Annotated in this window: 51 protein-coding genes and 3 pseudogenes (1 of these 54 running past the window's edge); 25 read left to right on the top strand and 29 right to left on the bottom strand. The window is 63.8% G+C overall.

The window, feature by feature from the left end:
- Together EOA78_RS09525 and EOA78_RS09530 are read right to left on the bottom strand one after the other, a co-directional pair.
- Window positions 1-1588, bottom strand: a pseudogene (locus EOA78_RS09525) (translocation/assembly module TamB); the annotation flags it as partial.
- Window positions 1588-3516 carry an autotransporter assembly complex family protein gene (locus tag EOA78_RS09530; protein ID WP_127314941.1) on the bottom strand — a complete coding sequence of 643 codons (1929 nt, stop codon included), beginning with the start codon at window positions 3514-3516 and terminating at the stop codon, window positions 1588-1590. The gene EOA78_RS09530 and the pseudogene EOA78_RS09525, both read right to left, overlap by 1 nt.
- Window positions 3517-3794: 278 nt before the next feature.
- Here EOA78_RS09530 and EOA78_RS09535 point away from each other — a divergent pair, with 278 nt between their 5' ends.
- From EOA78_RS09535 to EOA78_RS09580, 10 genes are all read left to right on the top strand, one after another.
- The gene (locus EOA78_RS09535) at window positions 3795-9275 is read left to right on the top strand and encodes an alpha-2-macroglobulin family protein (RefSeq protein WP_127314942.1); all 5481 of its coding nucleotides are present in this window, start codon (window positions 3795-3797) and stop codon (window positions 9273-9275) included.
- Window positions 9276-9294: 19 nt separating this feature from the next.
- Window positions 9295-11385, top strand: a complete 2091-nt coding sequence (pbpC, locus tag EOA78_RS09540; RefSeq protein ID WP_127314943.1) for a penicillin-binding protein 1C — start codon at window positions 9295-9297, stop codon at window positions 11383-11385.
- Window position 11386: 1 nt separating this feature from the next.
- On the top strand, window positions 11387-12109 hold the full coding sequence (locus EOA78_RS09545; protein WP_127314944.1) for a M15 family metallopeptidase: 723 nt from the start codon (window positions 11387-11389) through the stop codon (window positions 12107-12109).
- A gap of 243 nt (window positions 12110-12352) precedes the next feature.
- Window positions 12353-13381, top strand: coding sequence for a sulfate ABC transporter substrate-binding protein (locus tag EOA78_RS09550; RefSeq protein ID WP_127314945.1), 1029 nt, complete (start codon window positions 12353-12355; stop codon window positions 13379-13381).
- A gap of 31 nt (window positions 13382-13412) precedes the next feature.
- Window positions 13413-14264: a sulfate ABC transporter permease subunit CysT gene (gene cysT, locus EOA78_RS09555; RefSeq protein WP_127314946.1), complete on the top strand. Its 852-nt coding sequence runs from the start codon at window positions 13413-13415 to the stop codon at window positions 14262-14264.
- Complete coding sequence (gene cysW, locus EOA78_RS09560) at window positions 14257-15141, top strand: sulfate ABC transporter permease subunit CysW (protein ID WP_127314947.1); 885 nt, start codon at window positions 14257-14259, stop codon at window positions 15139-15141. Before cysT ends, cysW begins: the two co-directional genes overlap by 8 nt.
- A 16-nt stretch (window positions 15142-15157) precedes the next feature.
- The gene (locus EOA78_RS09565) at window positions 15158-16198 is read left to right on the top strand and encodes a sulfate/molybdate ABC transporter ATP-binding protein (protein WP_127314948.1); all 1041 of its coding nucleotides are present in this window, start codon (window positions 15158-15160) and stop codon (window positions 16196-16198) included.
- Between the two features lie 290 nt (window positions 16199-16488).
- Window positions 16489-17475 (top strand): sulfate ABC transporter substrate-binding protein, encoded by a 987-nt coding sequence (locus EOA78_RS09570; RefSeq protein ID WP_127314949.1) that lies wholly within the window; start codon window positions 16489-16491, stop codon window positions 17473-17475.
- Complete coding sequence (locus EOA78_RS09575; protein WP_127314950.1) at window positions 17462-17719, top strand: hypothetical protein; 258 nt, start codon at window positions 17462-17464, stop codon at window positions 17717-17719. The genes EOA78_RS09570 and EOA78_RS09575 overlap by 14 nt, the downstream gene beginning before the upstream one ends.
- 7 nt (window positions 17720-17726) lie before the next feature.
- Window positions 17727-18176, top strand: coding sequence for an Rrf2 family transcriptional regulator (locus EOA78_RS09580; RefSeq protein WP_029351604.1), 450 nt, complete (start codon window positions 17727-17729; stop codon window positions 18174-18176).
- Between the two features lie 37 nt (window positions 18177-18213).
- Here EOA78_RS09580 and EOA78_RS09585 read toward each other — a convergent pair whose 3' ends face one another.
- From EOA78_RS09585 to EOA78_RS09630, 10 genes and pseudogenes are all read right to left on the bottom strand, one after another.
- Entirely contained in the window at window positions 18214-18741 is a 528-nt protein-coding gene (locus EOA78_RS09585; protein WP_127314951.1) for a gluconokinase, read from the bottom strand.
- A gap of 24 nt (window positions 18742-18765) precedes the next feature.
- The gene (locus EOA78_RS09590; protein WP_127314952.1) at window positions 18766-19752 is read right to left on the bottom strand and encodes an ABC transporter permease; all 987 of its coding nucleotides are present in this window, start codon (window positions 19750-19752) and stop codon (window positions 18766-18768) included.
- A complete protein-coding gene (locus tag EOA78_RS09595) occupies window positions 19749-20729 on the bottom strand; it encodes an ABC transporter permease (RefSeq protein ID WP_029351610.1) in 981 nt (326 codons plus the stop codon). Before EOA78_RS09595 ends, EOA78_RS09590 begins: the two co-directional genes overlap by 4 nt.
- On the bottom strand, window positions 20726-22273 hold the full coding sequence (locus EOA78_RS09600) for a sugar ABC transporter ATP-binding protein (protein WP_127314953.1): 1548 nt from the start codon (window positions 22271-22273) through the stop codon (window positions 20726-20728). Before EOA78_RS09600 ends, EOA78_RS09595 begins: the two co-directional genes overlap by 4 nt.
- 71 nt (window positions 22274-22344) lie before the next feature.
- On the bottom strand, window positions 22345-23469 hold the full coding sequence (locus EOA78_RS09605) for a sugar ABC transporter substrate-binding protein (protein ID WP_127314954.1): 1125 nt from the start codon (window positions 23467-23469) through the stop codon (window positions 22345-22347).
- Between the two features lie 307 nt (window positions 23470-23776).
- On the bottom strand, window positions 23777-24805 hold the full coding sequence (locus EOA78_RS09610) for a LacI family DNA-binding transcriptional regulator (protein WP_127314955.1): 1029 nt from the start codon (window positions 24803-24805) through the stop codon (window positions 23777-23779).
- 234 nt (window positions 24806-25039) lie between these two features.
- Window positions 25040-25261, bottom strand: coding sequence for a hypothetical protein (locus tag EOA78_RS09615; protein ID WP_127314956.1), 222 nt, complete (start codon window positions 25259-25261; stop codon window positions 25040-25042).
- Between the two features lie 120 nt (window positions 25262-25381).
- A pseudogene (locus tag EOA78_RS09620) lies at window positions 25382-25791 on the bottom strand (SRPBCC domain-containing protein).
- Window positions 25788-26111: a metalloregulator ArsR/SmtB family transcription factor gene (locus tag EOA78_RS09625; protein WP_029351622.1), complete on the bottom strand. Its 324-nt coding sequence runs from the start codon at window positions 26109-26111 to the stop codon at window positions 25788-25790. Before EOA78_RS09625 ends, EOA78_RS09620 begins: the two are co-directional and overlap by 4 nt.
- Window positions 26112-26300: 189 nt before the next feature.
- Window positions 26301-27473, bottom strand: a complete 1173-nt coding sequence (locus EOA78_RS09630; protein WP_127315013.1) for an MFS transporter — start codon at window positions 27471-27473, stop codon at window positions 26301-26303.
- A gap of 235 nt (window positions 27474-27708) precedes the next feature.
- Here EOA78_RS09630 and EOA78_RS09635 point away from each other — a divergent pair, with 235 nt between their 5' ends.
- Complete coding sequence (locus EOA78_RS09635) at window positions 27709-27996, top strand: DUF3175 domain-containing protein (protein WP_127314957.1); 288 nt, start codon at window positions 27709-27711, stop codon at window positions 27994-27996.
- A gap of 9 nt (window positions 27997-28005) precedes the next feature.
- On the opposite strand, the gene EOA78_RS09640 is transcribed toward EOA78_RS09635, so the two are convergent.
- Together EOA78_RS09640 and EOA78_RS09645 are read right to left on the bottom strand one after the other, a co-directional pair.
- Complete coding sequence (locus tag EOA78_RS09640; RefSeq protein ID WP_127314958.1) at window positions 28006-28782, bottom strand: FadR/GntR family transcriptional regulator; 777 nt, start codon at window positions 28780-28782, stop codon at window positions 28006-28008.
- Between the two features lie 111 nt (window positions 28783-28893).
- Window positions 28894-29781 (bottom strand): annotated as a pseudogene (locus EOA78_RS09645) (NAD(P)-dependent oxidoreductase); the annotation flags it as partial.
- A gap of 155 nt (window positions 29782-29936) precedes the next feature.
- On the opposite strand from EOA78_RS09645, the gene EOA78_RS09650 reads away from it, so the two are divergent.
- The gene (locus EOA78_RS09650) at window positions 29937-30875 is read left to right on the top strand and encodes an NAD(P)-dependent oxidoreductase (RefSeq protein WP_127314959.1); all 939 of its coding nucleotides are present in this window, start codon (window positions 29937-29939) and stop codon (window positions 30873-30875) included.
- An 8-nt stretch (window positions 30876-30883) separates the two neighbouring features.
- Here EOA78_RS09650 and EOA78_RS09655 read toward each other — a convergent pair whose 3' ends face one another.
- Window positions 30884-31681: a FadR/GntR family transcriptional regulator gene (locus EOA78_RS09655; RefSeq protein ID WP_127314960.1), complete on the bottom strand. Its 798-nt coding sequence runs from the start codon at window positions 31679-31681 to the stop codon at window positions 30884-30886.
- 134 nt (window positions 31682-31815) lie between these two features.
- Window positions 31816-32805, bottom strand: coding sequence for a sugar-binding protein (locus EOA78_RS09660; protein WP_127314961.1), 990 nt, complete (start codon window positions 32803-32805; stop codon window positions 31816-31818).
- A 426-nt stretch (window positions 32806-33231) separates the two neighbouring features.
- Here EOA78_RS09660 and EOA78_RS09665 point away from each other — a divergent pair, with 426 nt between their 5' ends.
- The 11 genes from EOA78_RS09665 to EOA78_RS09715 all read left to right on the top strand — a co-directional run bounded on the left by EOA78_RS09665 (window position 33232) and on the right by EOA78_RS09715 (window position 43339).
- Window positions 33232-33972 carry an ATP-binding cassette domain-containing protein gene (locus EOA78_RS09665; protein WP_029351636.1) on the top strand — a complete coding sequence of 247 codons (741 nt, stop codon included), beginning with the start codon at window positions 33232-33234 and terminating at the stop codon, window positions 33970-33972.
- Window positions 33973-34010: 38 nt separating this feature from the next.
- Window positions 34011-35009 carry an ABC transporter permease gene (locus tag EOA78_RS09670; protein WP_127314962.1) on the top strand — a complete coding sequence of 333 codons (999 nt, stop codon included), beginning with the start codon at window positions 34011-34013 and terminating at the stop codon, window positions 35007-35009.
- A 176-nt stretch (window positions 35010-35185) separates the two neighbouring features.
- Window positions 35186-36013, top strand: coding sequence for an AraC family transcriptional regulator (locus EOA78_RS09675; protein ID WP_127314963.1), 828 nt, complete (start codon window positions 35186-35188; stop codon window positions 36011-36013).
- A gap of 103 nt (window positions 36014-36116) precedes the next feature.
- Window positions 36117-36560, top strand: coding sequence for an SRPBCC family protein (locus EOA78_RS09680; RefSeq protein ID WP_127314964.1), 444 nt, complete (start codon window positions 36117-36119; stop codon window positions 36558-36560).
- 16 nt (window positions 36561-36576) lie between these two features.
- Window positions 36577-37368, top strand: a complete 792-nt coding sequence (locus EOA78_RS09685; protein ID WP_127314965.1) for an FAD binding domain-containing protein — start codon at window positions 36577-36579, stop codon at window positions 37366-37368.
- Between the two features lie 51 nt (window positions 37369-37419).
- The gene (locus tag EOA78_RS09690) at window positions 37420-37902 is read left to right on the top strand and encodes a (2Fe-2S)-binding protein (protein WP_127314966.1); all 483 of its coding nucleotides are present in this window, start codon (window positions 37420-37422) and stop codon (window positions 37900-37902) included.
- Window positions 37903-37916: 14 nt separating this feature from the next.
- A complete protein-coding gene (locus EOA78_RS37710) occupies window positions 37917-39284 on the top strand; it encodes a xanthine dehydrogenase family protein molybdopterin-binding subunit (protein WP_127314967.1) in 1368 nt (455 codons plus the stop codon).
- A 1-nt stretch (window position 39285) separates the two neighbouring features.
- Window positions 39286-40296, top strand: coding sequence for a molybdopterin cofactor-binding domain-containing protein (locus EOA78_RS37715; protein ID WP_127314968.1), 1011 nt, complete (start codon window positions 39286-39288; stop codon window positions 40294-40296).
- 9 nt (window positions 40297-40305) lie between these two features.
- Window positions 40306-41187, top strand: coding sequence for a MoxR family ATPase (locus EOA78_RS09705; protein ID WP_127314969.1), 882 nt, complete (start codon window positions 40306-40308; stop codon window positions 41185-41187).
- A 146-nt stretch (window positions 41188-41333) separates the two neighbouring features.
- Window positions 41334-42452 carry a VWA domain-containing protein gene (locus EOA78_RS09710; RefSeq protein WP_245477441.1) on the top strand — a complete coding sequence of 373 codons (1119 nt, stop codon included), beginning with the start codon at window positions 41334-41336 and terminating at the stop codon, window positions 42450-42452.
- On the top strand, window positions 42452-43339 hold the full coding sequence (locus tag EOA78_RS09715; RefSeq protein WP_164783691.1) for an amidohydrolase: 888 nt from the start codon (window positions 42452-42454) through the stop codon (window positions 43337-43339). The genes EOA78_RS09710 and EOA78_RS09715 overlap by 1 nt, the downstream gene beginning before the upstream one ends.
- A 95-nt stretch (window positions 43340-43434) precedes the next feature.
- On the opposite strand, the gene EOA78_RS09720 is transcribed toward EOA78_RS09715, so the two are convergent.
- Entirely contained in the window at window positions 43435-43641 is a 207-nt protein-coding gene (locus EOA78_RS09720) for a hypothetical protein (protein WP_127314972.1), read from the bottom strand.
- A 183-nt stretch (window positions 43642-43824) separates the two neighbouring features.
- On the opposite strand from EOA78_RS09720, the gene EOA78_RS09725 reads away from it, so the two are divergent.
- Window positions 43825-44826 carry an ornithine cyclodeaminase family protein gene (locus EOA78_RS09725; protein WP_127314973.1) on the top strand — a complete coding sequence of 334 codons (1002 nt, stop codon included), beginning with the start codon at window positions 43825-43827 and terminating at the stop codon, window positions 44824-44826.
- Window positions 44823-46304, top strand: coding sequence for a histidine ammonia-lyase (hutH, locus tag EOA78_RS09730; protein ID WP_127314974.1), 1482 nt, complete (start codon window positions 44823-44825; stop codon window positions 46302-46304). Before EOA78_RS09725 ends, hutH begins: the two co-directional genes overlap by 4 nt.
- A 59-nt stretch (window positions 46305-46363) precedes the next feature.
- On the opposite strand, the gene EOA78_RS09735 is transcribed toward hutH, so the two are convergent.
- The 12 genes from EOA78_RS09735 to EOA78_RS09790 all read right to left on the bottom strand — a co-directional run.
- Window positions 46364-47164, bottom strand: a complete 801-nt coding sequence (locus EOA78_RS09735; protein ID WP_127314975.1) for a 3-methyl-2-oxobutanoate hydroxymethyltransferase — start codon at window positions 47162-47164, stop codon at window positions 46364-46366.
- A gap of 137 nt (window positions 47165-47301) precedes the next feature.
- A complete protein-coding gene (locus tag EOA78_RS09740) occupies window positions 47302-47613 on the bottom strand; it encodes a MocE family 2Fe-2S type ferredoxin (protein WP_127314976.1) in 312 nt (103 codons plus the stop codon).
- Window positions 47614-47657: 44 nt separating this feature from the next.
- Window positions 47658-48746 carry a fatty acid desaturase family protein gene (locus tag EOA78_RS09745; protein ID WP_127314977.1) on the bottom strand — a complete coding sequence of 363 codons (1089 nt, stop codon included), beginning with the start codon at window positions 48744-48746 and terminating at the stop codon, window positions 47658-47660.
- 88 nt (window positions 48747-48834) lie between these two features.
- Window positions 48835-50019 carry an aldose 1-epimerase family protein gene (locus tag EOA78_RS09750; RefSeq protein WP_127314978.1) on the bottom strand — a complete coding sequence of 395 codons (1185 nt, stop codon included), beginning with the start codon at window positions 50017-50019 and terminating at the stop codon, window positions 48835-48837.
- A gap of 16 nt (window positions 50020-50035) precedes the next feature.
- The gene (locus tag EOA78_RS09755; protein ID WP_164783698.1) at window positions 50036-50818 is read right to left on the bottom strand and encodes an ATP-binding cassette domain-containing protein; all 783 of its coding nucleotides are present in this window, start codon (window positions 50816-50818) and stop codon (window positions 50036-50038) included.
- On the bottom strand, window positions 50815-51819 hold the full coding sequence (locus tag EOA78_RS09760) for an ABC transporter permease (RefSeq protein ID WP_240992770.1): 1005 nt from the start codon (window positions 51817-51819) through the stop codon (window positions 50815-50817). Before EOA78_RS09760 ends, EOA78_RS09755 begins: the two co-directional genes overlap by 4 nt.
- Before the next feature lie 61 nt (window positions 51820-51880).
- Window positions 51881-52819, bottom strand: coding sequence for a substrate-binding domain-containing protein (locus tag EOA78_RS09765; protein ID WP_127314980.1), 939 nt, complete (start codon window positions 52817-52819; stop codon window positions 51881-51883).
- Window positions 52820-52855: 36 nt separating this feature from the next.
- A complete protein-coding gene (locus tag EOA78_RS09770; RefSeq protein WP_127314981.1) occupies window positions 52856-53770 on the bottom strand; it encodes a sugar phosphate isomerase/epimerase in 915 nt (304 codons plus the stop codon).
- Between the two features lie 26 nt (window positions 53771-53796).
- Window positions 53797-54894 carry a Gfo/Idh/MocA family oxidoreductase gene (locus EOA78_RS09775; protein ID WP_127314982.1) on the bottom strand — a complete coding sequence of 366 codons (1098 nt, stop codon included), beginning with the start codon at window positions 54892-54894 and terminating at the stop codon, window positions 53797-53799.
- Window positions 54895-54929: 35 nt separating this feature from the next.
- Complete coding sequence (locus EOA78_RS09780) at window positions 54930-56021, bottom strand: ABC transporter ATP-binding protein (RefSeq protein WP_127314983.1); 1092 nt, start codon at window positions 56019-56021, stop codon at window positions 54930-54932.
- Window positions 56022-56025: 4 nt separating this feature from the next.
- Window positions 56026-57117 carry an ABC transporter ATP-binding protein gene (locus EOA78_RS09785; RefSeq protein ID WP_127314984.1) on the bottom strand — a complete coding sequence of 364 codons (1092 nt, stop codon included), beginning with the start codon at window positions 57115-57117 and terminating at the stop codon, window positions 56026-56028.
- Window positions 57114-57671, bottom strand: partial view of a sugar ABC transporter permease gene (locus tag EOA78_RS09790; RefSeq protein ID WP_127314985.1) — the 3' portion only. 402 nt of this gene lie beyond the right edge of the window; only the last 558 of its 960 coding nucleotides appear in the window; its start codon lies off the right edge, out of view — the gene reads right to left on this strand; it ends in the stop codon at window positions 57114-57116. The genes EOA78_RS09785 and EOA78_RS09790 overlap by 4 nt, the downstream gene beginning before the upstream one ends.

Genomic DNA, 57671 nt, shown 5'->3' on the forward strand with positions numbered 1-57671 from the left:
AGCCCGAAGTGAATTGCAGCGCATTGGCGGCAAACGAACCTTGCGGGTCGCGGGTCGCTGTCGCCGAGAATGTCACACGCTCGCCGAGAACCGAGCGGATCTGCGGCGGCAGCGCCGTGGAGACGGCATCGGCATTCATCTTGAGCGTCATCGCCAAATCGGCCAGCGTCACCCTGGACGTCACCGAGGCATTGAGCGCATCGCTGCGCAGCGTGCCTTGATCGACGACGATCTCGTCCTTGCTGACCGACCCGGCGAGATCAGCGGTCACCCTGCCGGTCACCAGCGGCGCCAGCGTCGCCACGTCGGTGTTCAGGCGGCCGGCCGCAAGCTTGATGGTGACCGGTCCGCTGCGGCCCTGGATATCGAAGCCGTCGGAATGGATTTCAGCCGCCAGATCGTCCACCCGCGTGCCGCCCGCCACCACCGAAACCAGGGACGCGCCGATGTCGACTATCGGCGCCTTGCCGCCGCCGAATGCGCGGGCCGTGGCGCCGGTGATCGCGACGGTCACCGGCTGCACCGCAGTGCCGAGGCTGAGTACGATCGGTGGGCCCTTGGCGGCGAGCTCCACCGAAAGGTCGCTGGCGCCATTGGGGTCGATGATGCCCGCGGCCGTGCCATGCACGGCATCGCTGTCGATGCTGGCGCGCTCGACTTCGACGCCGCCGGTCACGATCGCGGTTCCGGCAAGGTCGAAACTGGTCTTGCCGGCAAACAAGGATTTCAGATTGTCGGGCAAGAAGCGCTGGAAGTCGCCGTCGCCCTTGGCCTCGACATAGTTGCCCTTGTCGGTGAGCTGGTGGCGACCGGTGAGCTGGGTGACGATCTGGCCGTCGACGACGAAGGTACCGATGCCGCTCCAGTTGGCGACCGGCCCCGTGCCGGTGACGACGACGTTGACGGGCGGCGCATCCGGCAATTTGAGCAGATTGGCGATGATGCCGCCGGCCGGCTCGGATGCCTTCAGATCGAGATCGAGCTTGTTGTCGGCGGGCGCAAAATGGATGTTAGCGTCGACCTTGCCTTGCTTGCCGTCGTGGCGGGTGATGTTGAGGCTGGTTTCTAGCGCCAATGGCGCCGCGTCGGCCTTGAACGACCCCTTGGCCGCGAGCTCTGCAATACCCCTGCCGGCCAGAGCCTGCCCGAGCGCGATTTCTGGCAGGTCGATCTGCTTGATGTCGAGCGACACCGGCAGCGTGGTGGCGCCACCCCGGCTCGGCTGCGTGCCGGCCACCGGCAGCCGCGCCAGCTCGATGCGATCGGCGGCGATGCGGCCGGCGCTGAAGTTTTTCGACAGAAGCGCCAGCGGCGACCAGTCGACGGCCACCTTGCGCGCCACCAGCCAGGCGCCCTGGCGATCCTCCAGCACGACATGATCGACAGTCAGCGCGCCGGACCAGATGCCGTCGATGCCGCTGACCGTGACCTTCCGGTCATCGGTTGACGCCACGGTCGAGATGATGCCGGCGAGATTGTCGCGGCCGCGCTCGGTCTTGGTCAGCACGACGAGCGCACCGACCACCGCCGCCACCAGGATGAGCAGCGTGTAAAGGACAATTCGAAGGATGCGCTTGAACATTGTCATCAGAACGCCTGGCCGATGCCGGCATAGATGCCGAAATGCGGGTCATCGGGACCCCGGTTGAGCGGCACCGCCGCATCGATGCGCAGCGGTCCGAACGGCGTAATATAGCGCAAGCCGACGCCGGCGCCGACCTTCATGCCGGAAAAATCCGGGAATTGATTGGTCGAGACGGTGCCGGCATCGACGAACGGGACGACGCCGATCGTGTCGGTGATGGCGATGCGCATCTCGACCGAGGTCTCGAAGAAGGATAACCCGCCGATCGGCTCTCCGTCGATGTCCTTGGGACCGATGCCCTGATAGGCATAACCGCGCACCGAGCCGCCGCCGCCGGAATAGAAGCGTCGGTCGGCCGGAACATCCTGAAGGCCGGCACCGATAATCGAGCCGATGGCGAAACGTTCGGCCAAGACGAACTTCGAGGCCGCGTCGAGCGACTGATAGGCCGATCCTTCGCCCCTCAGCTTGACGAAGGCGGCACCGTTCAAAATGTCGTAGCTCGGCTCGGCATAGGCCAGCGCCCTGAATCCCGTCGTCGGGTTGAGCCGGCTGTCGCGGTTGTCGAAGACATATCGCAGCGGAACGCTGGCGATCAGATAGCTGTGCTTGCCGAAGGAATCGGTGATCTTCGAATAGTCAAGCGCGACTTCCGCGGAGACCGTCTGCTGCCTGTCGAGTTCATAAGACAAGCCGGTGTTGCCCTTGACCGAGAAACGGTCATAGGCGTCGGGATGCTCTAATACGGTGCTGACGCCGGCGAAGAATTTCGACGCCGGCCCGACTACACCCGGCTTTTCGAACATGATGCCGGCATTGTAGTTGAGCTCGGTCAGCTCATTGCTGCCGATACCGCTGATTGCGCCCTCGATGCGCAGCTTTTCGGCACGGCCGAACAGGTTGCGGTGGCCCCAATAGCCTTCAAGGCCGAGCCCCTCGGTGTTGGAGAAGGTGCCGCCAAGGCCGAAATAGCGCGGCTTGCGCTCGCTCACTTCGACGCCAATCGGGATGTTGCCGTCGGCGTCGAGACCTTCGGCCTCCTTCAGCGTCACGCTGTTGAAGACTTCCAGCCCGAGCAGACGGTCGCGCGCTTCGTCGATCTCTTCCGGCGAATATTGGCGGCCGCGCTTCAGGCCGGTCATATATTCGGTGAAATCGCGATCGACCTTTTCGGTGCCCTCGACCGTGGTGTCGCCGTAGCCGGCAATCGGCCCGGCGGCCACGGTCAGCGTCACGTCGAGCGTCGAGGTAGCGTGGTCGGCAACGATCTCGCGGGCCGTCACCTTGGCCAGCGGCCTGCCTTCCTCTTTGAGCTCCCGCACGATAGACGCCTCGGCCTTGAGCACGGCACCGGAACCCGCATCGCCGCCGGCGATCAGGCCGAAATCGGCGCCCGCCAGCCCCGCCGCATCGCCCGCCAGCCTGATATCGCCAAGCGTGAATTTCGGCCCGATCGCAATGTTGATCACCACCGGAATCGGCTGCGGACCCGAAAATTCGGCGTCGGGCGGCAAATCGTCGAGCGGCTTGCCTTCAATGGTGATGGTGACGACGCCCTCGTAGCGGGCGTCCGCGTAAAGTGCGGCGACAAGCTGATCGCGGTCGCCACGCGCCTTGGCCAGCAGGCCGAGCGAACCGGAGACTGGACGTTCTTCGTCGTCCTTCAGCGCCGAGGCGTTTTCGAGCTTCTCGGCGAGATCCTCGTCGGCGTCGGGCGCCTCTATGGTTACCGCATAGCGCAGCGGATCGACGATGTCGGCGTCTTCATCCTCCGACGATCCCCACAGCTTGATGCCGAAGATCTCGAAAGCGGCCGCATTTCCGCTCGCGGCAACCAATGCGGTCGAGCATAGCAAGAAGAAAAGCAAGGCGAGCGAAAACACGCGCCGTGGCGCGGTTCCTCCCGACATCTGCCTTTCATACGCCGACATTACAACTCTACCCTAACTCCCAAAGCTAAAATTGGAATGAAGTTCTGAATTGCTCGTAAAGGGGCCACAATCCAATTGTCTGAAATGGACAGGGCTTGGAATTCACACCTTCTGCGTCGCCGCAAGAATGCGTGATCCCTGTCCTATGGAGGTACTACCGGTCATTGGCCGGAAAGGAAACCGTTGGCAGGCGGAACCTGCCGCGTTCTCGTGTTGACAAGCGTGACTGAGCTTGAACATGTCTGGACGTAACGCAAAGCAGTGTCTGGAGGGGTGTTATGGCAATGCGCGTGGCTCGTGGTCTGTCGACTCTTTTTCTTCTGTTTTTCGCCTGGGGCAGTGTCTCGCAAGCGGCCGAAGCACGCCGGGTGGTGACATCGGACAATTCCGATTATTTCGGCTTTGATCTCAGATCCGACCAGAATGTCAGCCTCGACCAGTGCAGGACGACATGTCTCGGCGATCCCGCATGTCGCGCCTTCACGTACAACCCCAAGGCCAAATGGTGTTTTCTCAAATCCGACTATAACACGCTGAAATCCTTCAACGGCGCCGTCGCCGGCAAGGTCGTCAACATCGAAGGCGACCCCGATATCGGCGCGCCGCCGGACCTCGCCTTCTTCCCCGCCTGGATGGCCGACCAGGCCCAGCAATACCGCAACAGGCTCACAGGCCCGGCCTACACCAAGCCCACCGAAGGGTTGACGGCTCTGAGGGAAGCGGCCGAACAGGCGTCGCTGACCGGCGACCACCGCTCGGCCATGCAAAAATACGAGGCTTTGGTTTCGGTATTGCCCGATGATGGCCAGCTCTGGTTCGAACTGGCGCAGGAAACGCTCGCCGTGCAGCCGGCCGCCAACAGCGCGGAGGCGTCTACCCTGCCTGCGAACGCCACCTCCGCCGGCTTCAACGCCTACAAATTGCTCCGCACCACCAAGACGCGTGCCGACGTGCTGGCGCTGCTCGGCGCCGGGCTCGATCGCCGCGACCTCTCCCGGCCCGCTCTGCAGGCTTACGAAGCGAGCCTCGCGCTGGTCAATTCGCCGGCGGTCAAGGCCGACTATGAAGATCTGAAATCGCGCAAGGGTTTCCGCGTCGTCGATCACACAGTCGAGGCCGACACCAGCGCACCGCGCATCTGCGCGCAGTTTTCCGAGGATCTGGTCAAGACCGGCGTCGATTATTCGCAATTCGTCACCGTCGACAACGCCGCTCCCAAGGGCGTCGAGGCCAAGGATAAGCAGATCTGCGTCGAGGGGCTCGAGCACGGCCAACATTACGACGTGACCTTCCGCCCCGGCCTGCCGGCCGCCATCGGCGAGGTGATCACCACCCCGGTGGTGCTGTCGATTTATGTGCAGGACCGCGCCCCGTCCGCCCGTTTTACCGGCGACAGCTTCGTGCTGCCTGCCGGCGCGCGCCGCGGCATCCCGGTCGTCACCGTCAACATGAACGTCGCCGAAATGAAGCTCTATCGCATCGGCGACCGATCGCTGACCCAGCTTCTGTCCGGCTACCAGTTCCTGCGCCAGCTTGACGGCTATGACATCTCCAACATTTCCGATCAGATGGGCGAGCCGGTCTGGCAAGGCCAGCTCGACATCGCCAACGACCTGAACAAGGAAGTCACCACCTCCTTCCCGGTCGACGAAGCGCTGCCGCAGCGCAAGCCCGGCGTCTATGTGCTGACCGCGCAACCGGTCGACGAGAATGACAACGACTATGATTCGCGCGCCACGCAATGGTTCGTCGTCTCCGATATCGGCCTGTCGACCTATACCGGACAGGATGGGCTGAACGTCTTTGCCCGTTCGCTCGGAACCGCCAAGCCGATATCAGGCGCTGAACTGACGCTGCTCGCCAGGAACAACGAAATCCTCGGCACCGCGACCACGGACGCGGAAGGCCGCGCCGTCTTCAACCCCGGACTGACGCGCGGCGACGGCGGCATGGTCCCGGCCGTGCTGACAGCCAAGCAAGGTGACAGCGACTTCGTCTTCCTCGACATGGGCCGCGCCGGCTTCGATCTTTCCGATCGTGGCGTCACCGGGCGTCCGGCGCCGGGCGCACTCGACGTCTATGCCTGGACCGAACGCGGCATCTACCGTGCCGGCGAGGACGTCCACGTCGCGGCGCTTGCCCGCGACGGCGCCGCCAAGGCCGTCGAGAACCTGCCGCTGACCTTCATCTTCACCCGTCCCGACGGCGTCGAGAACCGCCGCATCGTCAGCGACGGCGCATCGGCCGGCGGCCATGCCGTCGACCTGCCGCTCGAACCCAACGCCATGCGCGGCACCTGGACGGTGGCGATCCACACCGACCCCAAGCAGGCGGCGGTCGCCAGCCAGATGTTCCTGGTCGAGGATTTCGTGCCGGATCGCATCGAGTTGGACCTGTCCTCCGACAAGCAGGAGATCGCGCAGGGCGAAACTGCCAACGTCACCGTCGACGGCCGCTTCCTTTATGGCGCGCCGGCCGCCGGGCTAACGCTCGAAGGCGAACTGACGCTGTCGACCACCCGTGACTGGGACCGCTTCAAGGGCTATTCCTTCGGCCTCGCCGACGAGCAGTCGGCGGAACCGTCAGTCACGCCGTTCACCGATCTGCCGGTGGTCGGTGAGGACGGCAAGGCGACCTTCCCGGTTTCCGCCGACCAGTTGCCCTCGACCACCAAGCTCGTCGATGCCAAGATTACGGTCAGGATGCGCGAGACCGGCGGCCGCGCCGTCGAGCGCTCGCTCAACATCGGCATCCGGCCGCAGGGCCACATGATCGGCGTCCGCCCGGACTTCGACGGCGACGAGGTGCCGCAAGGCGGCACGGCGAAGTTCAGCCTGATTGCGGTCGACTCCGACGGCAGGCGCGAGGCGCTGCAGGGCGCGCAATGGTCGCTGGTCAAGGTCGAACGCAATTACCAATGGTACCGCTCAAGTAATTCCTGGAACTATGAACCGGTCACCTTCACCAAGTCGGTGGCCAACGGCCAGGTCGACCTGACCGCCGACGGCGAGGCCACCGTCTCGCTGGCGGTCGACTGGGGCCGCTATCGGCTCGAGATCGAGACATCTGACCCGGAAGGCCCGGCGACCAGCTACGAATTCGACGCCGGCTGGTATGTCAGCTCCACCACCACCGAAACGCCTGACGGCCTCGAAATCGCCCTCGACAAGGACAACTACGCGGCGGGCGAAGTGGCCAAACTCAAAGTGTCGCCACATTTTGCCGGCGAGCTGCTCGTCACCATCGGCGCCGACAAGCTCTTGAAAACCGTCACCGCCAGCGTGCCGGCAGATGGCAGCACCATCGACATCCCGGTTGGCGACGACTGGGGCGCCGGCGCCTATGTCACGGCAACGCTGTTCAGGCCGGGCGATGCGCAGGAAACGCGCATGCCGGCGCGCGCCATCGGCGTCAAATGGCTGAAGGTCGATCCGGGTTCCAAGAAGCTCGCCGTCACCCTGACGCCGCCGGACAAGACCATGCCGCGCCAGCAGCTGTCGATCCCGGTCTCCGTGGCCGGCGTGCAGCCGGGTGCCAACGCCTATGTCATGGTCGCGGCCGTCGATGTCGGCATCCTCAACTTGACCAATTACAAGGTGCCGGATCCTGAGACCTGGTTCTTCGGCCAGCGCATGCTCGGCCTTGAGGTACGCGATCTCTACGGCCGTCTGATCGACGGCTCGCTGGGCACGTCAGGCAAGCTGCGCACCGGCGGCGACGGCGCCAACATACAATCGCAAGGCAGCCCGCCGACCGAAAAGCTGGTCGCCTTCTTCTCCGGTCCGGTCCCGCTCGACGCCGACGGCAAGGCGCGGATCGACTTCGACATCCCGCAATTCAACGGCACCGTGCGCGTCATGGCCGTCTCCTGGACCAAGGACGGGGTCGGCCATGCCCGGTCCGACGTGATCGTGCGCGATCCGGTGGTGATCACCGCCGGCCTGCCGCGCTTCCTGGCGCCTGAAGATTCGGCCGTCATGCGGCTCGACGTCACCGACGCCGACGGCCCGGAGGGCGACTATGCACTGTCGATAAACACCACCGCCAATCTTTCGACCGGCAGTGCCGCCCTGCCCGAAAAGCTGACGCTCGCCAAGGGTAAGCGGCAGACGCTGACCGTGCCGCTGATCGCTGAAACGCCGGGTAACGCCTCGATCACCATCAAGCTCGCCCATGCCAACGGCACCGCTGTCGAGCAGACGCTGTATGTTCCGGTGCGCCCGGCGCAATTGCCGGTGACCACCCGCATGGTGGTCGACCTCAAGGGCAATGGCGGGTCACTGCGCGTCGACAAGGAGCTCCTGGCGGCAAGCGTGCTCGACGGCGCTTCGGTCAGCGTCGGCGTTTCGCAGGCGGCGGCCTTCGACGTGCCGTCGCTCCTGATGACGCTCGACCGCTACCCCTATGGCTGCGCCGAGCAGACCACCAGCCGCGCCATGCCGCTTCTCTATGTCAACGAGATGGCCTCGGGAGTCGGCATGGCCAGCGACGCCGACCTGCACGGCCGCATCCAGGACGCCATCTACAAGGTGCTGAGCTACCAAGCCTCGGCCGGCAGCTTCGGCCTGTGGGGCCCGGGCTCCGGCGACCTGTGGCTCGACTCCTATGTCACCGACTTCCTGACCCGGGCGCGCGAGCAGAAATACGACGTGCCGACCCAAGCGATGAACCAGGCGCTGAGCAATCTGCAAAACGCCATCGGCTACGACCAGGACGTCAAGGATCGCGGCAGCCAGATCGCCTATGCGCTCTATGTACTGGCCCGCAACAAGAAGGCCTCGATCGGCGATCTGCGCTACTATGCCGACACCCAGCTCGAAGCCTTCACCAGCCCGATGGCCGTTGCCCAATTGGCGGCGGGCCTGGCACTCTACGGCGACACGCAGCGCTCGGAAGCGACGTTCCAGGCGGCATTGCAACTGGCCAATTCGAGCTCAGCATATGACTACTATAGGTCCGATTATGGCTCGCCGCTGCGCGACGGCGCAGCGATGCTTGCGCTTGCCGCCGAATCGAAGCCGGTGCCGACGATCGTGCCGGCGCTGATCAAGCGGGTGACGCAGGAACGCGCCGCCGTCAGATGGACCAGCACGCAGGACGAGTCCTGGATGCTGCTGGCGGCCCGTGCCCTGAAGGCCGGCAACGATTCGATCGCGCTGACCATCAACGGCGCGCCGCATGCCGGCGCCTATTCGGACCAGATCGCCGGGAGCGACATTGCCAACAGCCCGCTGACCGTCGCCAACACCGGCAGCAACCCGCTGCAGGCGGTCGTCACCACGGTGGCCTCGCCGATCCAGCCGCTGCCGGCCAGCGGCAACGGCTTCACCATCGGCCGCACCTACTACAAGCTCGACGGCACCGAAGCCAATGTCACGGAGGCGACCCAGAACGAACGCTATGTCGTCGTGCTCAATATCTACGAGCAGAACAAGTGGCCGTCGCGGCTGGTGATCACCGATCTGCTGCCGGCCGGCTTCGAAATCGACAATCCGGGCCTGGTTTCCAGCGCCCAGTTGTCGAACTTCTCGTGGCTGGCTCAGACCAACGCCGCCCATCTCGAATTCCGCGACGACCGTTTCGTCGCGGCCTTCAATCCGAACGATGGCGACGGCGACCGCAACATCACGCTCGCCTATGTCGTGCGCGCGGTGACGCCGGGCACCTATGCCCATCCGGCTGCAACGGTCGAGGACATGTACCGGCCGCAATATTCGGCCCGCACCGCGACCGGGATGATGGAGGTCAAGGCGCCGTAAGGCGCCGATGGTGGCGAACATGTTCTTCCGAAAAATCCTGCGCCGTTCGGCCATCGCCGCCGCCTCCCTCGCCGGCTTTGCAGCAATCGCCGCGGGCGGGCTTTGGCAGCTCGACCGCGCCTTTCCGCCGCCGCTGCCGGCCGAACTCACCGTGTCGACCGAAGTGCAGGACCGCGACGGCCAGCTGTTGCGCGCCTTCGCCACGCCGGACGGCTATTGGCGGCTCGCCACCCGCCTCGACCAGGTCGACAAGCAGCTCGTCGACATGCTGGTGACTTACGAGGACAAGCGTTTCTGGGACCATGAAGGCGTCGACGTGCTGGCGCTGGCCCGCGCCGCCGGCCAGTTCTTAAACAGTGGCCGTATCGTCTCCGGCGGCTCGACGCTGTCGATGCAACTCGCCCGGCTGGCAGAGCCGCGCGACAGCCGCAGCCTAGGCTCGAAGATCAAGCAGATGCTGCGCGCCCTACAGATCGAGCGGCGGCTTTCCAAGCGTGAGATCCTCGAACGCTATTTGACGCTGGCGCCCTATGGCGGCAACCTCGAAGGCGTGCGCGCCGCCTCGCTGGCTTATTTCGGCAAGGAGCCGAAGCGGCTGACGGTCTCGGAGGCGGCCCTGCTTGTTGCCCTGCCGCAATTGCCGGAAAAGCGCCGGCCCGACCGCAACCTCGCAATCGCTCATGCCGCCCGCGACCGGGTCCTGGCGCGCATGGTTTCATCGGGCCTGCTCGGCGAGCGCGAGGCCGCACGTGCCGCGCTCGACGACGTTTCAGGCGTCCGCCGCACTCTGCCGGCGCTCGCCGCTCACGCCGCCTACGCGGCGCTTTCCAAGGCCGGCCCCGGCCAGAAACTACAACTGACGATCCGCAAAAGCGTCCAGGAAGGGCTGGAACAGGTGGCCAGGGATGCCGCCGCCAGGCTCGGCCCCCGCCTGTCCGTCGCCATGGTGCTGGCCGACACCCGCACCGGTGACATCCTCGGCGAGGTCGGCTCTGCCAACTATTTCGACGCCAGCCGCTCCGGCTGGATCGACATGACCAGAACAGTCCGCTCGCCCGGTTCGACGTTGAAACCGTTCATCTACGGGCTCGCCTTCGAACAGGGATTGGTCGCGCAGGAAACGCTGATCGACGACAGTCCGACGGATTTTTCCGGCTACCGGCCGAAGAATTTCGACATGGGCTACCAGGGCGACGTCAGCATCCGGCAGGCGCTGCAACTGTCGCTCAACGTGCCGGCGATCAGTGTGCTCGACGCGGTCGGGCCGGCGCGGCTGCTCGCGCGCTTCCGGCAGGCCGGCGTCACGCCGATCCTGCCCGTCAACAAGGCGCCGGGCCTCGCCATCGGCCTTGGCGGCGTCGGCGTGACGCTGCGCGACCTCGTCCAGCTCTATGCCGGGCTTGCCAATGGCGGCAAGGCACACACGCTGCATGACGGCACCGAGCCGGCGAATGCCGAACGCTCCACAGCTACCATCCTTGACGATCAGGCGAACTGGCAGATCACCGACATATTGTCGGGCGTCAAGCCGCCCGAGGGTGCCGCCCGGCGCGGCATCGCCTACAAGACCGGCACCTCCTACGGCTACCGCGATGCCTGGTCGGTCGGCTTCGACGGGCGCTACGTGCTGGGCGTCTGGGTCGGCCGTCCCGATGCCGGCGCGGTGCCTGGCCTGTCCGGCTATGTCTCGGCCGCACCGATCCTGTTCGAGGGCTTTGTCCGCTCAGGCCTGGCTCCCGTGCCGCTGCCAGGCCAGCCGGCCGGCGTCACCAGACCCAGGCGCGACGATCTGCCGGTGACATTGGAGCGTTTCGGTTCTGGCGCCGACGGGCTGGTCCAGGCGACGCCGACCGAGCCTGCGCCGACGATCATCTTTCCGCCCGACGGCGCCCGCGTCGATCTCGGCACCACCGCCGCCAAGGCCTCGCCGCTTGTGCTGAAGCTGCAAGGCGGCCGCGCCCCGTTCCGCTGGCTGGCCAATGGCAAGCCGCTGGTCGGCATCGACCGGCGGCGCAGCGCGACCTGGCAGCCGGACGGCGCCGGCTATTCGACCCTGACCGTGATCGACGCGGTCGGGCGCGCGGCCAGCGTGAAAGTATTCGTTGAATAGAATGCGCCAAGCGATTCAGCGCATTGCGTTTTGCGCCCTGCTGTCGGCTGCCGATACCGCCCCTGTCCTTTCCGCGGATCTCCCCGCCGGCTTCGTTCGGCTGGCCGACATCGATCCCACCATCCGGCAGGACGTCCGCTATGCCCGCACAGACAATTTCCTGCGCCGCAAGGCGGCCGGCTACGACGCGCCAGTATGCATCCTCACCGGGCGAGCGGCGGAAGCGCTCTCCGGCGTCCAGAAAGCGATTGCCGCCAAAGGCCTGACGCTGGTGGTCTTTGACTGCTACCGCCCTGCGCGCGCCGTCTCCGACATGGGCGAATGGACGAGGGAAGGCGGAGCACCCGACCCGCAATGGTATCCGGCGGTCAAGCGAAAGGACCTCATCGCCAAAGGCTATGTCGGTGAACTGTCGACGCATTCGCGCGGCTCGACCGTCGATGTCGCCATCGCGCGAGTCGACCGCAACACCGCTCCGAAACCGGCCTGTGGCGCGCCCGATGCCGACACGCTCGATTTCGGCACCGGCTTCGACTGTTTCGACCCGATGAGCGAAACGGCGCACCGTCCGCTCGCCGGGGAAGCAACCGCAAATCGCAAGAGGCTTGTCGAGGCCATGCGCGCCGGCGGCTTCAGGAATTATGCCCGCGAATGGTGGCATTTCACGCTGGAAAACGAGCCGTTTCCAACGCAGCGCTTCGATTTTCCCCTCACCGCCGACTAAATCACTGATCGCTGCGAAGCAAATCGCGTCCAGACCACATCGAGCCATTGCCGAGGCGCGACCTTTCTCCAGATAGATCGCTTCATGAGCCCGGATTCGGCACCCCAGCGTCGAGAGGAAAGAATTTCTTCATAAGGCCAAAGATCGGCGGAAAATTGCTTCGAACGGACAAAAAAAGCAACATTGAGTGCATCTAATTTCTACCATTTCAGTAGATTTGAAGCGATCTCAACGGAGGCGTAAATGACCAATCCTCATTTCAGGAAACTGCTCGGCGCCCTGGTCGCTGCATCGGTCCAATTCGGAACGCTCGGTTTCGCGTTTGCCGATACCACCATCCTCAACGTGTCCTATGATCCGACGCGTGAGCTGTACAAGCAATTCGACGAGGCCTTTGTCGCCCACTGGAAGGCCGAGACCGGTGAGACGGTAACCGTCCAGCAATCGCATGGCGGGTCGGGCGCACAGGCCCGCGCCGTGATCGACGGCCTCGACGCCGACGTGGTGACGCTGGCGCTCGAAGGCGACATCAACGCCATCGTCTCGAAATCGAAGAAGATCAATCCCGACTGGCGGACCAAGTTCGAGAACAATTCGGCGCCCTACACCTCGACCATCGTCTTCCTCGTCCGCAAGGGCAACCCGAAGGGCATCCACGACTGGGGCGATCTGGTCAAGGACGACGTCCAGGTGATCACGCCAAACCCCAAGACCTCGGGCGGCGCACGCTGGAACTATCTCGCCGCCTGGGCCTATGCCAACGCCAAGGATGGCGGCGACGAAGCCAAGACCAAGGAATTCGTCGGCAATCTTTACGCCCATGTTCCGGTGCTCGACACCGGTGCGCGCGGCGCGACCGTAACCTTCGCGCAAAAGGGCCTGGGCGACGTGCTGCTGGCCTGGGAAAACGAGGCCTATCTGGCGCTCGACGAGTTCGGCGCCGACAATTTCGACATAGTCTACCCGCCGACCTCGATCCTGGCCGAGCCGCCGGTCGCTGTGGTCGATGCCAATGTCGATGCCAAGGGCACGCGAAAAGTCGCCGAAGCCTATCTGAGCTACCTCTACTCCAATGAAGGCCAGACGCTGATCGCCAAGAACCATTATCGCCCGTCGAAGCCCGACCTGGTGCCGGCGGAGGACCTCGCCAAACTGCCGGAGATCAAGCTGATCACCATCGACGATCCACTTTTTGGCGGTTGGAAGAAAGCACAGCCTTACCATTTCGGCGATGGTGGTATATTCGACCAGATCTATAAGCCGGCCCAGTAGCCCAGTAAGCTAGACTCTAGATCAGGACGACATGACCACAGCACCCGCCAAGGCGGGGTGGCGGTTCAGACAGCCGAGCGTCATTCCGGGTTTCGGATTGACACTCGGCTTCTCGCTTGCCTACCTCACGCTCATCATCCTCATTCCCCTGTCGGGGCTGATCTGGCGATCGGCCGCGCTCGGCTGGGCCGATTTCTGGGCGATCGCCACCGATCGCCGCACCATCAACGCGCTTGAAATCAGTTTTGGCACCGCCTTCATTGCCGCCGCGGTCAATGTCGTCTTCGGCACGATCGTCGCCTGGGTGCTGGTGCGCTACAACTTTCCTGGCCGCCGCATCGTCGATGCCATGGTCGACCTGCCCTTCGCGCTGCCGACGGCGGTGGCCGGCATCGCGCTGACCACGCTCTACGCGCCGAATGGCTGGCTCGGCAGCCTGCTGGCGCCGCTCGGCATCAAGGTCGCCTACACGCCGCTCGGCATCGTCATAGCGCTGATCTTCATCGGCCTGCCCTTCGTCGTGCGCACCGTCCAGCCGATCATGGAGGAGATCGACAAGGAGGTGGAGGAAGTGGCCGCGACGCTCGGCGCCAACCGCTTCCAGACCATCGCCCGGGTCCTGCTTCCGGGCCTGGCGCCGGCCATCGTCACCGGTTTCGCGCTGGCTTTCGCACGCGGCGTCGGCGAGTACGGCTCCGTCATCTTCATCGCCGGCAATCTGCCCTACAAATCCGAGATCGCGCCGCTTCTGATCGTCATCCGGCTGGAGGAATACAATTATGCGGCGGCGACCGCGATCGCGGCGATCATGCTCGCTTTGTCGTTCGTGATGCTGCTGGTCATCAATCTGGTGCAGACGTGGAGCCGCAAGCGCTATGGCTGATCCGGAGATCAAATCCTACGCACCGCACCACGAAAGTCAGTCGGCGGCAGTGACCGAAAGCCGCCCGGCGAAAGCCGTGCTGATGATCGTGACCTTTGCCTTCCTCGGCATTTTCCTGCTCTTGCCGCTGATCGTCGTCTTCAACGAAGCCTTCGCAAAAGGTCTCAGTGCTTATACGGAGGCGCTGACCAACCAAGACACGCGCTCGGCGATCCACCTGACACTGCTGGTGGCGGCGATCTCGGTGCCACTCAACGTCGTCTTCGGCATCTCCGCCGCTTGGGCGATCGCCAAGTTCGAGTTCAAGGGCAAGGCCTTCCTCACCACGCTCATCGACCTGCCGTTTTCGGTCTCGCCGGTCATTTCCGGCCTGGTCTATGTGCTTTTGTTCGGCGCGCAGGGCCTGCTCGGCGCCTGGCTGAAGGCGCATGGCATCGTCATCCTGTTTGCCGTGCCGGGCATCGTGCTCGCCACCATCTTCGTCACGTTCCCCTTCGTCGCCCGCGAACTGATTCCCTTGATGCAGGAACAAGGCAATGGCGACGAGGAGGCAGCGCTGTCGCTCGGCGCCAATGGCTGGCAGGCGTTCTGGTACGTGACGCTGCCCAACGTCAAATGGGGGCTGCTCTACGGCGTCTTGTTGTGCAATGCCCGCGCCATGGGCGAATTCGGCGCGGTCTCCGTCGTGTCGGGCCACATACGCGGATTGACCAACACCATGCCGCTGCATGTCGAAATCCTCTATAACGAGTACAATGCCGCAGCCGCCTTCGCCGTCGCTTCACTGCTTGCGGGCCTGGCGCTCGTCACGCTGGTCTTGAAAACACTTCTCGAGATGCGCTACGGCGCCGAGCTCGCCGCGACGCGCGGACACTGAAAAAAAGGGACGGTTGATGGAAGTTCGCGTTGCCAACGTGCGCAAGGAGTTTGAACGGTTTCCGGCGCTTCACGACGTTTCGCTCGACATCAAGTCCGGCGAGCTGATCGCGCTGCTCGGGCCTTCCGGCTCCGGCAAGACGACGCTGCTCAGGCTGATCGCCGGGCTGGAGCGGCCGACGAAAGGAAAGATCTTCTTTGGCGAGGAGGATGCGTCGCAAAAGTCGATCCAGGAGCGCAATGTCGGCTTCGTTTTCCAGCATTATGCGCTGTTTCGCCATATGACGGTCGCCGACAATATCGGCTTCGGGTTAAAAGTTCGGCACGGGCCGACACGTCCGTCGGCGCAGGAAATCCGCCGCCGTGCCTCCGAGCTTCTCGACCTCGTCCAGCTTTCCGGCTTGGAGAAGCGCTATCCGGCGCAGCTTTCGGGCGGCCAGCGCCAGCGTGTGGCGCTGGCCCGCGCGATGGCGATCGAACCGGCCGTGCTTTTGCTCGACGAGCCGTTCGGCGCGCTCGACGCCCAAGTCCGCCGCGAGTTGCGCCGCTGGCTGCGCGACATCCACGACGCCACCGGCCACACCACGGTCTTCGTCACCCATGACCAGGAAGAAGCGCTGGAGCTTGCCGACCGCGTGGTGGTGATGAGCCAGGGCAGCATCGAGCAGGTTGGCACCGCCGATGAAATCTACGACACGCCGAACTCGCCCTTCGTCTACGGCTTCATCGGCGAATCGAGCTCGCTTCCCGTCAAGGTCGAGGACGGCCAGGTCTGGATCGCCGACCGCCCGATCGGGCTCTCCGCGCCGCAGGCGCCGCAAGGCGAAGCGACGCTGTTCTTCCGTCCGCACGATGTCGAACTGGTAGACGAATGCAACGGCTGCATCGCCGGCACGGTCGCCGCCAGCCGCCGCGTCGCCGGCACCAGACGGGTGGAGCTCGAAATTGGCGGCGAGCGTCAGCGGGTCGAGGTCGAGCTGCCCGTCGACCATCCGACGGCGCAGAAAAGCCGGGTTGCGTTCAGGCCGCGGCGCTGGAAGCTTTTTCCGGCCGCTTAGCCACAAGGCGGTTGTGAATCCGGCTGATGGTGGTCGCCTCTTTCATGCTGAGCGACATCGGTATCTATTTCATTACCTCACTAGGAAGGTGATTGGAAAAGCACCAGCGGCATGGCGAGACCCGTACCGAAATGAGCCGCTTGGAAGAAAATGCTAGCGATCGCCTGCTTCGACAACGCTTTTTCTCACAGCGACGCCATAGATCCGGCTAGCATGCCTCGTCGCGTCAGGCCCCGCCCGACTATTCTTCGGCATTCGATGAACGGCAATATTTTAGGGAGCTTGTTTTCATGAAGCGATTTTTGCTTGGCGTCGCGACATTGGCCGGCCTGTTCCTGGCATCCTCCCAAGCCTGGTCGGCCGACAAATTGCTGAACGCGTCCTATGATGTCGGCCGCGAACTGTTTGCGCAGGTGAACAAGGCCTTCGTCGCCGAGCACCCCGGCGTGACCATCGATCAGTCGCATGCCGGGACGTCGGCGCAGGCACGTGCCATCGCCGAGGGCCTCGGCGCCGATGTCGTCACCTTCAACCAGGTCATCGACATCGACTTCCTGGTCTCGAAGGGTCTTATCTCCGCCGACTGGCAGAAGGATTTTCCCGACAACGCCTCGCCTTTCTATTCGCTGCCGTCCTTCCTGGTGCGCGCCGGCAACCCGAAGAACATCAAGGATTGGAACGATCTCGTGCGCGACGACGTGCAGGTGATCTTCCCCAATCCGAAAACGTCGGGTAATGCGCGCTACACCTATCTTGCGGCCACCGCCTACGCAAAGGAAGCCTTCAAGGGCGACGATGCCAAGGTGAAGGAATTCGTCACCAAACTGTTCAACAATGTCCCGATCTTCGACTCCGGCGGGCGCGCCGCGACCACCACCTTCGTGCAGCGCGAGATCGGCGACGTGCTGATCACCTTCGAGTCGGAAACGCGCGGCGTCCGCAGGGAGTATGGCGATGACAAGTTCGAGCAGGTGACGCCTTCGGTCAGCCTGCTGGCGGAGTTTCCGGTGGCGATTGTCGACACGGTCGCCGACGAGCATGGCACGCGTGATCTCGCCAGGACTTATCTCGACTTCCTCTACACGCCGCAGGGCCAGGACATCGCCGCCCGCAACGGACTGAGGGCTCGCGACGCGGCGGTCGCCGCCAAATACAAGGCTGAGTTTCCCGATGTCCGCCTGCTGACGGTGGAGGACGTCTTCGGCGGCTGGACCAAGGTCCAGGCCGAGCATTTCACCGCGGGCGGATTGCTCGACCAGACTTATGGCAGCCGCTGAGCAAGCGATCTTCGAACTTGAAGCGAAAGCCGGCTTTTGCCGGCTTTCTTCGTTTTCGCGGTCAGGAAAGGTGATTTCGCGCATTTTCGGGCGCACCATCCAAAACGTCACGAAGAATCAACGTGTTTGTGCCTACTGTGCCATCAGACGGCTTGTTTTCGCGAAACTGCATCGTGCGACCAAACGTCATGATTTACACACAAACAACCGCCAGATGCGGGCGGTTGGGGTTTTCATGAACTGAATCGGGCATGCTTACCAAAAAAGGCAAATACGGCCTCAAGGCCCTCGTGCATCTGTCAGGCTTGCCGGTCGGTCAGCTCGCATTCGTCAACGACATTGCCGTCGCCAACAACATCCCGAAGAAATTCCTGGATGCCATTCTGGGCGAATTGCGCAATGCCGGCTTCGTCCAGAGCCGCAAGGGCAAGGAAGGCGGCTATCGCCTCGCCCGGCCGGCCTCCGAGATCAAGATCGGCCACGTCGTGCGTGTCCTCGACGGGCCGCTGGCGCCAATCCCTTGCGCCAGCCGCACCCAATATCAGCGATGCGAGGATTGCGACGAAGCGACATGCCAGGTCCGGAATATGATGCTGGAGGTGCGCCAGGCGATCGCCGAGGTGCTGGACAATCGCAGCCTCGCCGCGATGCGCGATGCCGACAATGACGATTTTCCAGTCGAGCTGACATCGCAGATCTGATCAGGCGCCCCTGAAGCGGATCCGCGCCGGCACCGGCTCATGAATTCGCCTCGAACAGGCCCACGACGTCGCCGACAATGTCGGCGATCGGGCGCGTCGCATCGAGCGTCAATGCGTTCTCGTCGGCTGCCGGAGCTTCTAGCGTGGCGAACTGGCTGTCGACCAGGCTTGCCGGCATGAAATGGCCCTGGCGGGAGCCGACACGCCGCTTTGCGGTCGCGGGATCGATTTCCAGATAGAGGAAAACGATGTCCTGGCAAAAGCCGCGCAGACGCTCGCGGTAGCTGCGCTTCAGCGCCGAGCACGCGGCGACGACGCCCTGCCCATCGCCGACCGATCCGGCAATACGCCGGCCGATCGCGTCGAGCCAGCCTTCCCGCAATGCGTCGGTCAGCGGCTCGCCTCTTGCCATGCGCGCGACGTTTTCCGGCGGGTGCAGCCTGTCGCCCTCGATGAAGATGGCGCCCAACGCCGCGGCCAGCGCTTCGCCGACGGCCGACTTGCCACAACCGGCGACGCCCATCACCACGACGGCCGGTGCGGACCGGACGGCATCCCTCTGCATTTGTGCTGCCTTTTCGTCCACGAGTCAGCGGCTGGCCGGCGCGCGGCCGTAAAGCAGGAGCATGGCGACAATGACGACGCCGTAGATGATCTGCCGCCCCGCCTCCGGCATCTGCATCACCGAAAGAATGGATTGCAAAAGCGTGATCAGGATGACGCCGGCGACCGTGCCGAGATAGGAACCGCGGCCGCCGAGGATCGAGGTGCCGCCAAGCACGACCGCCGCGATCGACGGCAGGAGATAGGCGTCGCCCATCGACTGCGCCGCCTTGGAGGCATAGCCGGCCAGAAGCACGCCGCCGAAGGCGGAGAGCCCGCCGGACACGGCGAAGGCGATCAGCACCACGCGCCGCGTGTCGATGCCGGAGAGATAGGCGGCGCGCTCGCGGTTGCCGATGCCGTAGACCGTGCGGCCGAAGCCGGTGCGGGTCAGCACGAAGACCATCGCAGCACCGATCAGCGCCCAGATGACGACGGCGTTGGGCACCCCCGGTATGGCAAAGCCGGTCGCCAGATAGCGCATCGCCCGGGTCGCCGAATCCTGCGGCGAGAAGCCGCCCGTATAGACCACCATCAGCCCTTGCGCGACGGCATTGGTGGCGAGCGTGATGATCATCGAGGGAATGCGCAGATAAGCGACGCCGATGCCGTTGACGACGCCGATCGCGACACCGCAGAAGATGCCGAACGGGATCGCCAGCGCCACGCCGACCGGGCCGTAGGCGGCGGCCGCACAGGCCATCATTGCGCCCGCCGCCACCGACCACGGCACCGACAGGTCGATCTGGCCGAGCAGGATGACCAGCATCATGCCGGTGGCGATGACGCCGAGAAACGAGGCCACCTTGAGCTGCTGCAGCAGATATTCCGGCGACAGGAAGCTGCGCGAATAGAGGCTGCCGACAAACAGCAGCAGCACGATGCAGGCAAAGGCGGTCAGCACCGCGGGATCAGCGCGGCGGATGAATTTCGGCATGCGGCCGGCGATGCCGCCGATGGTCGTTTCGCTCACAGGAACCACTCCAGCCGGTTGCGGACCCTGAACAGGGCGAAGGCGCCGAGGCTGACGGCGATCAGCAGGATGACGCCCTGGAACAGCGGCTGCCAGAGCGGATCGAAATCGAAGACGAAGAGCAGGTCGCCGATGGTGCGGAATGCGAGCGCGCCGAAGATGGCGCCGATGGCGCTGCCCTTGCCGCCGAACAATGAGACGCCGCCAAGCACCACGGCGGCGATCGAGAACAGCGTATAGGCATTGCCGCTGGCATAGGCCGCCTCGCCCGTATAGGTGAAGAAGGTCAGGAACAGCCCGCCGATCGCGGCCAGCAGGCCGGCGAGCGCATAGGCGGCGAACTTGCCGCGGCGGATCGGCACGCCGGACATGTAGGCCGCCGTCTCCGACGATCCCGCGGCATAGGCCGCGCGGCCGAGCACCGATCGGCTGAACGGCACCCAGACCACGAGCACGACGGCCAGCAGCGCCACCAGGCTCGCCGGCACCACGCCGAACAGCCGCCCGGTCAGCGCGTCGGCGAGATCCTCGTTGACCGAGCCGCCCGGGAACGGTCGAAGCAGCAGCGCGATGCCGAAATAGACCGCGCCGGTGGCGATGGTGGTGACGATCGGCTGCAGCCTTCCGTAGATGACGATGGCGCCGTTGATCGCCCCGCACAGCAGCCCGGTGCCGAGCACCGCGACGACGCCGAACGCGGTTTCGATGCCGGTGCCGATGACCAGCCATGAGGCTAGGCAGTTGGTCAGCAGAAAGATCATGCCGACGGAAAGGTCGATGCCGGCGGTGATCACTACCAGCGTCTGCGCCATGGCGACGAAGGCGAGCAGCACGCCCTTGTTCGAGGCCGTCTGCACGACATTGGCGGTAAAGCCCGCCGGATGGTTCGAGGTGTAGATCGTAAACATCACGATGAAGATACCGAACGCCAGCAGCGTTCCGCGTTGTTCGGCAAGCCAGTAGCGCCAGTCCTTCACGCGTCCGCTCCTTGGCCAACAGGCATCTCTTCGCCATGGATGTTGAGCGCGCTGGCGATCAGCGCCCGCTCGGTGATCTCGGCGCCGACCAGCTCGCGCTTGACTGCTCCGTCATAGAGCACCAGCACCCGGTCGCAGCAGCCGATCAGCTCGTCATAGTCGGTCGAGTAAAACAGGATCGCCGCGCCTTGGTCGGCAAGCTTGCGCATCAGCTGATACAGTTCCTGCTTAGTGCCGACATCGATGCCCCGCGTCGGGTCGTTGAGCAGGATGATGCGTGGCTGCCGCATCAGCCATTTGGCGATGACGACCTTCTGCTGGTTGCCGCCGGATAGTGCGCCAACCGGAATGTCGAGGCCTGCCGTCTTGATCGCCAGCAGAGCTACCATGTCATCGATCAGCCGCTGCTCGGCGGCACGGTCGATGATGCCGGCCCGGGACAGCCGGTCGAGTGCGGCGAAGGAGAGGTTTTCGCGCACCGTCATCGGCAGCATCAGACCTTCCGTCTTGCGGTCTTCCGGGATCAGCGCCATGCCGATCCGGTCACCGCGCGCCTTGGCCGGGCTGGCGATCGCCACCGGTTTGCCGTCGATCAATATCTGCCCGCTGAGGCCGCGCAGCACGCCGAAGAAGGCGAGCAGCAATTCGCGCTGGCCCTGGCCGTCGAGACCGCCGAGGCCGACGACCTCGCCTGCGCCGACCGACAGCGAGATATTGTCCAGCCGGTCGGTCCAGGAAAGCTTGCGCGCCTCCAGCACGGGCGCGGCGGTGGTCGGCGCGCGCACCGGCTTCGGTGGGAAAATATGGCTGTATTCGCGGCCGATCATCAGCTCGACGACTTCATTGTCGCTCTTTGTGCCTGCTGCGTAGCTGGCGACATTGCGGCCGTTGCGGAAGACCGTGCACTGGTCGGCAAGCTCGACGATCTCGTTCATGCGATGCGAGATGTAGAGCAGCGCCAGCCCTTCCGAGCGCAGCCGCTTCAGCACGCCGAAAATCTTGGCGACGTCGGCCGCAGTCAGCGCCGAGGTCGCCTCGTCGAGGATCAGGATGCGCGGCTTGCGTGCCAGCGCCTTGGCGATCTCGACCATCTGCCTTCTTGAAAGCGGAAGATCCTTGACCAGCGCCAGCGGGTGGATATCGGTAGCGCCCGCGCGCGCCAGGGCTTCTTCCGCGATGCGTCGCTGCGCCTTGCGGTCGATCATGCCGAAGCGTTTCGGCGGATCGGAAATGACGATGTTGTCGGCAACGCTGAGTTCGGGGACGAGCGACAGTTCCTGGAAAATGCAGACGATGCCGGCCTGGTTGGCCGCGGCCGGCGAAGCGAAGCTCACCTCGCTTTCGTCCAGCATCATGCGGCCTTCGTCAGGCGCGACGACGCCGGCCATGACCTTGATCAGCGTCGATTTGCCGGCGCCGTTTTCGCCGAGGATGGCGTGAATGCTGCCAGGTGTTACCGAAAGCTCGGCCTTTTCCAGCGCCCGCACACCGCCATAGCGCTTGGATATGCCCTCCATGCGGAAGAGCGGAACCGCACCGTCCATCGGCCCCTCCCAAGGCGCTTGTTCTTCGGGACCGGCGCCGCGGGATTATCCCGCGGCGCCGAGCGACCAATCTATTGGTTTTCCTTGCTCTGGCCCATGATTTCCTGCGCCGTGAAATTGATGCCGCAGGTCGGGAAAGAGTTGCCGACGAAGAAATTGTCGGACTGGTCGGGGAAATAGTCCTCGCCTTCTTTGAAGTTCGGATCCTCGACGATCGCCAGCGGCAGCTTCACCGCTTGCGGGACGACCTGGCCTTCGAGCGCTGCGATTGCCGTCTTGATGGCGACCGCCACCTGTGCGGGGCCGGTTCCGGCCGACGAACATTTCAGCCCGTCTGCGGCAAACTTGGCGCAGAATTTGCGGAAGCCGTTCTCCGTTTCGCCGCCGAACGGCACGAACGGATGCTTGGCGTCGATCATCGCCTGGACGATGCCGGTGTCGCCGCCCTGCCCGGTGACGCCGTCGAAGGGGCCGTTGGTGGCGATCGCGTCGGCCGAGGCCTTTTGCGCCACGCCATCGTCCCATTTGCCGATGACTTCGGTGACCTCCCACTTCTTGCCGGAAGCATCGAGGACCTCGTGGATGCCATTATGGCGGTCGGTGTCGACCGACGTGCCGGGAACGCCGCGCACTTCGAGGATCTTGCCACCATTGGGAATATGCTTGATCAGCCAGTTGGCCCACAACTCGCCAAGGCCTTTCTGATCGACATTGACGTTGATGGCGTCCTTGGTGTCGAGAATGTTGTCGAAGGCGACCAGCACGACGCCGGCTTCCTTGGCGCGCTTGATGACCGGTCCGAACGCCGTCGGATTCTGCGCGTTGACGACGATCGCGTCATAGCCGGAATCGATGAAGTTGTTGATCGCCGAAATCTGCGCCGGCACGTCTTCGCCGGTCGAGACGACCTTGAATTCCTTCAGTTTCGCCGCGACCTCCGGCTGCGCCGCATAGGCCTTCGCCGTCTGCACCATCTGGATGCGCCAGGTGTTGGCGATGTAGCCATTGGCGAGCGCGATGCGGTACGGGCCTTCCTTCTTGGGGAACTTGAAGAACTGCGTGTCGGCGGCCCATGGCGCGAAGCATTCCGGCTCGGCGGACGGGCCTTTGACGATTTCGGCTTCGGCGAGCGCCGACGAACTCAGCATAACTGATGCAGTGGCGGCAACGATGCCACCAACGAGTGACTTGATCATCGATATTCCTCCCAGTTGCAGTTTCTGATCGTTCTTACGCGTCTCGCGTCCGGCCCGGCACCTCCCGCCTTGCCTACGCGCCTTCAGGTGGCCGAATGCCGACCCGATCTCCTCCCTCGTCAATCAGTAAACCGGAGTAAAAACTATCATATTATACATAATAAACAAGCATCAGCTGTCGGTTATATATAATAAACAGACTTCGATCTTTCGGGAGTTTTCGCCCAGTGAGAAATGGTAGCGCTACCATGACGTGGTGTAAAGTGGCATTTCGCGATGCCTGCAAATCGCTTCAACGGCAGTGCCTTTAGCGGGCAGTGCTCTCGCGGCACTTGAGTTCGAAGCCGAGATCGACGACCGGCTCTTGCGGCCGCTCGCCTGCAATCGCCGCGAGCGCCATGGCGACAGACAGCCGGCCGATCTCGTAGCGAGGCGTCCGGATGCTGGTGACCGATGGAAAAGCCACTTCCATCATGTCGAGATCATTGAAGCCTGTGATGCCGATCGTCTTCGGCACGGCGATCGAGGCGCGGTGGCACTCGAACAGTACGCCGAGCGCAATGTCGTCATTGTTGCAGAAAACCCCGTCGAGCATCGGCACCTTGGCCAGCGCGTCGCGAAACAGTTCGCGGCCGAGCGTCACGCTGGACGGCACTGGCGTGGTGGTGATCAGCCGCGCGTCGAACAGACCGGCCGCCTCCATCGCCGCGCGATAGCCTGCCAGACGACGCTGCGAGCGCGGGTCCATGCGCGCCCCGATGAAGCCGATGCGGCGATAGCCCATTTCGATCATGTGCTCCGTCGCCGCCTTGCCGCCGTCGAAATGCGAGAAGCCAACCATCATGTCAACCGGATCGGGCCCAGTCTCCATGACCTGTACCACCGGGCATCCGGCCGTCTCGAGCAGTCTTCGCGACGTTGGCGTCTGGTCGATGCCCGCCACGATCAGCGCCGCCGGGCGCTGCGGGCCGAACACCTGCAGCAGCCGTTCCTCCTCGAGACCGGAATAATGGGTATTGCCGAGCTGGATACGGTAGGAACTGTCGGACAGGCTGTCATAGATGCCGCGCAGCACTTCGGCAAAGACGCTGTTGGTGAGCGACGGCACCAGCACGCCAAAGACCTCGGCGCGCGCCGAAGCCAGCGCACGCGCATTCGGGTCGGGCAGATAGCCGAGCTCATCGACAGCCGCCTGGATCTGGCGGCGCAGATCTTCCGAAACACGTCCCGGCTCGCGCAAGGCGCGGGAAACCGTGATGGCGCCGACACCGGCCTTACGCGCGACATCGGCGATCGTCGGACGGCCGCCGCCGCGGCGCGAGCGCGGTTTGGTCACAGCCTTGTCCCGACCGCGTCGCCTTCGCCGAAGCGCGGCCACGAAATGCTGTTCAGCGTCTTTGCCACTATCGCCATGCCAACCCGACTTGCCGCACCCGTCTGGCGTCGCGCAGCCTTACCCCATTGTCAAGCTAACCGGCCAGGACAGCTACCCGAACTCGGGTAGCGCCACAGTTTGAATTTCGGCTGTGGGTGGTGAGCGGGCGTCTTGTCGTCCACCGTGCTCAGGCTTCTACGCCGTGCGTCGTCCGCTGCGCCACCTCGTGGCATACGGCAACGCGAACAAGTAGAGACCGCTGAGCATGAGCAAGGCGATCGGGATCAGCGGCATGAGGTACACCCAGTAGGCGGGCTCGACACCGACGCCCAAGGTGATGAAGATGGCAGCGACGACCGCCGTAAAAATGATCGACAGCCAGCGGTGGAGTTGCCGAATCCACGTGTTCCAGTTCATGAGCACCTCCTCTGAAGACGATCTGAAGCGGATCGGGCGACCCGCTTGGCGCCAGCCTTCTTGCAAGCTTGTTTGATTTGATGCGTCTTGTTGGCCATTGCCCGTTGGCGCCGGCACGCCTTACTCTATCCGCGCCAGGACCTGCTCCAGGTTCGCAAAGAACCGCTGCCACCCATATTGGGCACCCTGGTAGTACTGCTGCTGATCCGGCCGGAAGCCCAACTGCTCCATGCGCAGATTGGTCCCCGTGCTCGTAGGGGTGAGCGTCCACGTGACGACACTTTTGAGATCCTTGGTATCCCACGTGTAAGACAGCTTCTTGTTGGGTTCGACTGCCTGGACCTGGCAGTCGACCGCCCCCAATCTGCACTGAGATTGAAACGGTGACCCTCGTCTGGCTTGAAATCGTTCTTCATCAGCCACTCCTCGATCAGGTGTGATTGCGTGAGCGCGCGCCAGATCTTTTCCGGCGGAAAAGCGACGTCCCGTTCGACAACGACGGCGCGCGTTTCGGTCTCAGTATTGGTCATTGGTCCATCCTTTTGAGCAAATCTTCGAGGTTGTCGAACCGGCTTTGCCAGAACCCAGCCATTTGGTTTGTCCAGTCGATCAGCGGGGCCAAGGCGCCGAGCTCCGCGCTATAGTGCGTGTTGCGGCCTTCATGGCGGTCGCGCACCAACCCGGCCTGCTTCAGAACCCCAAGGTGCTTTGACACTGCCGGTTGCGAGACCCCAGCCCGAGCGGTCAGAGCCGCGACGGTCTGGTCTCCGTCGCGACACAGCCGCTCGAAAATGGCCCGTCGGGTCGGATCGGCAAGCGTTCTGAAGAGGATCTCGTGGGGCTGCGACATGGCAATCGATAACTCGCTGGCTATTTGATAAATCCAATAACCGCCGAGATATGTATAAGTCAAGCAGGAACATGGACCGGCATCCGCGGCACAGGAGCCACCGCCGGTCTTGCTACCAACGATTGCGCACTGCCATTCCGCTCGGGGTCGTGAGCAAACTCGGACACCACCCGCCAGCGGGGTCAGTGCTCAGGCCATCGCCGCGGCGCTGCGCCGCGCATTCCACAGCAGCAGCACCATGGCCGCCATGTTCAGCAGGTTCCAGGCAATGCCGTTGAGGAATGCGGCGGCGTAGGAGCCGGTCAGATCGTAGATCCAGCCCGACATCCAGCCGCCGACCGCCATGCCGAAGATAGTCGCCATCATGACGATGCCGACGCGTTGGCCGGCCTCTTTGGCGGGCATATATTCGCGCACGATGATGGCATAGCAGGGCACGATGCCCCCCTGCGACAGGCCGAAAACCAGCGAGACGACGTAAAGCGACGCGAGCCCGTCGAAGGGGATGTAGAACAACAGCGACAGGGCTTGCAGCACCGAGCCGATCAGCAGGGTTTTCACGCCGCCAATGCGATCGGCAAGGAAACCGGACGCCAGCCGGCTGACGACGCCCGCCGCCAGCATGATCGAGAGCATGTCGGCGCCTCGCGCAACGCCGTAGCCGAGGTCCATGCAATAGGCGACGATATGGACCTGAGGCATCGACATCGCCACGCAGCAGCCAAGGCCGGCGACGACGAGCAGCACCTGCAGGGCTGCCGGTGACAATGAGATCGGCTGGACGGGCCGGCTGCCGGGCGAACCGGGAGCGGCGGCACGTGGTGCGCCACGCCTGAGCAGCAGGATCAGCGGTACCATGGTCGCGAGGCAGACGACGCCGATCGCGGCATAGGTGAAACGCCAGCCTTCGGCCTGCATGACAAAGGGCATCGCCAACGGCCAGATCGCCCCGGCGAGATAGTTGCCGGCGGCGGCAGCCGTCACCGCGACGCCGCGGCGGCGGTTGAACCAGTGCGAGATGTCGGCGATCAGCGGCCCGAAAATCGCCGACGTGCCGACGCCGATCAAAAGTCCCTGGACAAGAGTGAATTGCAGGATCGAACTGGTCAGCGACGCCAGCAGGAAACCGGCGCCGAGCGCCACCGAGGCAATGAGCGCCGGGATCCAGTAGCCCATGCGGTCGATGGCGCGGCCGACCAGCACATTTCCGGCTGCGAAGCCGACCATGGTCGCGGTATAGGGCATCGACGCGGCGGCGCGATCGACGCCGAATTCGGCCTGCACGGCGGGCAGCACCACAACCACCGCCCACATGCCGACGCCGCCGATGGTCGCCAGCAGCACCGAAATGCCGAGCCGCATCCAGGCATAGGCGCTGTCGATGCCGGGGCTGCTTGCCTGGCTGGAGACGGTTGTGGTCAAGGCGTTTCCTGTCGGGTTCTGCGAAATCGACCGGTTCGACATCACTACCGGCACATTGGCGACGCCGTGCAGCGCCACATCCCTCAAATCCGTGGTTCCAGGGATGTAAGCCGAGATGGAACAGTGGCCGCCGTCCCGGAGTTTTCCATCAACGCACCAATGGAAGGAGTTTGTTATGACCGCGAAAAGGAAATGGTCGGCCGAGGTGACCGAGCACAGCGATGCGCTGGACCTCGAGGAACATATCTTCGAATCACACGACCCCAAGAAGATCGCAGCCTCCCTGAAGCGATCGGCCGAGCACAGCGACCGGCGCAAGGCCGAGCCGTTCCAGTCCGCCATGTCGATGCTGAATTTCTACATCAACCGTGCCGGCAAGAACCTGCCGGCCAAGCAGAAGAAGGTGCTGGAGGATGCCAAGGACGAACTGCGCGCCGCCTTTGGTCGCCCGAGAGAAGATTAGAGGATCGAATTACCTCGACTTGATGACGCCGTCGGTGTTGGCCAACAGCTTGCGGACCGCGTTGCGCGCCGCATCCGGCCGCTGCAGGCGGATGTTCTTTTCGATCGCCTCGTGCAGCTTCTGGGCGTGCTGCAAATCGTCCAGTTCCCGCGTCGTATAGGCGAACAGATGATCGAATGCCGATTCGATCAGCACGCCGAGCGGCACAAGGAGGTCGTTGCCCGAGGCGCGCAGGATGGCGAGGTGAAAACGGGTGTCGGCACGTGTGCGCTCCTGCAGCGTCGTCGCTTGGCCCATCTCCCGGCAGGCTTGGCTGATCTCGGCCATCTGCTCGTCTGTGCGCCGCATCGCGGCAAAGGCGGTTGCTTCCGGCTCGATGATATGGCGGAATTCCTGCACCGTTTTCAGGAACACCTCGCGGTCGGGCGATGTCGCGTACCAGGCCAGCACGTCGCGATCGAGCAGGTTCCAGCGCTCTTTTGGTTCGACCCAGCTGCCGATCTTCGGGCGCGAGGCCAGCAGGCTCTTGGCCATCAGCATCTTGATCGCTTCGCGCACCGCCGAGCGACTGACGTCGAAGGTCTCCGACCATTTCGCTTCATTGGGCAGGATGGTGCCCGGCGGATAGTCGCCGCGCACGATCCTGAGACCAATCTCATTGGCCAGCGACGCATGCACGCTCGATCCAGGCATCCGCGCCGCATCGGCACGGCGAACGACTGCCGCGCGGTCGGCGGCCGCCGCCTTGGCCCGTGTTTTTCCCTTATTCGGCTTGCCGTCCCGCATGTGCTCACAAAGTCCGGATTCCGAAAGCTGTCAAGCACGGGAAAAGGCGCCGGGTTGGAAACCCGGCCGCCGTGCACAGATCAGTCCGGATGCATCGACCCCGTCATGCCCCTTGACGTATTTCCGCCAGCTGTGTTCCGGGCGGAACCCGAGCACATCCCGCGCCTTGCGGTTCGAAAGCAGCGTCTCGTATTCGCCGAGCTCAACCTTGACCGGCACGCCGGGATAAAACCGCTTCAAGAGTTCAGCCGTCGGCAGATCGGACGAGGTGTCGTCATTGGCGGCGTTGAACACCTGATAGCCGAGCCCGTCCTTTTCGATGGCGCGCAGCGTGATCTGGCCGAGGTCGCGCGCGTCGATGTAGCTCCAGGCGATCCGCTTGCGGAAACCCGGATCGGCGAACCATTTCGGGAACAGCGAATATTCATGCGGCTCGATGACGTTGCCGATGCGCAAGGCGTAGATGTCGATGCCGCTGCGCAGCGCGAAGGCGCGCGCCGTCTTCTCGTTGACGATCTTCGACAGCGCGTAGCTATCCATCGGATCGACATCATACGCCTCGTCAAGCGGGAAATGTGTCGGATCGCGCGGCTCGTTGGCGAAGACCAGCCCATAGGTCGTCTCGCTGGAAGCGATCACCACCTTGCGGATGCCGAGCTTCACCGCCGCCTCAACGACATTGTAGGTGCCGAGAGCGTTGATGCGGAACACCTCGTTGTCGGGCGTGATCATGATGCGCGGGACTGCCGCGAAGTGCACCACGGCATCGACCGGCTGCGCGCGCAGCGACGGGTCGAATTCATGCAGGCCCATATAGCTCGACAGCGCATTGAACACCTGCCCGCTGTCGGTGATGTCGGTGAGCAGCGTGCGCACCTTGGGATTGTCGAGCGGCTTGGTGTCGATGTTGAGCACCTGGCATCCTTGCTCGACCAGATACTGCACGACATGACGCCCGGCCTTGCCGCTGCCGCCGGTGAACATGATCCGCTTCGTCATTTTGCTCTCCACATTCCCTGGAATTCATGTGTATTGTCAGACAATATGGCATTCCGCAATCGCCTGCCAACCGCCTGCGGCAAAAACCCGCTTCAACAATTCGCCTGCCAAAGTGCAGCGCCATCATCGATATCAGCAACACAGGACGACACGACATGAACACGACTGCCGCGAGCGAAAAGATCGGCTTCATCGGACTTGGCTTGATGGGGCACGGGATCGCGAAGAACATCATCGATAAGGGCTATTCCCTGACGTTTCTCGGGCGAAAGAACCGCATTCCGGCGGAAGACCTGCTCGGCCGGGGTGCGAAGGAAGCCGCGACCTCGCGCGACGTTGCGGCGGCATCTGATATCGTCTTCATCTGCGTCACCGGCTCGCGCGAGGTTGAAGCTATCATCCGCGGGCCCGGCGGCCTCAAGGAAGGCCTGAAGAAGGGTTCGGCGGTCGTCGATTGCTCGACCTCGGATCCCACCTCGACGGTAACGCTTGCTGCCGAACTCAAGCCGCTCGGCGTCGACTATGTCGACGCCCCGCTGAGCCGCACGCCGAAGGAGGCCTGGGAAGGCACGCTCGACGCCATGGTCGGCGCGTCGGACGCGGTCTTTGCCCGGCTGAAGCCGGTGCTCGACACCTGGGCCGGACGTATCGTCCACATCGGCGACACCGGCGATGGCCACCGCATGAAGCTGCTCAACAATTTCATCTCGCTGGGCTATGCGGCGATCTATTCTGAGGCGCTGGCGCTGGCTGAGAAGGTCGGCATCTCGCCGCCGCGTTTCGACAGCGTCATCCGCAACGGCCGCATGGATTGCGGCTTCTATCAGACCTTTATGCGCTGGACGCTGGAAGGCGATCGCGATGCGCACAAATTCACCATCGCCAACGCCTTCAAGGACCTCACCTATCTCGAATCGATGGCGGGTGCTGCCGGCATCGCCAACCCGCTTGGCAATGCCACGAAGAACGCTTTCGCCGGCGCATTCGCCGCCGGGCCGGCCGATCAATATGTGCCGATGCTGGCGACGCATATCGGCAAGGTCAACGGCGTCGACCTGACACCGAGCAAGGGCGGCAAGCGGCAAGAGGTTTAAGGACCGCTCTACCGCCGCGACCGCCCAATAACCTCGTCGGTGTTGGCGAGGAGCCTGTGCACTGCGGTGCGGGCTGCTGCCGGCCGCTGGAGGCGGATGTTCTTCTCTATGGCCTCATGCAGCGCCTGCGCCCGAGGCTGGTCGCTGGTTTCGCGCGTAACGAAAACGAAGAGGTGGTCGAGCGCCGATTCGATCAGCACGCCGAGCGGTACCAGGAGATCGTTGCCCGAGGCCCGCAGGATGGCGAGATGAAAACGCGTGTCGGCGCGGGTGCGCTCGGGCAGCGTCGCCGCCTCCCCCATCTCACGGCAGGCCTGGCTGATCTCGGCCATCTGCTCGTCTGTGCGCCGCATCGCGGCAAAGGCGCTGGCTTCCGGCTCGATGATATGGCGGAACTCCTGCACGGTTCTGAGGAACACTTCGCGGTCGGGCGACGTCGCATACCAGGCCAGCACGTCGCGATCGAGCAGGTTCCAGCGCTCCTTCGGCTCGACCCAGCTGCCGATCTTGGGGCGTGAAGCCAGCAGGCTCTTGGCCATCAGCATCTTGATCGCCTCGCGGACCGCCGAGCGGCTGACGTTGAAAGTCTCGGACCATTTGGCCTCGTTGGGCAGGATGGCTCCCGGCGGATAGTCGCCGCGCACGATCCTGAGGCCGATCTCGTTGGCCAGCGACGCATGCACGCTCGATCCGGGGATCAGCGCCGCGTCGGCACGGCGAGCGCTGGCCGGACGGGCAGCCTGTGCCTTGACCTTGGCCCGGGCATTAACCGTGGTAAGTCGCTTTTTCGATCTTGCGTCCGACATCCATGTTCCCCGGCACATGCTGAACTCAAGGCGCGGCAAAGCAGGAGCGGTTCGCCCCAGCAATCTCACCTCGTAGGTTTTCGTGAACCGGTGTGACGGGGCGCCCGTCGATCGGACGCCCCGAAACTGCGAACCTACTTCTGGATGCAGGTGTCGGCCGTATCCTTGGTGCACTCGTCGAGACCGGTGAAGACCGGATCGGCGACCGGCTTGCCCTCGATCAGGTCGATCATCACCGAGGGCGCCTTGTAGCCCATCTCGAACGGCCGCTGGCCGACCAGCGCGGTCACCAGACCCTCCTTGGCGATCGCCACTTCCTCACCGATCGTATCGGCCGCACCGATGACGAACTCGTTCTTGGCGATCTTATCGGCCATCGGCTTGAACAGGTCGCGATAAGGCTGCGGCGCCCCGAACAGCGGCCAGCCGCCCATGATGCCGAAAGCGTCGAGATCGGGATTGGCGGCGAGGATATCGGTCATCGCCTGCACGCCCTTGGCACCGTCGTCATTGGTGAACACCGGGCAGCCGGCGACCTCGGTCCAGCCGCCCTCGCCGGCGAGCGCCGGGAGATCTTTCTGGCCGGAAAGCGCGTCGCGCATGCCCTGGGCGCGCCGCAGGATATTGTCAGCCGCCGGATTGCCCTCAATGGTGCAGATCTTGCCACCCTCCGGCTTCCCCTTCTTGATGTACTCACCGATCTTGTAGCCCATCAGGTAGTTGTCGGTGCCGAGATAGGTCTTGCGCAGCGCCGCATCTTCCTTGCTGAGGTCGGCGTCGAGCGTCATGATCGGGATCGACGGATTGGCGCTTTTGATCGTTTGCGCGATCAGCGGCGCGTTGGACGGCGAAATGGCCATCGCCACTGTGTCCGGCTTGCTCAGCATGTCCTGAACGATCTGGGCTTCGCCGGCCTCATCCGAGGTCGACGCCGGGCCGGTGTAGAAGCATTCATACTCCGAGTTGGCGTTTTCCGAGTTCCATTTCTGGCAACCCTGGTTGATGGCCTCGAAGAACGGATTGTCGAGCCCCTTCACCACGATGACGAGCTGTTTCTTGGCCATAGCCGGCCCGGCGCCCAACGCCAGCATGGCGACGGCAGCGAGCAATAGTGATTTCCTCATTTCAGTCCTCCCTTGAAACAGACGGACACGGCGTGCCCGCCACACAGACCAGCCCGGATCCGCGATGACAGAGGTTCGTTTCGCGAGCGCTCTTGTCGCCAAGCCGGGCCGATAAGTATTTCCAGATGCAGCCGCAGACCAGCGCGGTACGGACGCTGCCAGATCCTCGACCGATAAACCTCCGCCGATTCCGCCGGCGCACCGGAACAGAAGATCGGCATAATCTCCTCCGACGCTTAGCTAATATCGGCTTGCGACCAACGTCAATTCCTATTTGTCCTACAAAACGGATTTTTCGAAAGAAGCCGCTGTTGACGGCAAGGGGGCATGTGCGTAAATGGGCGAAAGCGCTGTTCCCGGGAGGAGCTGGGAAGAGCGAAGCCGCGGCAGAACCGCTGGCCGGAAGCACGGGGAGGAAGCAGTCTGGTGTCGGTTCTCGAACTCGCCAACATCTCGAAACATTTCGGCGCCATCCAGGCCGTCAACGACGTTTCGCTGTCGATCGAGGCCGGACAGGTGGTCGGCCTGATGGGCGATAACGGCGCCGGCAAGTCGACGCTGGTCAAGATGATCGCCGGCAATTTCCGCCCGAGCCACGGCACGATGCAGATGGACGGCAAGGAGCTGATCCTGCACAAGCCGGTGGAGGCGCGCCAGCACGGCATCGAGATCGTCCATCAGGATCTGGCGCTGTGCAACAATCTGACGGCCGCCGCCAACGTCTATCTCGGGCGCGAGCTGCGCCGCGGCGTCGGGCCGTTTCGCATCCTCGACTATGCCGCGATGTACAAGCGCGCCGGCCAGATTTTTGCCGTGCTGAAATCCGAAACCCGCCCGCGCGACTTGGTCAAGCAGATGTCGGGCGGCCAGCGGCAAGCGGTGGCGATCGCCCGCACCATGCTTTCGCAAGCCAAGATCGTGCTGATGGACGAGCCGACGGCGGCGATCTCGGTTCGCCAGGTCGCCGAGGTGCTGAACCTGATCCGCCATTTGCGCGACCAGGGCATAGCGGTCGTGCTGATCAGTCACCGCATGCCCGACGTCTTTGACGTGGCCGACCGCGTAATCGTCATGCGGCGCGGCCGCAAGGTTGCCGACAAGACGATCGCGTCGAGTTCGCCCGAGGAAGTCACCGGGCTCATCACCGGCGCCATCGAACAGGTTTGATGTCAGCGGTTCACCACGCAAGCAGATAAAGGTCGACGATGGCAGTAACTCTTGACCAGACGATCGCGCAGAAACAGCACACTTTGCTGACCAGGGTGTTTGCCAGCCAGACGTTCTGGGTGGTGATCGCGGTCATCCTCGCCTGTCTGTTCCTGTCCGTCGCCACGGATTCCTTCGCCACGACGAAGAACCTCTACAACATCACCCGTAACGTCACCTTCGTCGCCATCGTCGCGCTGGGCATGACCTTCGTCATCATCACCGGCGGCATCGACCTTTCGGTCGGTTCGGTGCTTTGCCTGTGTTCGATGGTGCTGGCGGTGACCATGCATGCCGGCTACGGCATCGAGATCGGCATTGCCGCTGCAATCGCGACAGCGCTGATCATCGGCGCCTTCAACGGTATCTTGATAGCCTATCTCGGCTTTCCGCCCTTCGTGGTGACGCTCGGCATGCTGTCGATTGCGCGCAGCCTTGCCATGGTCGCCTCCAACAACACCGTCGTCTTCCAGTTCGGGCCGGATCACGACAAGCTTCTGGCGCTGGGCGGCGGCGCCTTTGTGTTCGGCATCGCCAATCCGGTGCTCTACACGATCGTGCTGGCACTGATCACCGGCTTCGTCCTGCGCTGGACGAAATTCGGCCGGCACATCTTCGCCATCGGCGGCAACGAGCATGCGGCGACGCTGACCGGCGTTCCGGTGCGCCAGATCAAGGTCGCGGTCTATATGATCTCGGCGCTGGCGGCCGGTATCGCCGGCATCATCCAGACCGGCTGGCTTGGCGCCGTCACCACCAATCTCGGCAACGGCATGGAGCTTCAGGTCATCGCCGCGACCGTCATCGGTGGCGCCAACCTGGCCGGCGGCATGGGCACGGCCTTTGGCGCCGTCGTTGGCGCGGCGCTGATCGAAGTGATCCGCAACAGTCTCGGCCTGCTCGGCATCAATGCCTTCTGGCAAGGCGTGTTCATCGGCGGCGCCATTCTGCTGGCGGTCCTGTTCGACCGGCTCCGCAATTTCAGGCGCAACGAATAGACCGGGGGGTGACGAACGCTATTCGTTTCCCTTGCTATCGCTCAGTCTGAAAATCGGCCGGTACGGCCCATGACGGGCCCCAGGCGTGCGCATGTGCCTTGACGCAGGCCCGGACTGAGCCGCACTATCCCAATTGCAGGCGAAGGGAGGCCAGTCGCCTGCGGGAGGATATACCCATGACGGAAGCGATCAGGCTCTACTGGGGCCGGTTCGGACATGTCTCTGTCCTGAACGTCGCCAGCGACTTCGTCACCCATGCCCATGTCGAGGCGCATATCATCATCTGGCTGGAAGGCACGGCCGGCGAGATGACCATCGGTCGCGAAACGGTGCGGCTTGGGCCCGGCACCGCCGCCGGCATCAATTCCTTCCAGCCGCACAGCCACGCTTTGTCCAGCGACGGCCGGCCCGGCCTGTTCCTCGCCTTCTACATCGATCCGGACTGGGCGCGCCGGCGCCGCGACCTGCCGTCTTCCGCGCCGCTATTTTCAGCACCGGCGATCACGCTGGAGCCCTGGCTGTACAAGGCGGCAGCCAACCTTCTCGACCATCTCAGCGACAATGAGAGCATCGACGACATCGCCAATTACGAGATCGAGCGCTTCATCGACAGCGTGCTCGACGCCGCCGACGCCTCGGCACCGCAAGTAGCACGCGCCCGCGTCCACACCATGCAGGATTTCCGTGTCCGCAAGGCGATCCAGCTGATGAAGGCCAATGTCTGCGAGCGTATCTGCTTCGACGATGTGGCACGCAGCGTCGGCCTGTCACGGCCGCATTTCTTCGCGCTGTTCAAGGAGCAGACCAATCTGACGCCCAATGTCTACTGGAACACGTTGCGCATGGAGGAAGCGGTGCGGCAGTTGCAATGGTCGCAGGAGCCGCTGATCTCGGTCGCCTGCAATCTCGGCTTCACCACGCAGGGCAATTTCTCGCGCTTCTTCCGCGACCATGTCGGCGTTCCGCCGACACTCTATCGCGAGGCGGCGCGGGCCATTTCCTGAACCATTTTCAGACTTATTGATAGGCGGTCAAGACGCTTTGATAAGCGCCACCGGGCTCGCCGCCCTACCCTCGCGACACAGATATTTGCAAGGGGCCGATCATATGGCGAAAGTCACCATCTCCAGCGTCATCGACGCGCCGGTCGAAAAGGTCTGGGCGCGCATACGCGACTTCAACAGCCTGCCGAGTTGGCATCCGCGTATGGTGGAAAGCCATATCGAGGATGGCAAGGATGCCGGCACGATCGGCTGCGTGCGCAACTTTCAGCTCGCCAGCGGCGCCCGCATCCGCGAAAAGCTGCTCGACTTCTCCGACGGCAATTTCCTCGTCAGCTACTCCATCCTGGAGACACCGCAGCCGCTGACCAACCACAAGGCGACGCTGCAGCTGCGGCGGGTGACCGATGGCGACCGCACCTATGCCGAATGGACCGCCAGCTTCGACGCGCCCCCGAAAGAAGCCGACAAGCTGGCCGAGGGCATGGGCGCCAACGTCTTCCAGGGCGGTTTCAACGCTTTGAAAAGTCATTTCGCCGGCCAAAGTTGAGCAAAAGGAGCCTTCCATGGCGCTCGCCCTGCAGACTTTCTCGACGGTCAAGGCCGCAAATGCGGCGCTGAAAGCCGCCGGCACCCGATATCTCGGCGGCGGCACGCTGGTCGTGCGCGCCGCCAATGAAGGCGATGTCTCGGTCTCCAGCCTAATCAGGTCGACCGACCCGGCGCTGTCGGCGATCACCGTTTCCGGCGGCAAGGTCCGCATCGGCGCTTCAGTGACCATGGCAGCGATCGCCCGTCACCCGGATCTGTCTTCCCTTAGCCAAACGGCGCGCGCCGTTGGCGGCCCGGCGATCCGCAACATGGCGACCGTCGGCGGCAACCTCTTCGCCCCGGCGCCCTATGGCGACTTCACCGTGGCGCTGCTGGCACTGGACGCAACCGTCAATATCGACGACGGCGAGCTACCGATCGAAACCTTCATGGCAAAACGCGAAAGCAACCACGCCATCATCACCGCAGTTGGATTTACGTTGCCGGCGGAAGGGTTTCGCTTCTTGAAAGTGTCGAGGATCAAGCCGAAGGGCGTCTCGGTGCTGAGCATCGCCGCCGTGCTGGAACAGGCACCGGACGGAACCGTGTCTTCGGCACGGATAGCGCTTGGCTGCATGGCCGACCGGCCGATGCGTGCGACGGCGGCGGAGAAGGCGCTGCTCGGCAGGACGCTCACCAGCGATGGCATCGCGCCGGCGCTTGCTGCGGCCGGCGATGGCACCTCGCCTGTTACCGATCCGATCGCCAGTGCCTGGTATCGCAACGAAGTCCTGCCGGTCCATCTCGGCCGGCTGCTGCTCGGCTGAAACATCCAGGAGAGCGCCGCTTGCCCACGAACAGGCGCGCAAGGAGGAAACATGGCAAAGGTCCCGGTTCAGCTCACGCTCAACGGCGCGGAGAAGGCCGAATTCATCGACAGCGGCACGACGCTGCTCAACGCACTGCGCGACAAGATCGGCGACACCTCACCGAAAGGCGGCTGCCATCAAGGCACATGCGGCGCCTGCTCGGTCATCATCGACGGTGAGCTCCGGCTCTCCTGCCTGACGCTGGCCGAAATCTGCAACGGGGCGGCCATCACCACGACGTCGGGGCTTTCGGAAGGCGGCGTTCTGCATCCGCTGCAGCGGGCCTTCCTCGACGCCTTCGCCACCCAATGCGGCTTCTGCACGCCGGGCATGATCATGGCCGCCAAGGTGCTGCTCGACCACACGCCGAACCCCAGCCGCGACGAGGTGGTCGAGGCGCTGTCGGGCAATATCTGCCGCTGCACCGGCTACGAGCCGATCATCCAGGCTGTGCTGACCGCCGCGCGATCCAATTCGCAGAACGCGGCTTGAGGGGAGTCAAAAAGATGGAACTCCGCAAGAGCTACTTCGCCGACCAGCGCATGGACGATCTGCACGAGATCGGCCAGCCCAGGCCGCGCTCGGATTCCCCCAGTCACGTCACCGGCAAGACCGCCTATTTCGCCGACCGCAATTTTCCCGGCATGCTGCATCTGAAGATGGTGCGCAGCCCGCATCATCACGCCCGCATCAGCAGCATCGACACTTCAGAGGCCGAGAAACATCCGGGCGTCGTCAAGGTGCTGACCGCCAAGGATGTGCCGCACAATGTCTACACCATCCTGATCCTGATCCAGATCGGGCCGGAAGACGAGACGGTTCTGGCCGACGGCAAGGTGCGCTGGAAAGGCGAGGCCGTGGTGGCGGTGCTGGCCGAGACCGAGCGTGCCGCGCAGGAAGCGGCGGCCAAGGTCAAGGTCGATTACGAGGTGCTGCCGGCAGTCTTCGACATGGAGGAGGCGCTGAAGCCCGGCGCGCCGATAGTGAACGAATATCACGGCCGGAACTATTACCTCTATGACAGCGGCGAATGCCGCAAGGTGCGCTTCGGCGATGTCGAGGCCGGCTTCGCCGGGGCCGATCACGTGCTCGAACAGACCTACCAATCCTCGCCGATCGAACACGCGCCGACCGAGACGACCGGCTGTATCGTCGCGCCGGAGGGCAATGACCGCTTCACCTGCTACACCAACACCCAGGCGATGTTCTTCACCCTCGACAACGCCTCGATCATCCTGCAGATGCCTGGCAACAGGCTGCATTTCGTCGGCGGCACCGTCGGCGGCGGTTTTGGCGGCAAGGTCGACGTCATCGTTGAGCCGATCGCCATCCTCGGCGCCAAGCTGACCGGGCGGCCGGTCTCCTTCATCTACAGCCGCGAGGAGGAGATGCAGATCTCCTCGCCGCGCGCCGCCGAAAAGGTCGTCATCAAGGACGGCGTCATGAAGGACGGCCGCATCGTTGCCCGCAAGGTCACCGGCTACACCGATGCCGGCGCCTATTCGCGCCACTCGCCCTATGGCGCGCAGAAAGGCGCTGGCCACTATCCCGGCCCCTATACGATCCCGAATGTCTGGATCGACACCTACTGCGTCTACACCAACCGCACGCCCTCCTCCGCCATGCGCGGCTTCGGCGTCACCATCGGCGATTTCGCGCTGGAGGTGCAGATGGACAAGCTCGCCCGGCTGATCGGCATGGATCCGCTCGAATTCCGCTTCATTAACGCCTACCGCGACGGCGACATGAAGGCACACCGCCAGCCGACCGAGGGCGCTGCGCTGATCGAGTGCATGCAGGAAGCCTCACGCGCCGCCAACTGGCCGGTGGCGGAGAAGTTCATGGCGATGTCGTCCTACGCGAAGGGAGTTTGAGATGGCGATCAGGCGTGGACGCGGCGTCGCCGCGATCAACTATCCGACCGGCATGAATCTCGGCGGCGACCCGACCCAGGCGCTGGTCCATTCGACACCGACCGGCCATTTCATGGTGACGCTGTCGAGCGTCGATCTCGGCCAGGGCATGAAGCAGATCATGGCGCAGATCTGCGCCGAGACGATCGGCGTGCCGACCGACCGCGTCGTCGTCGACACCGCCGACACCGACACCGGCCCGCACTGCATGGGCACCTTCGCCTCGCGCGGCACGCATCGCGCCGGCAACGCCGTTATCCAGGCGGCCAGGGAAGCCCGCCAGGTGATGCTGGAAGTGGCGGCCGAGGAATTGGAAGTGAATGCGTCGGACCTCGAGACCGACGGTCAGGGCAATATCCTGGTCAAGGGTGCGCCGCAGAAGTCGATCTCGATCTTCGATGTCGCGCTGTCGGCGCATTTCAAGCGCGGCCGCTCGATTTCCGGCCGCGGTATGTTTCTCATCCCGCGCTCCTACCCGGAGATGGAGACCGGCGCGATGAAGCCGTCGACCTGCTACGCCCATGCCTGCACGGTGGCCGAGGTCGAGGTCGACGACGAGACCGGCGAGGTCACCGTGCTGACCGTCAAGAACGTCTTCGAGATCGGCCGCGCGCTGAACCCGAAAATGGTCGAGCAGCAGCTCGTCGGCGGCTCGTGGATGGGCATCAGCCATGCGCTCTACGAGACGACTGAACCATATTATCCCAATCGCGATCATGGCGGCACCGACTTCAACCAGTATCTGATGCCGGGTCCTGGGGATCTTGCGCAAACCGAGATCATCGTGCTGGAACGGCCATCGGCCGACGGACCGTACGGCGCCAAGGGGCCGGGCGAAATGTGCGCCAACCCCCAAATCCCTGCGGTCGCCAATGCCGTCTTCGACGCAGTCGGCGTGCGCATAGATACGCTGCCGATCACGCCGGAACGCATCCTGCGCGCGCTGAAGGCGCAAGCCGACACCGCGAACTGAGTGCTGGAAATGCCCAAGAGAAGCGCCGAGACTGTCGCGACCTCGCCGGAGGCGGTGGCGTCGCACCTCGCCGCCTCGCACTATCTGGCCGATGAAAGCCTGGCGACTGCCGTGTTCCTGGCGATAAAGCTGGGCAAGCCGTTGCTGCTCGAAGGCGCGCCCGGCGTCGGCAAGACCGAAGCGGCGAAGGCGATAGCCGAACTGCTCGGGCGCGACCTCGTGCGGTTGCAATGCTATGAGGGCATCGACGCCGCGCATGCGCTCTACGAATGGAACTATCAGCGCCAGCTGCTCGCCATCCGCCACGCCGGCGAGCATGAGGTCGACATCTATGACGACCGTTTCCTGATCGCGCGGCCGCTGCTGCAGGTGCTGAAGGCCCCGGAAAAGCGCGTGCTGCTGGTCGACGAGATTGACCGTTCGGATCATGAGTTCGAAGCGCTGCTCTTGGAATTCCTTTCCGATTTCCAGATCAGCATTCCCGAGCGCGGCACCATCCGTGCCAAGGCGCAGCCGATCGTCATCCTGACTTCGAACCGCACGCGCGAGCTGGCCGAGGCGCTGCGTCGCCGCTGCGTCTACCACTGGATCACCTATCCCGACGCCGAGCGCGAGGCCGCCATCATCATGCTCCGTGCCGGTGACGTCGCAGAGGCCACGGCGCGTGCGGTGGCTTCTGCCGTGCACGATATCCGCGCCCGCCCGCTGGCCAAACCGCCGGGCATCGCCGAAGCGGTCGAATGGGCGAACGCCGCGACCATCCTCGAAAAGGGCGGCACTCCTTGGCCGGAAGCGTTCCGCCGCGCCATTGGCGTGCTGATCAAGGACGAGGAAGACCTGTCCTATATCGCCCCCGAGCTTGGCCGGATCGTCGAGGAGGCACTGGCGTGACGGGTGGCGTCAACGACCCCTTCGCCCCGTTCACGGGGAGAAGCTGCCCCGAAGGGGCGGATGAGGGGCAGCGCCAAACGCGAATGTCGACGCCGCCCCTCACCTGCCTGCCGGCATTCTCTCCCCGTGAACGGGGAGAGGAGACCTTGCCGCGGGCGGCTGCACCTCTCCTCGGCTTTGGCCGGCTGCTGCGCCGCTTCGGCTTTTTGATCGCTCCAGAGCAAATCTCCGGCTTCATGCAAGCCGTGACGCTGCTTGGCCCGCGCTCGATGGTCGATATCCACGAAGCCGCCCTTGCCACGCTGGCGCCGCCGCCCGACCGCCGCGACGAATTCGAGGCGCATTTCCAAAGCCATTTCTACGGCAACACCGCGGCCGTGGTCGAAGGCGAGGCCGACGAGCAAACCCGCATCAAGGACGACGGCGGCACCAGCGATGAAGAGATCGAGGTGGCGCACCAGGAGGAAGGCGGCGAGCTATCGTCCGGCGCCGAACAGTTGAGCGCCCGCGACTTCCAGCGCGACGGCGACAGGCTTGCCGCCTTCCGCCGCAAGCTCGCTACCGCTTTGCCCGCCCGCCGCTCCTTTCGCACCGTGCGCACGCGCGCGCGTGGCAAGCTCGATCTGCGCCGTTCGCTCCGCGAAATCGTCAGTGCCGATGGCGACATACCGTCGCCGCTGCTGCGCCGCCGGCAGACCGTGCCGCGCAAGCTGCTGATCCTGATCGACGTGTCCGGTTCGATGAAGCTGCACACGTCGGACTACCTCAAGCTGGCGCATGCGGCGGTGCAAGGTGCGGACCGGGCTGAAATTTTCACCTTCGGCACGCGGCTGACCCGCATCACAGCGGCACTGCGCATTCGCGACCGCGACCAGGCGCTAGCCCGCGTGGCAGCACTGGTCGACGACTGGGACGGCGGCACCCGCATGGGGCCGACGCTGCTCGCCTTCCTGTCGGTGCCGCACTTTTCCGCTTTCGCGCGCGGGGCGGCGGTCATCATCCTGTCGGATGCGCTGGAGCGCGGCGACCATGCCGAGCTGGAAACGGCGATGCGCCGGCTGAGTGCCCGCGCCTTCCGGCTTTCGCTGGCAACGCCACTGGCCGGCGACCCGCGCTTCCAGCCGGCAACGGCAGCGCTTCGCGCCATCCTGCCGGTGCTCGACGATCTCGTCGACGGCTCGTCGATCGCCGATCTCAGCGATTTCATCCTGTCGCTAGCCCGCCCTGCCCCGGCGGCCGCAGCAATCTGGAAAAGGGTTTCATGATGCAGAAGGCGATCGACGCGCATTTCCACATCTGGCGCCAAAAGGACCAGCCCTGGCTTCGCGGGCCGATGGTGCCGCGCATCTTTGGACCTTACGAGCCGATCCGCCGCGACTATCCGATCGAGGAATTCCTTGCCGATCAGCAAGGCTCAGGCGTCGAGAAGGCGGTCTATGTCCAGACCAACTGGGCCAAGGAGGATTTCGAGGCCGAGGTCGCCTTCCTGCAGAAGACAGCCGACGAGACCGGCTGGCCGCATGCCATCGTTGGCTATGCCGACATGACGGTGGACGATATCAGGCCCCAGATCGACCGGCTGATCAGGTATCCCCTGCTGCGTGGCGTGCGCATGCAGCTGCACTGGCACGAAACGCCGGCCTTCCGCTTCGCCGCAGCACCGGATCAGGTGATCGACCCGAAGGTGCGGGCCAATGTGGCGCGGCTGAAAGACTACGGACTGTCCTTCGATCTGCAGCTTTTCCCCGCCCAGATGAAGGACGGGCTGACGCTGGTCGGCGAGAACCCCGATACCAATTTCATCCTCACCCACGCTGGCATGCTGACCGGCATGGAGCCGAAGACCACGGAGGCCTGGAAGACCGGCCTGCGCACGCTGTCAGCGGCACCTAACCTCTACGCCAAGCTGTCCGGTCTCGGTACTTTCGTCCACCGCAACGACCCGGCGCTGATCGCCTATATCGTCGACAACGCGATCGATATTCTGGGCAGCGACCGCCTGATGTTCGGCTCGAACTTCCCGATCGAAAAGCTATGGACCAGCCACGCCGAACTGATCAACGCGCACCGCGACGCGGTGGGCAGACATGGCGCGGCGGCAGAGGCCGACATCTTCTGGAGTACGGCGGAGAAGGTATATCGGCCGGTGTAGCGCGGCGTTTCCCTTTGCTCCTTCACGTCAAACGTTTGATTCTTCGTGCGAACAGACGTCGCTAATGCTCGGCTGCGCAAATAGTTTTTCTTTTGTCACCGACACAGGACAGACGCCATAGGCGGGATGATCGTCGAATCCAGAAGCTGCATGAAGAAGGCGACGGCGACGATCAGCGCCCCCGCGCCTGCCGCGCCGCCGTAGCGGTTTCGGGCAAGGGTTTGTTTTCGGGAATAGCGGTCATCCGCAGAACTGTGCGAAAGTTTTTCCCGCGCCACCGGGAACCAGGCAATGTCCGGCAAATCGATGACGCATCGGTTTGAACAGCATTTGGGCGGCGCCGTCCAGATATGGACCAACAAACTTTCGTGTCGTATCGCGACCTGTTATGCGATGACTGGACCCATCGAACCAGCCTTTGACACTTCGCGATTTCGTTTCGCCTCTTCTGACCAGAACCCCTCTTCATCAGGACCAATCTGCGCATGAAGCCCATCTACATCGACTATCTGAACGCCCTCGACATTGAAGCGCTTGGTATGACCGACGCGGAAATCGTCGAAGCGGTCGAGGCCGGGCTGGTGGCGCAGGGCAACGGCCAGACCGTGATCGAGCCGCGCGTCCATCTCGAGCCGGACCCGTCCTTCAACGGCCATTTCAATGTCCTGCGCGGCTACGTCGCGCCGCTCGATGCGGCGGGAGTCAAGATCGTCGGAGATTATGTGGACAATTACCTGCACGGCCTGCCTTCGGAATTCGGCATTCTCAACCTGTTCGATCCGCGCACCGGCACGCCGCGCGCCATACTCGACGCCACCGTGATCACCGACATGCGCACCGGTGCGGTCACCGCCATTGGCGCGAAACATCTGGCGAAAAAAACGTCGAAGGTTCTCGGCCATGTCGGCGCGCGCGGCACGGCCTACTGGAACGTGCGCCTCCTCGACCATCTCTTCGACTTCGACGAGATCCGCGTGCATTCGCGCCGGCCGGAAAGTCGCGACAGCTTTGCCGCCAAGCTGTCCGCCGATCTCGGCAAGAAGGTCACGGCGGTCGCCGACTGGCGCGCTTGCGTCGAGGGCGCCGACATCGTCGTCGAGGCCTCGCGGCTGCCGGAACCGCAGCCGCTGCTGAAGACCGCATGGATCAAGCCCGGCGCCCTGGTGATGCCCTACGGCACGATGAGCGCGGTGGAGCTGTCGTTGACCGACATCATGGCAAAGATCGTCGTCGACGATTGGGGCCAGTGCAAGGGCGGCAAATTCGGCTCGCTGCGCGCCCATGTCGAGACCGGACGCCTGAGCGAGCAGACGCTGCACGCCGAACTTGGCCAGATCGCCGCCGGCCTCAAGCCGGGGCGCCAGAGCGACGACGAAACGATCCTGTTCTGGCATCGCGGCCTGTCGCTCTCCGATATCGCGCTGGGTAAGGCGATGCTGGCCAAGGCGCAGGCGCAAGGCATCGGCCAGCGGCTGCGTTTCGCATGAATGCGCTCATCCTCACCGGAGCCGGCGTTAGCGTCGAGGATGTCGCGGCGGTTGCCCGCGACGGACGCAAGGTGGAAGTGGCATCCATTGTCATCGACAGGCTGGACAGAGCGCGCAAGGTGCTCGACCGCGCCGCCGCTTCTGGTCAGCCGATCTATGGGCTCAACACCGGGCTCGGCGCCAATCTCGGCGTATCGGTCAGCGGCGACGCCAGCGCCTTCCAGCGCCAGTTGCTGGAAGGCCGCAGCGGCGCGGTGGGAGACGCGCTGCCGCAAGACATCGTGCGCGCGACGATGCTTGCCCGCGCGGCGATGTTTTCGGCCGGCGGTTCGGGCATTTCGTTGGAGGTCTTCGTCGCACTCATCGATGCGCTCAATGCTAGCGTGCATCCGGTGATGCCGTCGCTGGGCTCGATCGGCGACAGCGACCTGGTGCTGATGGCAACGCTCGGCCGCATGCTGACCGGCGACGGCGAAGCCGACTTTCAAGGCCGGCGCATGCCGGCGGCCAAGGCGCTGGCAATGGCGCGCCTCGCCTCCGTCAGCCTCGCTCCCAAGGACGGGCTGTCGCTGATAAGCGCCTCGGCGGTGTCCGCCGGCAGCGGGGCGCTGGCGGTGGCCGACGCACTGTCCGCCTTCGCACAACAGCAGCAGGCGGGTGCGCTGACCATCGAAGGTATCGGCGCCAACCAGACGATCCTCGATCCGCGCTTGCAGGCAGCGCGACCGGCCGCTGGCCAGCAGCAGGCTGCAAAGGGCTTGCGCGATCTGCTGGCACGCGACGAGACCCCGGCACCGGCCACCTTGCAGGACCCCCTATCGATCCGCTGCATGCCGTCGATCCATGGCGCGCTGCTACAGGCAATCGATCAGGCCAGGCAAGCCGTCGAGATCGAGCTCAACGCCGCCGCCGACAACCCGCTGGTGCTGGGCCACGACGCCATGGTGCTGTCGACCGGCAATTTCCACACCCCGTCGCTGTCGCTTGCCTTCGAGACGCTTGGCCTTGCCATCGCTCAATGTGCGGCTGCCTGTGCTGCCCGCTTCATCCAGCTCACCAGTTCAGGCCGCAACGGCCTACCCAAATACCTGTCGCCGGTCGGCGGCGCTTCGGCCGGCTTCGTGCCGCTGCAAAAGACAATGACCGCCATTCTCGCCGCCATCCGCCACAAGGCCAACCCGGTGATGCTCGACTTCCTGCCGGTCTCGGAGGGCGTCGAGGACCACGCGACGCAAGCTCCGCTGGCCGTTTCGAAATGCGGCGACATGATCGTGCTGTGGCAGCGACTGATCGCCTTCGAACTGATGGCGGCCGCACAGGCCGTAGACTTGCGCGACGGGCTGACGCTGGCGCCGGGCACAGCGGGAATTCACGCAGCCGTGCGTGCCCTCGTCGCGCCGCTAAAGGAAGACAGAGCGCTGGGTATTGACGCGGAGGCGCTTTACGCTGCGCTGGGCACCGGAACATGGCTACCATAGCGCCGTGCGTCGCATATGCCGGCTGACGATATTGTCGAGCAGGTCCTAGCTGACGCGTTTCATCCGGCGTCGATCTTCTCCATGAACAGACCGAGTTGGTCCGGGTCCATATGCACCACATGCTTGTCTTCGGGATAGGCCAGGCTGTTCACGTCGGCGACATATTCGGAGAAAGCAGCCACGCGTTCCGCCTGCAGGCGGTCATATTCGGCGGCGAAATTGCGGTACACCTTGGAATGGCGAGGCATGTGGCCACGGTTCTGGCCAAGGATATCGTCGGCGAACAAATATTGCGCGTCGCAGCCGGTGCCCGCCCCCATCGACTGCATGATCAGCGAGGTCCGCTCCGAAATTGCCTTGGCCACCTCGACCGGCACTACTTCGATCTCGGCGCCGACCGCGCCTGCGGACTCGTACTGCTTGACTGCCTCGAAAATCTGCATGGCGCTGTCGGCGGTCTTGCCGACGGCCTTGAAGCCGCCGGTCCAGGTGGCGCGCGACGGGATCAGGCCGACATGGCCGATCACCGGTATCGCGTCGTCGGCAAGGCGCTTAACGGTGGCAAAGCCGGCGCTGCAATAGACCGCGTCGGCACTCGCCTTGTAGAGCCGAAACGCCCAGCGGACAAAGTCGTCGGCTGTGCCGATCTCGTAGAAATTGTCGCCCGGCATGGTGAACAGGCTGGGCGCGGCATCGCGATATTGCGGGTTGAGCACCAATTCCGGCGGCACCGAGACGATGTCGATCCCCGCCCGTTCGGCGGCTTCGGCCTCGTCCATCGTCAAAACGCGCAGCATGGTCAGTTGCCGCTTGCCCTTCATGGCGCGCAGATCGGCGATCGTGGGTCTTTTACGGCTCATCGATTTTGGTCCCTTTGTTGCGTGTATTGAAGCGGGTCAGCTTTCGATTAGCATGATCTTTTCCGAACCGAGGGTCAGCGAAGCAAGAACCGGTTCCCGCTTTTCGCTGACGCGGACCTCCGGTTCGGGATCATGCTCTAGATCTGGATCATCACCTTGCCAGCTTCGATCTTGACCGGATAGGTCTGCAGATTGACGCAGACGGGAGCCCCTTTGGCTTGGCCGGTCTTGTAATTGAAGCGGCCATTGTGCTTCGGGCATTCGATGATGTCGTCCATGACAAGCCCGTCGGCCAGGTGGGCCTTCTCATGCGTGCAAAACCCGTCTGTGGCGAAGAATTCGTCATCAGGGGAACGGTAGATCGCGAAGGTGCGGCCGCTATGGTCGAAGCGGATGACATCCTCTTCTTCGACATCGTCCACAGCGCACGCTTCGACCCAATCGGCCATCTCTATTTCTCCTGAAACTTCCGCATTGCGGCGGTGCGCAGCGTCTATTCCGCCGCCGCCGACATGTTCACCCCGTGGAACTCGCCACGATAGGGCCGCGCCGTCGGCGGCAGTTCGCGCTTGAGGAAATAGTCCTCATATTTGAGCTGCCTGAGCAGGACCGGCCAGACCTCGCGATAGGCATGCCATATTGACGGGTTCGGCTCAGGCAGATCGTGCTTGATCAATTCATGCAGCCTGGGCAGCGCGTGATAGGGCACCATCGGGAACATGTGATGCTCCACGTGATAGTTCATGTTCCAGTAGATGAACCGACTGATCGGGTTCATGTACACGGTCCTGGTGTTGAGCCGGTGGTCGACCACGTTGTCGGCCAGCCCGATGTGCTGCAGCAGGCCGGTCAGGACCATGTGCCAGGTGCCGTACAGGCGCGGCACGCCGATCAGCACCAGCGGCACCCATGACCGCATGGTGAGGGCGAGCGCAATCGTGGCGATATAGATGGCGACATGCCAGCGCGCGGCGATGACGGCCTTGTGCTGTTCCATCTCGGGAACGTAGCTTTTCTCGTCGGGCGTCAGTTTGCCGAACGCTTGGCGTACCAGCGCCGGAAGCGAATAGCGAAAATCGAGGATACCGGTGAAAGCGAGCGCCGCACGCAAGAGGTCCGGCGGGCGCATCACGGCAATCTCGGCATCGCGTCCGACGATGATCGTATCGGTGTGGTGTCTGGCATGGCTCCAGCGCCAGGTCACCGGATTGCGCATCAGCATGAAGCTGGCGATCTGGTAGACCACATCATTCATCCAGCGCGTTCGGAAGGCAGTGCCATGACCACATTCGTGCCAGCGCGAGTCGCTGGAGGAGCCGTAGAGCACGCCATAGACGAAGAAGAACGGCACGCACCACCAGGTGCCCCAGAAATAAATGCCGCCGGCAGCTGAACCCAGGATGGCGACGCTCCAGATGATCGTGTCGCGGATCGCCGGTCCATCCGACCGTTGCATCAACTCCTTGATCGCCTTGCGGGAGACGTCGGTGTGATACCACTCGGCCGAAGCCAGCCCCGTCTCGATCGCCCTGCGTGTGCTCTCGCCGACCAGGCTGTAGTCGCGCTTCACTGTGCCAGCCATTGTGACCTCCAAATCCTGATGGCCCGAGAGCCCTCCCCGCTCCGACCGGACTCAGCCTCCCAACTGGTGTTTCGCATCCTCTTCGCCATCATCGCGACCTGCCTCCGAGCACCGGAAAATTGCCCGACGGCAGCGGGTAATCCTGTTGCGGCTGCCGGGCGATCGCCGCGATCCGGCTTTCAGCGGCAGCGATGTCGCCGGTGCCATCGAGAACCCGGAACACCGCATCGTAGGAGCGGCTCTCGCCATGCTCCAGCCAGATCATCTCGCCGCGTTCGCGCGCAGCCAGATTGCCGAGCACATGATGCGTCGACGGCTCGATGCCCAGCGCATAGTGCCCTGCCTGGAAACTCTGCCACTCATAAGCACAAGGCAACTGATCCTTGCGGGTCACGACTTCCAGCCCAAGGCCAAGACGGTCGTTGACCACCGCCACCGGCACTTCCCCGGCGCCGTTAGCGCCAAGCTCGTGCTGCCAGACCTGCTCTTTGAAACCCAATTGCGGCGCCGGCACTGTGCCGTAGCCGACCTTCTGCGCCTCGTAGCGCTCGCCGGCATGCCCGGCCCACACAACGTCACGGATCGGCGCCAGATAGCGAGACCCCTCGTCGAGCAACGGATGGCCGACATTGATGTGGTAGAAATACATATGCGGCGTCCGGCTGAACCCGTGATTGACGACGCGGTCCCAAAGCCGGATCTCGTTGCCGCCGACATCGGCTTCGATCCGCCGCAGCAGATGCAGATCCTCGCCGAACACAGTCGATTGCTGCACGATGCCTTCGGCCCACAGCACGCAGCGGTCGCCGTCCCAGGTCTCGCCGTAACCGGTCAGGCGCGCCGGAATGGTGCTGATGCGGCCATGCAGCGAATGGCGCACCGTCTTTTTCGGCGGATAATTGTAGGTGTCGGCCGGCACTTCATCCATGAACAGGATATGGTCGAGGCCACAGGTCAGCAGCAGGCCGGAAAACGACCGGGCCCAGGCCAGCCCCTCCTCACCTTCGTACTCGTGCAGACCGGGATGGCGGAAGCCGCTCGGCGAATGCCAGCCGATCGCCTGGCCCTTGAAGTCGCAATCGGCGATATCGAGCGCCCGATCGACCAGCGCGGTGAAACGCAGGCCGGAGCCGGTGCGGAATTCGAGCATGCGGATCCCGCGCTCCACGCCGTCGCCAAGCGTCATCAGCCGCACGCCGGCGAATTGCGACAGCATGCCGGACCGTTCCGAAACCTGCCGGCGCGACAGCGTCTTGCCGTAAAGCTCTACCATGTGACGGCCAGTTCCTTCACTTCGCTCTCGTCTCCTTGAGCAGGGCCGACATATCGGCGCCGGTAATGATGCTTTCCACCGTCAACAGATCGGTATCGGCGATCGTCTGCTCGGCGACGATCTCGCCGCGGCGCATGACGATAATGCGGTCGGCGACCTGAAAGACGTGATGGATGTTGTGGGTGATCAAAAGCACCGAATGGCCGGCCGCGCGCACCTCCTTGACGAAGCGCAGCACGCCGTGTGTTTCCTCGACGCCGAGATTATTGGTCGGCTCGTCGAGGATGATGACCTTGGCGGCGAACTGCATCGCCCGTGAAATGGCGATCGACTGGCGCTCGCCGCCCGAAAGCGTGCTGACCAGCGCATCGGCGTCGAGCTTTTTCGAAATGCCGACGCGCTTCAGCAGAGCCGCGGCGGCGTCGCGCAGCTTGGCGAGATCGAGCGGCGCGAACACGCCCAGCCATTTCAGATTGACCGGCTCGCGACCGAGAAAGAGATTGCGCGCGATGCTCAGGTCCGGCGCCAGCGACGTGTCCTGGTGGATGGTCTCGATGCCTAGATCCATCGGGTCGCGCGTCGAGCGGATCGAGACTTTCTGGCCGCGCACATAGATGTCGCCGCGGTCGACGGGAAACACGCCGGAGATCGCCTTGATGAGGGTGGATTTGCCGGCGCCGTTGTCGCCGAGCAAGGCCACCACTTCACCTTCATTGAGTGCAAACGATGCGCTCTTCAGGGCGCGGACGCTGCCGAAGGACTTTTGCAGATTCTGCAACCGAAGCACTTCCATTGTCAGCTCCTGGCGGCGTTCTTCTGCAGCAAAGCGTGCAGGATGAGCATGGCAAGGATGATGACGCCGACGAAGATGTTGTAGGCGAGCCCCGGCACGCCGATCAGCACGATGCCGTTGCGGATGCTGCGCAGCATCAGCGCGCCGACGATCGTGCCCAGGATCGTGCCGCGCCCGCCGGTCAGCGCCGTGCCGCCGACCACCACCATGGCGATCACTTCGAGTTCATAGCCGGTGCCGGCCACCGGTGACGCGGCAGAGATGCGGAACGCGCTGATCATGCCGGCGAGACCGGCCAGCGCGGACGTCAGGATGAACAGCCAGACCTTGACCGCATCGGCCGGCACGCCGCGCGCCACGGCAGCGTTACGGTTCGAGCCGATGGCGCTTATCCAGTTGCCGAGCTTGGCGTAGTGCAGGACGTAGATCGCCAGCAGCGACAGGCCGATGAACCACCACAAGGATGTATAGAAACGGAACGTTCCGATATTGAAGCTGCCGGCCAGCAGCGTCACGAAAAAGCCTGGCTGGTCCCAGGACTTCAGCGGAAAGCCTTGCGTGATGTAGAGCGCAGCCCCGCGCACCACGAGCAGCATCGACAGCGTGACCAGGAAGGAGGAGATGCCGATCTTGGTGACGATCAGCCCGTTGACCGCACCGATCGCTATGCAGAGCAGCAGGCCGACAAGCAGCGCGATGCCGATGTCAAACCCGCCGTTCTGCACCAGAAGCATGACCACGACCGGCGCCAACCCGAACACGGCTCCGACCGAAAGGTCGAACTCGCCCGCCGTAAGAAGCAGCGTCATGCCGAGCGCGATGATGCCGAGTTCGGGCAGGAACGCCATCATATTGGAGATGTTGAGCGGCGACAGGAAGTTGGCATCGGCAACGGCGAACACCGCCAGCAGGACAATCAGGATGACGAGCGAAGAGAATTGCGGCGAGCGGATCAGGCTCGACCTGCGTTTGGAGCGCGGCATTTCCTCTTCTGCGGCGATTGTCATGACTGCTTGGACCATATCTCAGGGTGACGCCCGCCGCCTGCGCGGCGGGCGTCAGTTTCCATCACTTGTTGTAGAGTTTCAGGATCGGTCCGACGCTTGAGGCGTCGTAGAGGCTGAACGTGTGGATGTCGTAGCCGATCGGCTCACCCGAGGCGGCGAGCCCGAGCAATGCAACCGGCATGAAGCCCTGTGCCGAAGGGAACTGCCAGGCCGCTGCGTTGACGAACCCGGCCTTGACGGATTCGGCTGTTTCCTTCGAATTGCCCCAGCCGACGACCGGGATTTTGCCAGCCGGCACGCCAGCGCCGTCGAACACCCGCTTGATGCTGGCCGCCACGGAATCGCCGAGCGCGATGATCGCCGGCGGATTGTTGGCGACCATATAGTCGGTCATCTTGGCGATGATACCGGCCGGATCGGTGCCGCAATCGACGACGTCGTATTTGATGCCGAGCGGATCGAACACGCTGGCGATGCCTTCGGTCTCGAGCTGCTGGTAGCTGGCTCCCGGCACTTCGACCGGCAGGAACACCTTGTCGCCCTGCTTCACCATCTTGTGGTCGACCAGGTATTTTGCCCAGATGGCGCCGGCCTCCTTGAGGTCAGCGCCGACATAGGCCTGCCGTCCGGTCGCCGGATCGTCGGTGTTGAAGAACACGATCGGGATGCCGGCGGCCTTGGCCGCCTTGACCTCCTCGGTCCACAGGCCTGGCTGCGCCGAGGTGGTGGCGATGCCGTCGGGCTTGGCGGCGAGCGCCGAGTTGAACGCTTCCTTCTGCGCCGCCATGTCGCCGCCGCTGAAGGAGATATTGCAGGTCACCTTGAGCTGGTCGCAGGCCTTGGTGGCGCCGGCATTCCAGTCGAGCCAGAAGGCATCCGATGGGCCGCCATGCGACAGCAGGTAGAACGTCTTTTGAGCATCCTGCGCCAGCGCCGAGCCCATGGTCACGCCGGCGAGCACGGTCGCGGCAACAGCGATTTTCGACACGAATTTCAACATTTCTCTTCCTCCCTCTTTGGTAGCCGAACCGTGCCGTCACAGCCCGTTGGCGCGGAATTTGCCGTCGAGGAATTTCTTGGCGCGCGGCACGTCATCCTCAGAAAGATGCTCGATGATAACCGGGATGTTCGGGTGCTTTTCGGCCAGCCGCCTGAGATAGAGGTCGTAGTTCAGCGAACCGAGGCCTGGCGCCGGCAGCTCGATCTCGCCGACACCGCGGAAAGTGTGGCTCTCCAGCGCGTCCTCGTCGCCGATGTCGGCGTGCTTCTCCGACTTGTCACCGCCCGAGCGCTTGACGTCCTTGGCATGGGCTATTCTGATCTTGTCGGTCAGCGTGTCGAATACCTGGTTCAGGATCTGGTCCATCCTGTCGATGTTGTGCGTCTCGAAATAGTTGGTCGGGTCCATCAAAAGGCCGAGGCCGGGATGGTCGACCTGCGCGAACATCTTCACCGTCTCCTCGACCGAGCCGACGACATTGTTGACATAGGTTTCGAGCAGGAAGACCGCGCCGTGGTCGTATGCGGTCTGGGCAAGGTCGGCGATGACCTTGCGGCATTCCTCGAACCCTTCCTCGGTCTTGTTCTTGGGATGATGCACCCAATCGGACTCGGTGTTGTAGGTGCCGGTTTCCGAGATCACGTAAGGCGAGCCGAAATCGCGCGCATTGCGGATGATCTCCTTGAGATAGCCGACACGCCTATCGCGCTCGCCTATGTCCGGATGGATGATGTTGGTGTAGCCCGACACGCAGCACACCGGCAGATTGTGGTCGCGGAAGGTGTCGCGAACAGTCCGGGCCTTTTCCTTGGTGATCTGCCCGGCCGACAGGTCGACATCCTTAAAATGGAGGTCGAGTTGCACCGTGTTGAAATCGAGCGCGCGGATCTTCTGCGCGGTTTCCTTGAGGCTGTACGGGAAATAGCCCGTGAAAATACCTGCCTGCATCATGGTGTGAAGTCCTCCCTGTAAGCGATTCAGTTGATTGAGTTTGTCGAGATTTCGGAAAGCTTGACCGTGCGGCCCTCGTCGATCGAGCGATAGCCGGCTTCGATCAGCGCCATGGTCTTGACGTTGTCGGCGACGGACAGCGCCGGCGGCGTGCCGGTCTTCACCGCGTGCTGGAGCTGCTCCATCACGCCGATGAAGGCATGCGGGAACCACATCGTGTCCCAGTTGGGCGTCATCCATTCGCCCCCGGTGGTCTCGGTCGAAGCATAGGTCAGCGTCGAGGCAGCGCCCGTCGGCCAGCCGATCGTGCCCTTGGCGACGCCCTTTGTGCCGTCGACGCGCCAGTTGATGTGCTGGTCGTCCTTGTAGCCCTCCTGGCGCGGACCGGACCAGACATCCTCCAGCGAAACGGCGAGCACGCCGGACGGGAACCGCAGCGTCGAAACGGTGATGCCGTCGGAATGGTCGAAGCGCGTGCGCGGATCTTTGCGGGTCAGCGTCGTGATCTCGTCGGGATCGCCGAACAGAAAACGCAGCACGTCGAGATGGTGGACGCTCATATTGGCAAGCGTCAGCCGGTCGTAGTTCTCGAGGAAGGTCTGCCAGTGGGGGATCGCATGCATGTCGATCTGCGCGAAGACGATGTCGCCGAGCGCGCCGCTGTCCATGATCTGCTTCAGCACGCGCATCGACTGATCGTAGCGCATGTTCTGGTTGACCGAGAGGATCTTGCCCGCCTTGGCCGCCTCGTCGCGCAACTCGATCGCATCCTTGAGCGACAGCGCCAGCGGCTTCTGCGCCAGGACCGCCTTGATGTGCTTCTGCTTCAGCGCATGGCGGATCAGCGCCGGCTGCTGGTCCGGCGGAAAGGCAAGGTCGATGATCTCGACGTTTTCGTCCTCGATCAATTGTTCCGGCGTGTCGTGGACGGTCGGGATCTCCCAGCGCCTGGCGACCTTCTCGGCACTGGCTTTGGTCCGCGAGGCGATCGCCACCACTGGAAAGCCGGCGTCCTTGTAAGCGGCAAGATGGCATTCGGCCATGATCATGCCGGCGCCGACACAGCCGATTTTGTACTCCCTGGTGCGGACATTAACGTCCGGCTCGAAGTCTTTGCTTGTCATGTGTTTCTCCCGAAGCTCGTTTCTTGCGGCCGCTGTCATCGTCCCAGTGCTGCCCCGCTTTGCCCGAAATAATGCACGCGGCCGGCCTCGCAGGATATCGCCACCATCGCGTCCGGCCTGATATCCGGCTGGCCGCGCAGCAGTGCCCTGAGGCGCGCCTGCCCGGCAGCGAGTGTCACCACGGTATAGCCGCCGAGCGGCTCGACCTCGAACACTCGCGCCGGGCGGCCCGCGCGCCCATCTGAGACTCCACCCTCCGATATTTCCCCCTCCGACCAGGCCCGCACCTTGATGTCTTCCGGCCTGAGCCCGATCTCGACGGCATCGGCCGGAGCAGCCTTGTCCGCGATACGGATCGCGCCTTCAGCCGCCTCGACGCCGCCCTCGCCGCGCACCGCCTTCAGTATGTTCATCATGGGCGAGCCGAGCAGCCGCGCCACATAAGTGCTCGCCGGCCGGTCATAGATCTCGGCCGGCGCGCCGACCTGTCTGATCCTGCCGTTCTCCAGGATAGCGATGCGGTCGGCAACCGACATCGCCTCTTCCTGGTCGTGGGTGACATAGATCAGCGTCTTGCCGAGCTCGCGCTGGATGCGCTTCAGCTCGACGCGCGTCTCCTCGCGCAGCCTGGCGTCGAGCGCCGAGATCGGATCGTCCATCAGATAGGCATTGGGATCGCGCACCAGCGCGCGGGCGATCGCGACGCGCTGCCGCTCGCCACCGGAAAGCTGCGCCGGCGGCTTGTGCAGGATGTGGCCGATATGCAGCTTGGCCGCGACGTCGGCGACACGCTTTGTGATCTCGCCCTCGGCGACCCGGCGTTCGATCAGGGGAAAACGGACATTGTCGCGCGCGCTCATATGCGGAAACAGCGCCAGGTTCTGGAACACCATGGCGACATTGCGCTCGGCCGGCGACATTGTATTGACCGGCCTGCCGCCGATCAGGATCTCGCCCGAGTCAGGCGTTTCCAGCCCGAGCACCAGACGCAGCACCGTCGACTTGCCCGACAGCGGCGGGCCGAAGAAGCAGAAGAACTCATTGTCGTTGACCGTGAACGAGGCGTCGTCGACGGCGAGTGTGCCACCATAGTGTTTCGTCACATTGCGAAAGACGATATCGGCCATGGTCTCAGCCCGCTTTCATGGCAAGGCCGGTGGTGGCGTCGAAGACGCGCACCGACTGCGCGGCCGGTGCGATCACAGCTGTTTGCCCGACCGACAGTCCCACATCATTGTCGAACACCGCCTTCACCGCGGCCTCGCCGTCGCCGAGGTGGATAATGGTGCGCGCGCCGATGCGCTCGACGAAGGTCACCGGCAAGGAGAGACCGCGGCCGCCTTCGACCAGCGTCGCCTGTTCCGGGCGGAAACCGTAAAGCACGTCGCCGTGCGAGCCCCGCACCGCGGCGGTGACTTCGGCTGGCAACGGCGGTGTGACACCGAGCGGCCCGAGATCGACGACCAGCCCACGGTCGCTTTCCGCCGGCCTGCCTCTGAGCAGGTTCATCCCCGGCGCACCGATGAAGCGGGCGACGAAGACATTGGCCGGATCGTTGTAGACCTCGAGCGGCGTGCCGACTTGCTGCAGCAAGCCGTGGTCCATCACCGCGATGCGGTCGGCCATGGTCATCGCTTCGAGCTGGTCGTGGGTGACATAGACCATGGTCTGCCGGAACTGCCGCTGCAACTGCTTCAGTTCGGTCCGCATCACCGCCCGGAAGGCCGCATCGACATTGGACAGCGGCTCGTCGAGCAGGAAGATCGCCGGCTCCATGATCGCCGAACGGCCGATCGCCACGCGCTGCAATATGTTGACCGACAGCCTGTCGGCCTTGCGGTCGAGCAGCGGCGTCAATTGCAGCATCTCGGCAATGGCTCCGACGCGACGGTCGATCTCGGCCTTTGGCGCGCCGCGCATTTTCGGGCCGTAGGCGAGGTTCTGCCGCACGCTCATATGGGTGAAGATCGCGTAGTTCTGGAAGACGAAGCCCACGCCGCGCCGTCCCATCGGCACGCCGGTCATGTCGCGCTCGCCGAACAGGATCTTGCCGCTGGTCGGCTCCTCCATGCCGGCGATCATGTTCATGGTCGTCGACTTGCCGCAGCCTGACGGCCCGAGCAGCGCCATGAACTCGCCGTCGGCGATGGCCAGATCCATCGTCTTCAGCGCGGTGAAGTCGCCGAACTTCTTGACCAGGTTCTGCAGATGGATGGCGCTCATGCCAGCACCTCCCGCGCCCGCGCCATGCGCTTCATGGCAAATACCGCTGCGATGGACAGCACGATGAGGATGGCCAGCGCGATCGCCGCGACATAACCCCAGATCAGGTCCTGGGTGGTGAGCTTGTAGATGTAGACGGAGATCGTCTCGGTTGCGACACCGGGACCGCCGCCGGTCATGATGTAGAGCGTGTCGAATATCTTGAAGTTCTCGATCACTCGGATCGCCAGCGCGATGATGATGATCGTCTTCATCTTCGGCAACACGATGGTGACGAAGCGCTGCCAGGGATTGGCGCCGAGCAGCGTCGCCGCCTTGATCTGGTCCTCGGGCACGCCGACCAGGCCGGCAAGCAGGATGAGGAACATCAGTGGTGTCCACTGCCAGATGTCGGCGACCATGACGGCGATGAGCGCCAGCGTCGGGTCCGAAAGCCAGGCGATGGTAACGGGAAAGCCTGATAGCGCCGACAGGATGTCGTTGACCGGGCCGCCCGACTGGAACAGCATGAAGAACATGTAGCCGGCCACCGCCGGCACCACCATCATCGGCAT

The organism is Mesorhizobium sp. M5C.F.Cr.IN.023.01.1.1 (assembly GCF_003997585.1).
GTDB classification, from domain to species: domain Bacteria; phylum Pseudomonadota; class Alphaproteobacteria; order Rhizobiales; family Rhizobiaceae; genus Mesorhizobium; species Mesorhizobium wenxiniae.

Coding starts and splice junctions, on each gene's coding strand:
- EOA78_RS09630 (WP_127315013.1), bottom strand. CDS start 27,473: ATGCGGCTCGGCATTTCGGTGCTGCTGGCGACCATCGGCGGCGTCGGC.
- pbpC (WP_127314943.1), top strand. CDS start 9,295: ATGTTCTTCCGAAAAATCCTGCGCCGTTCGGCCATCGCCGCCGCCTCC.
- EOA78_RS09565 (WP_127314948.1), top strand. CDS start 15,158: ATGGAAGTTCGCGTTGCCAACGTGCGCAAGGAGTTTGAACGGTTTCCG.
- EOA78_RS09550 (WP_127314945.1), top strand. CDS start 12,353: ATGACCAATCCTCATTTCAGGAAACTGCTCGGCGCCCTGGTCGCTGCA.
- EOA78_RS09740 (WP_127314976.1), bottom strand. CDS start 47,613: ATGGCCGATTGGGTCGAAGCGTGCGCTGTGGACGATGTCGAAGAAGAG.
- EOA78_RS09615 (WP_127314956.1), bottom strand. CDS start 25,261: ATGAACTGGAACACGTGGATTCGGCAACTCCACCGCTGGCTGTCGATC.
- EOA78_RS09775 (WP_127314982.1), bottom strand. CDS start 54,894: ATGACAAGCAAAGACTTCGAGCCGGACGTTAATGTCCGCACCAGGGAG.
- EOA78_RS09675 (WP_127314963.1), top strand. CDS start 35,186: ATGACGGAAGCGATCAGGCTCTACTGGGGCCGGTTCGGACATGTCTCT.
- EOA78_RS09655 (WP_127314960.1), bottom strand. CDS start 31,681: ATGTCGGACGCAAGATCGAAAAAGCGACTTACCACGGTTAATGCCCGG.
- EOA78_RS09530 (WP_127314941.1), bottom strand. CDS start 3,516: ATGTCGGCGTATGAAAGGCAGATGTCGGGAGGAACCGCGCCACGGCGC.
- EOA78_RS09715 (WP_164783691.1), top strand. CDS start 42,452: ATGCAGAAGGCGATCGACGCGCATTTCCACATCTGGCGCCAAAAGGAC.
- EOA78_RS09600 (WP_127314953.1), bottom strand. CDS start 22,273: ATGGACGGTGCGGTTCCGCTCTTCCGCATGGAGGGCATATCCAAGCGC.
- EOA78_RS09650 (WP_127314959.1), top strand. CDS start 29,937: ATGAACACGACTGCCGCGAGCGAAAAGATCGGCTTCATCGGACTTGGC.
- EOA78_RS09585 (WP_127314951.1), bottom strand. CDS start 18,741: ATGCAGAGGGATGCCGTCCGGTCCGCACCGGCCGTCGTGGTGATGGGC.
- EOA78_RS09760 (WP_240992770.1), bottom strand. CDS start 51,819: ATGACAATCGCCGCAGAAGAGGAAATGCCGCGCTCCAAACGCAGGTCG.
- EOA78_RS09785 (WP_127314984.1), bottom strand. CDS start 57,117: ATGAGCGCCATCCATCTGCAGAACCTGGTCAAGAAGTTCGGCGACTTC.
- cysW (WP_127314947.1), top strand. CDS start 14,257: ATGGCTGATCCGGAGATCAAATCCTACGCACCGCACCACGAAAGTCAG.
- EOA78_RS09575 (WP_127314950.1), top strand. CDS start 17,462: ATGGCAGCCGCTGAGCAAGCGATCTTCGAACTTGAAGCGAAAGCCGGC.
- EOA78_RS09725 (WP_127314973.1), top strand. CDS start 43,825: ATGAAGCCCATCTACATCGACTATCTGAACGCCCTCGACATTGAAGCG.
- EOA78_RS09535 (WP_127314942.1), top strand. CDS start 3,795: ATGGCAATGCGCGTGGCTCGTGGTCTGTCGACTCTTTTTCTTCTGTTT.
- EOA78_RS09770 (WP_127314981.1), bottom strand. CDS start 53,770: ATGATGCAGGCAGGTATTTTCACGGGCTATTTCCCGTACAGCCTCAAG.
- EOA78_RS09705 (WP_127314969.1), top strand. CDS start 40,306: ATGCCCAAGAGAAGCGCCGAGACTGTCGCGACCTCGCCGGAGGCGGTG.
- EOA78_RS09745 (WP_127314977.1), bottom strand. CDS start 48,746: ATGGCTGGCACAGTGAAGCGCGACTACAGCCTGGTCGGCGAGAGCACA.
- hutH (WP_127314974.1), top strand. CDS start 44,823: ATGAATGCGCTCATCCTCACCGGAGCCGGCGTTAGCGTCGAGGATGTC.
- EOA78_RS09660 (WP_127314961.1), bottom strand. CDS start 32,805: ATGAGGAAATCACTATTGCTCGCTGCCGTCGCCATGCTGGCGTTGGGC.
- EOA78_RS09580 (WP_029351604.1), top strand. CDS start 17,727: ATGCTTACCAAAAAAGGCAAATACGGCCTCAAGGCCCTCGTGCATCTG.
- EOA78_RS09605 (WP_127314954.1), bottom strand. CDS start 23,469: ATGATCAAGTCACTCGTTGGTGGCATCGTTGCCGCCACTGCATCAGTT.
- EOA78_RS09640 (WP_127314958.1), bottom strand. CDS start 28,782: ATGCGGGACGGCAAGCCGAATAAGGGAAAAACACGGGCCAAGGCGGCG.
- EOA78_RS09690 (WP_127314966.1), top strand. CDS start 37,420: ATGGCAAAGGTCCCGGTTCAGCTCACGCTCAACGGCGCGGAGAAGGCC.
- EOA78_RS37715 (WP_127314968.1), top strand. CDS start 39,286: ATGGCGATCAGGCGTGGACGCGGCGTCGCCGCGATCAACTATCCGACC.
- EOA78_RS09750 (WP_127314978.1), bottom strand. CDS start 50,019: ATGGTAGAGCTTTACGGCAAGACGCTGTCGCGCCGGCAGGTTTCGGAA.
- EOA78_RS09685 (WP_127314965.1), top strand. CDS start 36,577: ATGGCGCTCGCCCTGCAGACTTTCTCGACGGTCAAGGCCGCAAATGCG.
- EOA78_RS09635 (WP_127314957.1), top strand. CDS start 27,709: ATGACCGCGAAAAGGAAATGGTCGGCCGAGGTGACCGAGCACAGCGAT.
- EOA78_RS09545 (WP_127314944.1), top strand. CDS start 11,387: ATGCGCCAAGCGATTCAGCGCATTGCGTTTTGCGCCCTGCTGTCGGCT.
- EOA78_RS09735 (WP_127314975.1), bottom strand. CDS start 47,164: ATGAGCCGTAAAAGACCCACGATCGCCGATCTGCGCGCCATGAAGGGC.
- EOA78_RS09625 (WP_029351622.1), bottom strand. CDS start 26,111: ATGTCGCAGCCCCACGAGATCCTCTTCAGAACGCTTGCCGATCCGACC.
- EOA78_RS09765 (WP_127314980.1), bottom strand. CDS start 52,819: ATGTTGAAATTCGTGTCGAAAATCGCTGTTGCCGCGACCGTGCTCGCC.
- EOA78_RS09780 (WP_127314983.1), bottom strand. CDS start 56,021: ATGGCCGATATCGTCTTTCGCAATGTGACGAAACACTATGGTGGCACA.
- cysT (WP_127314946.1), top strand. CDS start 13,413: ATGACCACAGCACCCGCCAAGGCGGGGTGGCGGTTCAGACAGCCGAGC.
- EOA78_RS09670 (WP_127314962.1), top strand. CDS start 34,011: ATGGCAGTAACTCTTGACCAGACGATCGCGCAGAAACAGCACACTTTG.
- EOA78_RS09680 (WP_127314964.1), top strand. CDS start 36,117: ATGGCGAAAGTCACCATCTCCAGCGTCATCGACGCGCCGGTCGAAAAG.
- EOA78_RS09570 (WP_127314949.1), top strand. CDS start 16,489: ATGAAGCGATTTTTGCTTGGCGTCGCGACATTGGCCGGCCTGTTCCTG.
- EOA78_RS37710 (WP_127314967.1), top strand. CDS start 37,917: ATGGAACTCCGCAAGAGCTACTTCGCCGACCAGCGCATGGACGATCTG.